The organism is Mucilaginibacter sp. P4_D1 (genome assembly GCF_056401935.1).
The window spans coordinates 1-57,671 of the sequence record NZ_JBFUIJ010000025.1; the positions used below are offsets into that span (position 1 = coordinate 1).

Here is a 57,671-nt window from a genome sequence, read left to right on the forward strand (position 1 = left end):
AGCACCACATAACACTGCCAAGACCGATAAAATGATTACTTCCAGTAAATTATGCTTCTTATTATTGCCCGTGCGTGGATCGGGTATCCATCTGAAATGATCGTGAAGGGATGTGGGCATATTCTTTTTTACAAAGAAAAAAACTTGAAAGCCTTTTTGACAACCGCAACCCTTAAACTTATCACCTCTTTATCAACATTTTGTTGGCAACACCTCCCGTTTTTAACGTTTCTTATGCGTCAGCCCTGGCCGCTGACCCTGTCCAACGCGTATTTCAAAAGCTTTCATTTTAATAGTAGTTGTATTTAAAAGACAGTTTGGGGCTTAAAAGGTTTGAAAAAAAGCTTTTCATATTGCAATCAAATCCGGGTGGTTGAAACATCCCTGCGTCAAATAAGGTTATCCTGTTATTGGACATTGTTTTAAACTGGTTTTACCACATGAAGAAAAAGGACGAAAAGAAATATATGGAGCGGGAATGGCGCTCCATGACTCATCATTTAAAAGACTTTATAAAAACCGGCAACCAGGAAAACCTGCATCATTTTCGCACTGGTGTAAAAAAACTAAGGGCGTTTTTTACGTTGACCGAAAGTATTAAACAGGGCCACACCACAACCAAATTAATTAAACCCGTACGCCAAATTTTTAAACAGGCCGGTGAGTTGCGCAACGCTTACATTAATATTCAGTTAGGCAATAGCCAACAAACCATGCAGATGGATTTTATACATGCCCAGGAACAGTTGATGAATACTTTGACGGAACAGTTTAAAGCACAAGGACCACATTACCTGGCTACTTTGCGCAAAGTACGGCGTAGGGTAAAAAAGCGTATCCCCAAATTAAAAAACCTGCACATCGGTTTATATTACCAGCAACAGCTGGAAAACATTGCCGTCGGTTTGCTAACGCATGGTTTCGCTGAAGATTTGCACACCTGCCGTAAACAAATTAAAATGCTGATCTATAACTATAACCTTGTAAAACCTAATCTTGACAGGCCGTTTAATGAGGATTACCTGGAACAGGTGCAAAACGCGGTTGGCAACTGGCACGATAACAACGTTACTATCGAACTTTTTGCCGCGGAAGCCACACAGGGCGAACCTGCAGTAGTGTCGCTGAAAAAACAGGGCGTGCAGCTGAAAAGACAGGTAACAAAGTTGCTTAAAGGATTTTATGGCCGGGCTACAACGGTAACCGAGTTACCGCTGGAACAGTTGAGTTAAGTCGATAGTACTAAGCCTTAAGTCAAAAGTTTAAATTTCCCCTCTTTGACTTGGCACTTAAGACTTTCGGCAAAAAGCTACCTCTTCGGATATTCGAAGTACGACAGGATCAATCCTTCATACCTGTCAACCAGCCCCTGGTCGCTAAAGCCGCTTTTGAGCAGCACCATTTGCGAACCTTTATTTTCCTGGTCGGTAACGGCCACTACTTTTTGGGTTTGGGGGATAGTAAAAGCATAATCAACAACCAGTTTTGCCATTTCGGTAGCATAGCCTTTGCCCCAATACTGCGTAGCCAGGCTGTAGCCCAGTTCAATCACGGTATTATCGCCTGCGTTAAATTCGCGCAGCAGGCAGCTACCCATAAAATTACCGGTCTCCCGCTCAACGATGGCCCAGCGGTTAAGGGCGGCACTGGGCTGTGCCATGCTTTGCTGTAACAGCTCGCTATATTGTTCGGCCGTGCGCACGGGTAAATACACGTTCACCACCGGATCCATATGTATGTTAATGTAAGGTGCTTCGTCGGCAGCAATAAAAGGCCGGATGATAAGGCGCGGCGATTCGAGACTAAAACTCATGACAATTCAATTTTAACAAATGTGCCAATTTTGGGGAGGAGTATCAAGTGGCGAGTATCAGGTATCAAGACTGAAATCTGAATATACTTAGTTGTCAGATTGGCTTTAAAGGTGAATTAGTTTGCCGGCATCTACCACATTCGCAAAACGTGCCAGTAATACCCTCAATTTAGGGTTCACTATATTTTGGCAAAAAGGCTTCTCGGGGTTACTGTAGTAGTAATTCAGGTAATTATCGCTATTGAGCCGGAATAGTTTGAATGGTATAACTTTGGTGATGATAACATTTTCAAACTCCGGCTGCAGGGCGTCAATGGCGTTTTGAGCAGCCGTTGCCCGCCTGTCATTAAAAGTATAAATAGCCGACCGGTATTTATCCCGCATGCTATGGCTTACTGTACAGCTGTGGGTATATAAATGCACGGCAATAAGCGTATGCAATGATATCGCTTTCGCGTCAAATTCAACAATAACGGCTTCGCTAAAAGTGGAATTTTGGCCATCAGAAGCTATCCATCCTTGCTGAACAGCTGCCACTCCTTTCAACGATAAAAAAATAGCTTCGGTGCACCAGTGGCAACTTCCGCCAAAACCAATTTTGCTGACCATTTTTTAGTCCACAAATTTAATAATCAGGCCGGGTATATTTGCCAGTAGGGTAAAAACTAAACGCCTTAGGCGGCCAATTGATTACTTACTTTTTGCAGCAACGAATCGATATCAAAAGGTTTCGGGATAAAATCATCAGGGGCACCATTATCATAGCCATCCAAACGCAATTCGTGTGAGCCAGAGATCAGGATTATCGGGATATGATTGGTTTCGGCACTTTCCTTTAGGCTTTTGCACAGTTCGCGCCCATCCAGGCCGGCCAGCATTACATCCATCAGGATCAGGTCGGGTTTAAAGGTATCCATCGTTTTTTCAATCATTTCGCCGCTGGTAAGCGTCCAAACATTGTAGCCTTCTTCTATCAGTATAAGGCAAATGAGTTCAACCATTTCGGAGTCATCGTCGACAATTAGTATATTCTTGCTCATGGCATTGGTTATATTTAATAATAGTCTAAATTTCATGCCAATGGTTTTGGGTCGTACCCGCTTCGTTTATTTTAAAAGGAGAAAGGGCCAGGAGATACTGACGCAATAACTCCCGGAACCGTTGTTATTAACATATTTTAAATTAAATTGGGGGCTTATTACCGGTAAAACCAGGCATGCTGAATATTGTTAAGAAACTGATACTCCCCCTTGTATGCGTGATTATACAGGGAACCGCCTGCCGAAAGGCCGTGCTGGCACCCGATAATCCGTCGAAAGGTAAATTATTGGATTTGGTGAACAATTACCGGTCAACGGGCTGTACTTGTGGTACTGTTTATTATCCACCGGTTAATCCCGTTGTTTGGAACGATACCCTACAGGTAGCCGCTCAAAGGCACAGTAATGATATGGACGAGAAACAATTCTTTAGCCATACCGGCAGCGATGGCACCAACACCGGCGACAGGCTGATGAGCCTAAATTATATTTACGTTACCTACGGCGAAAATATTGCCGAAGGTTATGCCAACGAAACTGATGTAATGGTTGGCTGGATTAAAAGCCCCGGCCACTGCCAAAACATTATGAATGGCGATTTTACCCAAATGGGTGTAGCCACCAGCGGGAAGTATTGGACACAGGTTTTTTCGGCGCATTAATAAAAATAAACATCTGCATTATTTGATAAGCTTCGCCAATGAACTTAACTAAACCTATTACAACTGTTGTCGTATTCACCTTATTTGTGTTTTCATCAGCATGTAATCATGCGCATAAGCCCGTAGATAAGTATGCAGGCTTTACCGAAACCGATAAAATAGTTAATGCTGTTATTACAGAAAGAGGGCTTCCTGTAAAAAAAGGCGACGAAAAACACGCCCCTGGTACTATTATCATTGGTTCGTTAAATAGAATATATGTCAGCAATCATAATCCAAATGACAGATATCCAAGCTTTGTATTTTTTTCGCATCTAACGGAGGATAAATACTTCAAAAAGTCAGACAGCGCTTATTTATTCAATCAAAATAATGGGCAAAAGTCCGTCTCTATATCAAATACATTTCAAAAGCAATTGAACCTCCCTAAAACAACACCTGCAACGGGCTTTGAAGACGACATTAATATGGAATATAAATTTACCATACCCTTATATTCAAAAGATGGCAAAACAGTATTTATATGTGTAACAACTTATTGCGGCCATTGCATGTATACCAATGATTACTTTTTAAAGAAATCAAAAGATACCTGGCACGTTGTAGCCCAAAGATATTACCGGGAGACTGAAGGCAATTAGCATCGATCACTCAAAATAAGTCTCTGTTGATGCCACCAGGTTCAACAACTCCAATACCGGCTCTGCCTCAAGCCCACTTGCCCAAAGTTCATCGGCAAATTTCTTGAATGAGGCCAATGATTGTAGTACCTGGTGAGCTTCTTCGTTTTCCAGCTGATCAAAATGCATAAAGGTTTTGCCATCAGGCAGCAGCCAGCAGGTGTATTTGATTCCCGGATGGTTTAACTGCTTCAGTTCGGCAACAACGCCTGCTATATTGGCCTGGTTTATGGCTGCAAACTCTGGCCGGGTGGTGTATTGTACGCGTACTACTTTCATTTTTTGAATACTTTTTACATAATCAATTGGCGAACTTTTGGATTATCAGTCTTTGTCGAATTTAGGACGTGCTACCTTTCGGATTTCCGGATTCGACCGGTAGTTTAGGGCTGCGGTAGTGCCACCCGTTACATCAATTGTTACGCCTGTTATGTTGGCTGCCAAATCTGACGCCAGGAACACGGCGGTATTGGCAATATCAGCCATGAGGGGTAGTTTTTTCAGCATCGTATCAGCCTTCATCTGTTTCAATACCGTAGCCATTACTTCGGGGCGATCTTTAATGGCATCCGCAAATACCCTGGAGTCTGGCGAACCGCCCGAACGGATATTTACCACACGCACGCCATATAGACCGACTTCGGATGCCAGGTTACTGCTAAAACTCTCAACCGCGCAGCAGGCGGCGGCAAAGCCACCGGTATAGGGATAACCGATACCACCGGGCGTTGCAGTAAGGAACAGGATAACGCCCGAACCCTGTTCGGCCATCACCCTACCCGCCGCTGTCGCGGTTAAAAACCGGGTTCGCAGCGTGGCCGATACCGGCTCCACAAAATCATCTGCTGATAAATCAACCAGCGGAACGCCCTGTTTAGCATCAACCCCAACAGCGTTAAACGAAATATCCAGCGAGCCCGCGATTTGCAAAACTGCAGCTAGATGTTGGTTAATGGCGTCAGCGTCAAATGCATCAACCTGTGCAACTTCGGCAAGCCCGCTAAGGGCATTAATTTCCCCGGCAACTATTTGCAAGGGGGGCAGCGTGCGGCCTGTTAAAAATACTTTTGCCCCAGCCGCGGCCAGTGCTTTTGCAACCGCGCCGCCCAGCGAACCGCCCGCGCCGTATATAATGGCATTTTTGTTTCGAAGTAACATATCAATCCAGGTTTTTAAGACATCCCAATCACCCAATGGCCCACAACGATAACGTAAAGCAATTATCATCGTTATACAAACCTATAACTAAATATCCTTTTTAAGATGGGTTGTTGCAGACAATTTCGGGGTGCAATTGCGACATGCTTTGCGACATGCTGGTAATGCGCGGCAGTAGGGACTCTCTTGCCATTGGCCTAAGAAATTCAGCTCACCCCTGTACATACATGCCTAATTTTGGCAAAATAATATTTCGTCTCAAGCAAACTACCTGCCTTTATTTAACTTATGCCTATGAACTAACTACATTAGCCTTTAATAAACTTTGCTGTAACCAAAAAAACATCTACTTTTGTGCCGCCTTAAAACATTTACCGTAGTATAACTAATGCCCGATCAACAATCACAACAATCCATTTTCAGCCAACTCGAAATTTTCGGGCATAAAAAAGTGGTGTTTTGCAGCGATCCGGATACCAATCTGAAAGCTATCATCGCTATTCATGACACCACCCTTGGGCCTGCTTTTGGCAGCACCCGCATGTGGAGTTATAAAACCGAAGGCGATGCGTTAAATGATGTGTTACGCCTGGCCAAAAGCATGACTTATAAATGTGCCATCGCGGGGCTTAATATGGGCGGCGGTTATTCGGTAATCATTGGCGATTCGCGCCGGGATAAAACCGAGGCGATGATGCGCAAATTTGGCCGCTTTATTAAAAATCTTAATGGCGAGTTCATCACCTCCGAAGATGTAGGCACCAATCCACGCGATATGGAATACATCCGCATGGAAACCCAGCATGTTACCGGTATTCCCGAAACGCTTGGCGGCAGCGGCGATCCTTCGCCTGTGGCGGCACAAGGTGTTTTTATGGGGATAAAAGCTTGTGTTAAAGAACAGTTTGGCACCGATACCCTGGCCGGCAAAGCTGTAATTGTACAGGGTGTGGGCCACGTTGGCGAGCACCTGGTACGCCTGCTGCGCGATGAAAAAGTAAAAGTATACATCAGCGATATCCAGGAAGAGCGGGTTGGGCAAATTGCCAAAAAATATGGTGCCGAAGCTGTATCAAACAACAGCATTTTTGATATCGACGCCGATATTTATGCACCTTGCGCGCTGGGTGGTACAGTAAACACCCAAACCATAAACAAGTTAAAATGCAGCATCATAGCCGGATCGGCCAATAACCAGTTGTTGGATGAGGCTGTTCATGGCGAAATGTTGTTGAACAAAAATATACTATTTGCGCCCGACTACGTTATTAATGCCGGCGGCATTATTAATTGCTATTCGGAATTAATGGGATTCAGTAAAAAACGCACTTTGCAGCTTACCGAGAATATTTACGAGGTAACACGCAATATTTTAAAGCTATCGAAACTGGAAAACATTTCTACCGTTGTAGCGGCAAATAAAATAGCAGAGAAAAGAATTACGGATATTAAAAAAGTAAAATCGTCATATTAATTATAGTTTAAACCGCTGGCCAGCTGGCCGGCCAAATCGTTCTTACACATGTTAAACAGAAGGCACCTACGGGTAAAAGTACTACAGGCATTATATGCGTTCCACCAATCGGACACCACCGACATTAAACAGTATGAAAAAAACATGCTGGGAAGTATAGATGAAGTTTTTGAAATGTATATCTGGATGTTATCACTCATTTCAGAGGTGGCAAACTATGCCGCTAATGATAAAGAGGAGCGCGCCAACAAGCATTTACCCACCGCCGAAGACCTTAATGCTAATATTAAAATAGTCACCAACAGGTTTATCCTCTCCCTGAATGATAACCGTGATTATCTTATCGCCTCAAAAAAATACAAGGTTGACTGGGGTTTTGAACCCGAACTGGCTAAAACCCTGTTTACAACCCTAAAAAAATCGCCCGAGTATGCCGAATACCTGGCCAAAACCGACGACACCATCCAAACGGATAAGGACATCATTAAATTTATTTTCAAAAAAGTGATTTTAAAATCATCATTGGCCGAGCAGGTTTTTGAGGATAAATTCATTTTTTGGCCGGTAGACAGGGATGTTTTGCAAGCTTTGATTGCCAAAACATTCAAAAATTTCAGCAGCGAAGATTTTAAACAAAATCAGCTTGCCGAGATAACCGGTAACTGGGCCGAAGACCGTGAATTTGTAGTTGATCTTTTTGCAAAAAGCATCCGTTTTGATAAACCTTACCAGGAATTGATAGCCGCCAAAACCACCAACTGGGAGCCCGACCGCATTGCGATGATGGATACCCTGCTGATGAAAATGGCCATTACGGAGTTTGTAAACTTTACCTCGATCCCGGTAAAAGTTACTATTAACGAGTACCTGGAAATTTCAAAGGAGTTTAGCACGCCTAAGAGTAATTCATTTATAAACGGTATCTTAGACAAGATTTTGATAGACCTTAAGGCCGAAAGCAAGATCAAAAAAATTGGCAGAGGATTGATTGAATAGTTTTGAGTTATAAGTATTGAGTTTTAAGTTGCAAAATTTAACAATCGATTTAAAATAGATTTAAAATAAAAACCGACTATATAAAATGAAGAAACTGTTTTTAAGCTTAGTAGCAGCAGGCTTACTATTATCGGCCTGTAACCAATCAAAAACCGGCAGTACTGCGGCTGCAACCGATAGTACGGCTACAACAACTGCCAACGCGGCTAACGCGCCGGTAATGAAGTTTGAAAAAGAAAGCCATGATTTTGGCAAGATAAAAACCGGCGATAAAGTAAACTACGATTTTAAATTCACCAATACCGGCAAATCGCCCCTCATCATCAGCGAAGCACATGCTACCTGCGGCTGTACTATTCCGGAGTGGCCTAAGGCTCCTGTTAAACCGGGCGAAAGCGGCATCATAAAAGTCACCTTTAACAGCGCGGGCAAAAACGGTTTACAGGATAAACAAATTACAGTTACAGCCAATACCGTACCGGCCCAAACTATGGTGCATCTAATCGGCGAGGTTTTAACCAAATAATTTCAATTAATTTAAACAATGATAGCAACAATTTTTTTACAGGCCGCTGCAGGCGGTGCTTTTGGTAGCTACAGCACATTAATACCTATGGTATTAATTATTGTAGTATTTTACTTTTTTATGATACGCCCACAGGTTAAAAAACAAAAAGACCAAAAGAAATACGTAGATGAACTTAAAAAAGGCGACAAAGTGGTAACTACCGCAGGCATACATGGCCGCATTATCGACCTTAACGACGCTACTTTTTTAGTTGAAGTTGAAAACGGAAAAATCCGTTTCGATAAATCGGCTATATCATTAGATGCATCAAAAGCATTGAATACACCGGCTGTAGTTAAGTAGGTGAAAGGATAAAGGTAAAAGGATAACGGTAAAAGGCGAAAGGATAAAGGTGTCTTGTCCTTAATCTAAATAATAAGGCGAGAGGAGATCGGTAGTTAGCAGTTCAACCTGTGAACATTTACCTTTAACCTTTCGCCTTTACCCTTTAACCTCAATAACAACCTCAATAATATGGCAATAGTAAAACTATCCACAACAGAACGGCGGCGGTTATCGGTATTTATTACCTGTCTTGGCCTTGCCATTGTTGCCTGGATTTTTACTACGCTATCGAGCCCGCTGCCCTTTATTATTAACGAGGCGCTGGTATACAAAAACTCACCGCAAAAAAAGGCTTTCCACCCCCTGCAGGCAGATACCATAAAAATTACTATACAAGGTACTGGCTGGCAAATGCTTTTTTCGAAAATGAAGCCCGATAGTAAGCCCATCACGGTTGATTTAACCCCCCTGGAAAGCCGCAATTACGTAGTGCTTAGCTCGCAGCTTAAGCTTATTAATGCCAAACGAGATGCCAACCAGCAAATCACTGCTATTGACCCCGATACCCTATATTTTGATTTCACCAACCGGCTTACCAAAAAAGTACCTGTAAGGGCCTTATTGGGTATTGATTATCAAAAACAGTTTGCCATATCGGGCAACGTATCAATCAAGCCCGCCTATGTAACCGTAAGCGGCCCTGCCGACAGGTTGCAAAAGATAGACGAATGGAAAACCGATTCGATAAAAGCAACCAGTGTAAATGAAAGCATTGCCACGCGGATAAATTTGCAACCGGTAACCGAAGGTAATTTAACCGTTTACCCAAAAAGCGTACTGGTGAATATCCCTGTGGATGAGTTTACCGAGAAAACGCTGGATATCCCGGTTAAGCTCATCAACAACCATAATTACGATAACGTTAAGGTGTTTCCGCAAAAGGTAAAGGTGACATTCACCACGTCGTTAAACCGTTATAAGGATATGAGCGATGACCTTTTTGAGGCCACCGCCGATCTTGACCTGTGGCGTGATCATGGCTACTCTACCCTGCCAGTCCAGCTAACACGCTTCCCTCCTTTTTGTAAAATAGTGAAGGTAAGCCCCGCAAATATTGATTTTATTATCAAAAAATAAGATTGACAGACTGGTTGATAAATTTCAACCCCGATCTTTTTATAAAAGTGTTATCTTTGTATATTACAAAACAATAAAAATATGGCAATAGCAATCAAATCGGTTCCTGTCCTCAAAGGGGATGTTGCTAAAGCTTTTATAAACAAAGCGGATGCTAACTTAGATAAAAAATCAACTGTCGATTTCTCTAAGGAGGTTTTGATCGCGCATAAAATTCTAAGTAAAGCGAAGAAATAAATTGCTCAACTTCGAAGAAAACTTCCTTTTTGAAAAGTGTTCTTTTAAAGAATATACTCCATCTCTTTTAGAAGGCTGTAGCCCGTTTAATTGCGGGCATAAAGATTTAAATTCGTTTTTTAAAGATGACGCTTTTAAATTCCATGAAGAACTATTGGGAAAAACCCATTGTTTCACTTTAGATAGCGATCCCACAATAATAGTATGTGCCTTTACTATCTCCAATGATAGTGTAAAAGCAAGTGACTTGCCCGGCTCAAGGAGAAAAAAAGTAACGAAATTAGTACCACGAGAAAAAGCACTTAGAAATTATCCGGCTGTTTTAATAGGTCGACTTGGCGTTAATGTTAATTACAAGGGAACAACGGTAAGTCGTGAGTTGATGCAGTTTATTAAATCCTGGTTTATAGATCCGGAAAATAAAACAGGATGCAGATACATTGTTGTCGATTCATATAACGAGCCTATCCCATTACATTATTACACAAAAAACGGATTCGAAACAATCTTCAGTACAGAAGATCAGGAAAAAGAATATTTGAAAATAGCGCAAGATCAACAGTTGAAAACGCGGTTAATGTATTTCGACCTGATTGTTTTAAGAGCCATAACAACGTGAAAACACCATGCTTAAAATTGGTTTAACAGGCAATATAGGCAGCGGTAAAACCACTGTAGCTAAAGTATTTGAGCTATTGGGTGTACCGGTTTTTTATGCAGATGACGAAGCCAAAAAAGTTATGGTTATCGACGTTATACTGATTGACGCCATTAAGCAAACCTTTGGTGCCGAATCTTATTTTGCAGATGGCTCATTAAACCGCAAATATATTGCCGCTATTGTTTTTAATAATCCGGCGGAGTTAGAGAAACTTAACTCATTGGTACATCCGGCCGTTTTCAGGGCTTTTGAAGCACTTGAGGCAAAAGCAAAGGATGCCCCTTACATTATTCGCGAGGCGGCTATATTGTTCGAAAGCGGCTCATACAAAACCTGCGATCGTTCCATCATTGTAACCGCCCCATTGGATAAACGCATAGCCCGCGTAATGCAACGCGACGGCATTAGCATTGATGAAGTTAAAAAACGCGAAAGCCGCCAGATGCCCGAGGAGGAAAAGAAAAAACTGGCAGATGACGTTATCATAAACGATGACAGCCAACTGGTAATTCCGCAGGTGCTTGCCCTGCACCAGAAATATTTGGCAATTGCACATAACTTATAATGAATTAAACATTAGCTTTTAGCTGTACGCCTTAAGCTTGTAGCTCCTGAAAATGATACTCGACGATTTTGTACTTATAGATGACAAAGGCCTTTACTGCAAGTATGGCGATTTTTACCTCGACCCTAAACTACCTGCTAAAAACGCCGTTATCACACACGCTCACGCCGATCATGCCATCAGCGGCAATACTGATGTGTATTGTACCCGCGCCACGGCAACCGTAATGCAATTAAGGTATGAGCGCACTGCCGCCAAAGTTTTTCATATTGTACCCTTTAACCAGCCTTTTACTATAGGCAAGGTGCAAATTACTTTTATACCAGCAGGTCATATGCTCGGTTCGGCACAAATATTGATGGAGCACGAGGGTACCCGTTACCTGTATACAGGCGACTATAAACTACAACCAGATGCCACCTGCGAACCCATAGAATGGGTTAAAACCGATGTTCTTATAACTGAAAGTACCTTTGCCGACCCTGCCGTTATACATCCCGATCCGGTTGAGGAGATTAAAAAGATTAACGATATCAAAATCAATATTTTATTGGGCGCTTACGGCCTGGGCAAAAGCCAGCGGCTTATTAACCTGATAACCGAGCACGCCCCGCGCAAAAAAATTTTGGTGCATCATAAAATCATGCCCATTAATGCTATTTACGAAAACATGGGTTACCGCCCTGGCAAATACCAGGTTTATGGCCGCAAGCTAATGAAAGTACAGGATGAATTTGTATACATTGTACCGCCGTTTACGTTTGATAGCTACATAAGGGCCACAGGCGTAAAGCGATTATTTGCATCGGGATGGAAAAACCTGCAGGTAAATACCCAGGATACCCTTTTTATATCCGACCATGTGGATTGGAAGGATATCCTGGAAACCATTACCCGTACCCAGCCCAAACAGGTATGGACACTGCACGGCGATGGCCGGCATTTGAAGAATTATTTTAAAGATGAGATATTTGTAAAAATACTCAACTGATGTTGCAGGAAGGGACAGATTATTACATTAACCAGGACGGCAACTTTGTTTTCACGAAGCAGTATCATTTAACGCGCGGTTATTGCTGCAAAAATAAATGCCTGCACTGCCCATGGGATTATGGTAAAACCCAAACAAATAGCAACGACGTTAACCCTGAGGACGAGCCGGGGCAAAAGGCAATACCCGATTAGTTTACCTCAATTTAAAAATAAATAAACATATTTGTACTTTGGTTATTATAAACTATTATGCGGATAGACGACGAGATACAAAGCAACAAATTCGAGGACAATTACCACAAGGTAGTCATCAACATTGCCTACACTTCTGGCTGGTTAAACAATGCTTTCCGTTGCCATTTTGATAAGTATAACCTTACCCAGCAGCAATTTAATATCCTGCGGATACTAAGGGGGCAGTACCCTAAGCCCGCCACTATTAATTTATTGAAAGAAAGGATGATTGATAAAATGTCTGACGCCAGCCGTATTGTTGATCGCCTTATCCAAAAAGAATTGGTTTCGCGTTGCACCAACAATAAAGACCGCCGGGCTGTTGACATCCGCATAAGCGACCTTGGCCTTCAAACCCTTGCCAAAATGGATGAAGAGTTTAAAACGCGCAAAATTCTTGAAGATAACCTTACGCCAGACGAAGCCGCGCAGTTAAGCGACTTGCTGGATAAGCTGAGGGGGTAGTAGTCTATCTAAAATGCTATTCGGTTAGGTAAAGTAAAACGCAGGGATAGTAATATCGAATAATGAAATTTGGATGTCCGACACCGAAGTTTTGCCTTCATTATTTGATATTGGATGTTTAGTGTTCGATATTTAACGCTCTCAACCCGGGAGATTTCAGAGGGGCTCAATAATGTCCCCTTATTTTTCCAATAATTTCAGCATCATACAAACTCCTTAATTGCCGATGAGTATTGGCTGGCAGCGGATCCAAAGCAGATGCCTCAACGTTATTATCAACCTGCGATACTTTTGACGCGCCGGGGATAACCGTTGTAACTTCAGGGTGATCCAATATCCAGCGGATAGCCCTTTGCGGCATATTGTCGTCGGGTAATATTTGTTTTATTTGTTGAGATAGCTTCAATCCTTCGTTAAACTCGATACCCGAGAATGTTTCGCCGGTATTAAAGGCCTCGCCGTTGGCGTTATAATTACGGTGGTCATTTGCGGCAAATTTGGTTTGCTCGTTAAATTTACCGGATAATAGTCCACTGGCTAAGGGAACCCTTACAATAATGGCAACGTCTTTTTCCTTTGCTTTAGCAAAAACCTCGTCGGCCACGTGCTGCCTGAATAGGTTAAATATGATCTGTAACGATGCCAGGCCTTCCTGCTCCAGGCAGATAAGCGCTTCCTGGGATGTTTCTACACTGGCACCAAAGTGTTTAATAAGACCTTGCTGCTGCAGGGTACGTAAATGATCAAACACTTTACCCGATTTCATTTCTTCGGTGGGTATGCAATGCAATTGCTCTAAAAATAGTTGCGGCACATCCAAATGCTTCAGCGAGTCTTCCACATTCCGTTTCATTATATCGTAGGTAAAGTTTTGCGGCCACCCGTTTGGCGCATCGCCGCGGCGACCCAATTTGGTGGCTACAAATACTTCCTTATCTGTCGTTTTTAAAAACCTCCCAATAACGGATTCACTTACCCCCATGCCATAAACATCGGCGGTATCAATAAAATTACCCCCGGCATCGGTGTATGCCTTTAATATGGCGAATGCATCATCGTCATTTACATTGCCCCAATCTGCACTGCCCAGTTGCCAGGTGCCCAGGCCAACTTCGGCTATGGGAGTATTTTTAAATTTTCTGTAGTTCATATGGTTAATGTTTTTACGGTATTAAAAGAACCGTCATTGCACGACGCAATCTCTTTAGGACAATCGCCAAACTTGTAAGTCGGCCTTGCATAGTCGGGGATTGCTTCGTACCTCGCAATGACGATTAGTTAGGGCTTTCCCGTTTCCTCGTGCAAAATATCCAAAATTGTTGGCGTGACATGACCAAAGAACGAGATGCCGGCAGCGCCATTCTTTAATGCATATTGTATCCCGGTTCGTACTTCGTCGTCATTTTTAAAATCGGATATATACAAGCCTGCGTACAGCGGGAATTTTCCATCCAAAAAGTGTACACCTTCGGCCACGGCATCACCTATCCAGCTTACACCCTCTTTATAAAAGCCGTGATAAATCATGGGACAAACACCATCCAGGTGAAAATTTGTCCAGTCCTGTCTCACGTTTCGGCGTGCAACTTCGGGGGTTGGGAACACAGCCGCGGTTATGGCTTTTTTATGTTGTTTAGCCACCTCAGAAATTTTGTTGACCACCCTGATAATATTACCATACCTGAACAACCGCCACGAAAGGCTGGCATCCGGGTATTGTATTGCTTTTACATCCTGCCCGTATTGTTCTTTAAACTTTCCCTGGCAAACCTCGCAATAGCAAAAATCATATTCGGGCAATTCCCTGGTTTGTTCAATTTTGTAATGGTCCCAAAGGTTTACCGGCAGCACAACATCGCAGTAGCGCACATAATCCAGGTGGATACCATCTACATAATCCAAAGCCAGTATCTTATCAACAGTTGTAGTCAGGTAATCCTGTACTTCGGGGCGCGATGGACAAAGCCAGCGGTAATAGGTTACATAGGGTGGTTTATCGGCACATGAATCGCCGTTGCGGCTTTTGCTGTACCACTCCGGATGCTCGGTGAGCAGTTCGGCGCGGTTAAAAGTCCATATCCAACGGTGGGCCTCAATTCCGGCAGCTTTAGCCGCGCGAAAATGCCGCTCGCTGTCGCTCTCAAAAAAAATACCGGTTATCCCTTTGGCTTTATAAGCTGTATAATTGGTTTTTAAATCCTCATCTGTATCCTTCAGGTTAGGATTTATCCATATCCAGTTTTTCCTTACCTTTTTTTTCATGGCCGCGGTATTTACCGGGGCAGCGGTGCTTAGCAACGGCAATTGGGCAGCAACACCGGCCAACAAACCGGCTTTTAAAAATTCGCGCTTATTCATGGTGTATCGGGTTTAATTGCTCTATAAAACCTTCATGGTTTATGGTATAGGTGATGTTTGTTTTTGCGTTGGTAATAAAAGCCTCAAACTGGCTTTGGGTGCTTTGCAGCTTTAATTTATTGCTGATGCCGGCAATATCATACTTACTGTTGATATCCAATTTGCCAAGCGACGAGGTATATGCATGATGTTGTCTGTACCACTGTTTTTCACGATAATAAACCAGCCAAAGGTATTTCTTTTGTTGCTCGGCATAGGACAAGTTAAACGCCACATCATCTGCCTCATGTGTGCTGAACAAAAGATATCCCCAATGCTCGGGACTGTGCATCGCAATCTCGCCCTGCGGCGACCAGGACCAGTTATGTTCCGGGAGATCGCGCCCGGCAGAATCTTTCATTTTTATATTTCGGCCTTCTGCAATTTTGGTATCATACTCCACCCGCGAAAAATTTATGCGGTAAATGGTGCCATTTTCAGGAACTTGCGATTTAAATCCCATGGTTATGGCACTAAAAGGAATAGCCATTTCTACCGTCCAGCCAGCGTCTGTATCCGACGTATTGTTGAGTGTACCCTGCACCTTAACTGCTGAACGCAGGCCATTAGCATCCCAACCGATCAGCCCCTCTCCCCTGTTGCGGTAAGGCTTATTTAAAAACAAATCGAAAATGGTGTTCAGTGCGTTTACTTCAATTTCGTAATAGGAATGGGTTGTTGTAGATGGGTCGATAAATAATTCAAAATCGTTATCGTGGTATACAATATCATCGTGATTTTTTAAAGTGGCCCATACCTGTGGTTCTTCTATATGGGCGGCTATATATAAATAGCTGTTATCCCAAAGCATTTTTACCTTGGTTTTGTAAGGCGGTTTGGGCTTTAGGTCGCCTTCAATATCAACAAAATCGTTTGTCCATTTTGCTTGCTGCCAAACGGCATCATTAATATCGCCATCAATTACCGGGGCGTTTGTTATATGCCTTACTACGTAATTTTCGGGTGTCGCAAACAAATTCTCCAACCCGGCAAATGGCGATTGCGCCTTAGTTATTTTGGGGCAAAATAACACCGCTGTAAGAAACACCGTTTGTATACAGCGACTGATTGCAAATGGTCTGGCCATTAACTGCCCAATTCTAAAATACGGTCAAACTCCTCGCGTTTTAATGCCATTACCGAAAGGCGGCCCTGCCGTACCAGCCCAACGTCCTTTAGTTGTTCATCGGCTTTTATCGTCTCTAAGGTTACCGGCTTCTTCAATGTTTCTACCGGCGATAGATCGACTACCACCCAGTTAGGGTCTTCGGTTGTTGGGTCCTGGTAGGCTTCTTTAACTACTTTGGCTATGCCCACTACTTCCTTGCCATCGTTACTGTGGTAAAACAACACAAGGTCGCCCTCCTGCATCAATCTTAAATTATTGCGTGCCTGGTAGTTGCGTACGCCATCCCAAAAGGTACGGCCATCTTTATTAAATTTTTCCCAGCTATATTTTACGGGTTCGGACTTTACTAACCAATGCTGCATTTGTACTTGAAATATGTGTACCGTAAAGATGTTAAAAAGCTACGATAAGTTAAGGGGACTTTTGTAAAAAGATAGGCCTCACCCTGCCCTCTCCAAAGGAGAGGGTTCTTGATTTGCATGGCTGCCAAGCCTATACTATTTAGCCTTGCATTTTAAAGTCCTCTCCTTTGGAGAGGATTTAGGTGAGGCTGTTTAAGCAAGGCTGTTTGAGTGAGACCTCGCCCTCCAAATTTTCAGCTTCACCGTAATTTTCTATAAGCTGTACCTATCTTTAATTAGATTTACCTGATGGACAAAACCGGGAAACAGTTATGGTTTTACTGTTCGCTGCTGATAGCCGTAATGCTTAATAGCGGGAGGTTGCTTGCCCTGCGCGAAAATGGCATTGTGGCCCATTACTGGCGCTTTAACGCTGCAGAATTTGCCTACCAGTTATTGGCGCAGCTGGGTTTCTGCTACCTCCTGTTTTCGCTCAATTTAGGTCGTGGTCGCTTGGCCAGGTATCGAGATAACAACAAATACCTGCGCTATCTGTCGCTAAATTTTTTAATCGGATTTGTTGGCATGGTGCTGATAGGCGGCGTACAAAAGCGGGTATTTAGCTTTAACCCCAACCAAATAAGGGGGGCTTTTTGGCTGGGATATTTAACCCGGTATGCTTTAGCAGTATTATTAATTGGTATTATTATAAAAATAGCACTGCTGCTGCGCCAAAACAAACAACAGGCCATTGAAAACGAACAACTTAAAAATGCCTACACAACAGCCGAACTGGAGTTATTAAAAGAGCAGCTTAACCCGCACTTTTTATTCAACTCGCTGAGCAGCTTATCCGGCGTAGTGCGCGAAAACCCGGCCCTTGCGCAGCAATATATCAAACACCTGTCGTCGGTTTTCAGGTATGCGTTAATTAAGCCTGTAAGCAGCCTGGTTACCCTGGACGAGGAATTAACGATGGTAAAGTCATTTGCCCAATTGATAAAAATGCGATTTGAAAATGCCTTTGAGTTAACAATTGACGTGGGCGATGCTTTCCTGCAATATAAACTGCCACATTTATCGTTACAGCCTTTGTTGGAGAATGCGGCAAAGCACAACGCAGCTACCATTAAAACGCCATTGCAGGTAACTATTAAAATGTGTGGTGATGAATTATCGGTAAGCAACAACCTTAACCCGGCAGATGCAGATGGTACCGGCACGGGCCTGGCCAACCTTAACCAGCGCTACAAAATATTGATGCAACGGGAAATAGACATTGAAAAAACTACCAGCTATTTTACAGTTAAGCTCCCTTTGAAACATGAATAAACTACGTGTTGTTATAGTTGAAGACGAACCGGTTACCGCCCGTAACCTTGCACATGTGCTGCAAAACGTTGATGACAGTATAAATATCACAACCTGCCTGCCCGATGTAAAAGACGCGGTGGAATGGTTTAATGCCAATCCCGATAGTTACGACCTTGTATTTATGGATATCCGCCTGGCCGATGGCGTATCCTTTGATATTTTTAAGCAAGCCGAGATCCTGAAACCCGTGATATTTGTAACGGCTTATAACGACTACGCCATACAGGCCTTTAAAAATAATGGCATTGATTATATTCTTAAACCTTTTGATGAGGCCGAAATTGAGCTATCGTTAAACAAGTTTAAACGCCTGGTAGTACAAGGGCCCCAAAGCGATGCAAACCAGCCCTTTGAGCAACTGCTGCAACAGGTAAAAATATTGGCAAAACCGTATAAAAAATCCTTCCTTGTTCATTTTCGGAATAAGCTTATCCCGGTGGAAACCGCTAAAATAGCCTGGTTTTATACCGCCCATGAAATAGTATACGCCCAAACCACAGACGGGCAACAATACAACATCGAATTCACAATGGAGCAATTGGAGCAACAGCTGGAGCCCGATATGTTCTTTCGTGCCAACCGGCAGTTCATCATCAACCGCAAGGCGCTAACTGAGGTTGATTTTTATTTTAACGGACGCCTATCGTTAAAAATGAAACCGGAACCACCGGAGAAGATCCTCATCAGCAAAGCAAGGGTGCCGGAGTTTAAAAAATGGGTAGATAGCTGAGATTTTTGATTTCGGATGTTCGATTTCGGATTTATCAAACGGCCATAACGAGTACCGTCACTTCGCCCCCTGGTTTTTCAGCTTCGCCGGGTTTCATAAAACTTAAGCAGCATTTTCTGGTCAATTTTATATTGTCAATCAAAAACGACAAAATAATTCAACCGACTAAGAAAATGAAGCATCAAATTGGCCCATACCGCATATACATATTATTGTTCCTGGCCGTACTTGTAACCGCCGAAATTATCTGGAGCTGGAAGAAAGATAAAAACGCTTATGACGTTAAAGAGACCTTTGCAAACCTATATGTTTTTGTTGGCTTCCAGTTCTCCAAATATATCTTCGCCGGCTACCAGTTAGCCGTACTTGGCTTTTTTGCCAAACTGGCGCCCTTTACATTACCCAGGAATGGCTGGGTTTTCCTGCTCACTTTTTTTACAGCCGATTTTATTTACTACTGGTTTCACCGCATCTCGCATTATTGGAAACCGCTTTGGGCTTTCCATCTTATCCATCACTCGGCCATGCACATGAACCTTACGGCAGCTTACCGCCTTAACTGGTTTTCGGCAATTGTTAGTCCGCTGTTTTTTATACCGGCAGCGCTGCTGGGTATGCCAACAGATTTTATTGTAATATCCTATGTACTTAACCTGGCTTATCAATTCTTTTTACACACCGAAGTTGTTGGCAAACTGGGCATTGTTGAACATGTAATGAATACGCCTTCATCGCACCGGGTGCATCATGGCAGCAATCCTATTTATATTGATAAAAATTTTGGCGGGGTATTTATCATCTGGGATAAATTATTTGGCACTTATCAGCCCGAAACCGAAAAGGTAGACTATGGCCTAACCACGGGTTTTGTGAGCAACAACCCGTTTGTATTGGTTGCCACCGGGTTTACCAATCTGTTTAAAAGCAAAAAACTTTCCGGAATAAAGAGCGGGGCAAGCACCATCACTTTAGAGAAGCCTGTATTGGCTAAACAAAGCTACCAGCAGGTAATTCCCTAATCAAACAAAACATCAAACCGGATAACATATACACAACATTAAAATTTAATATTATGAAAAACGTAAAAACAACAATGATGATATTGCTGATGGCATCAAGCCTTGGTTTAGGGTTAAACTCCTGTAAAAAAGATGGCGTTGCAGCCAACGACGTTACTGTTACCGAAGCCGACGCGGCAGAACTTACTACCGATGCTGTAACGCCAACAACAGGCGGGTTTGCCTTACAGGTAAACAGCTCGGTAACTATCTATAAAACGGTTGCGCTAAGTTGTGGCGTTAAAAAGGATTCCACCTTAACCAAAACAAGCGCGGCGGGTGCAACACCATCATACAGCTACAACCTCAGCTGGAATTACATGCTCACCTGCACCGGTATTGTACCCAACCAGCTTACCTTCAATTTTACCGGTTCGCACACTTTTGATGGCACGCGCATGTCGTCAAACGGGAATAGCACAGGAGGGTTTGTACTCACTAATTTGCAGCCGTCTGCATCAACTTATACCTTAAGCACTTCTTTTACCCATACCGGCACCGAAACCTCAAAAATTGTCCGTAAATACACATTTACAAGCAATTTAAGTATTACATCGTCAAACATACTGGTTGATAAAACTACCTTGAAAATAGTATCGGGCAGCGCCGCGGTCAAGCTTACGGGCTCGTCGTCGTCCGGTAAATCTTTCAGTTTTGCAGGTACCATCACCTTCCTTGGCGACAATAAAGCTACTTTGCTTTTAAATAGCGGGGCCAGTTATGCTATTCAGTGGTAAAATGTATTTTTAACCAAATTACGAATAATGAAAAAACAAGAAATGATAAAAAGACTTTGGCTGATAACCGCAATAATGACTTTTACGATACTGATGAGCAAACCGGCAATTGCCCAAACCGGCATGCCCGATTTTAAAAACTCTACCCCTGAACAACGGGCCCAGTTTCAGACAGAAATGATGAAGAGCAAACTGAAACTGGATGCCGCTCAGGAGAGCAAGGTGCAGGCTATTAATTTAACTTACGCCCGTAAAATGCAGGCAGTTATAAAAAGCGACGATGGCCGCTTTGGCAAAATGAAACAGGCCAGGAGTTTGCAGGAAGCAAAAGACCAGGAGTTAAAAGGCGTATTCACCCCGGCACAGTTTAAACAATACAAGGACTTTGAGGAGGAGATGAAAGCGAAACTAATGGAAAAGATTAAGGAAAAACAATAGTTCTTTTAAGGCACTGAACCAGCCACCTGGTTACAGTGCCTTTTTATATTTATGTTGAGATTATGAAAAAGTTAATAACTGTGCTTCTTTTGTTTTGTGCTATAACTACAGCAAAAGCCCAGCATCATTTTGAAAAAGTTGACCAATGGCTTGCCGATAATACCGAAAAAATGGGTGGCCGTACGGTGCTCATGCTTTATAAAGATGGCAAAATCATTTACACCGGCAGCAAGGATGAAATGACCATGAAGCAAAGATTTGCCACAAAAATGATTGCCCGTAAAATGGGCAAAACACCAAACCTTGATGCTTTTACCACAACCACCAAAATCCCGGTTGCCAGCTGCAGTAAATGGTTTAGCGCGGCTTTGGTGATGACTTTTGTTGACGAGGGTAAGCTGAAACTAACCGATACCGTAGGTAAATACCTGCCTGTACTCACCAAAACCGGCAAGGGCACCATTACCATAAGCCAATGCCTGTCGCACCTTACCGGCATCCAGGCGCCGCCTATAAAAGAGGCGTTGCAGGATATGAAAGATATTCACAGTATGGAGCAATCTATCCAAAACATTGCCGATATGCCCATTGAGGGCAAGCCGGGTACATTGTTCAGGTACAGCAACGTAGGGTTGCAAATGGCAGCAGCTGTATTGGAAAAAATAAGTGGCCAAAGTTTTGAAACTCTTTTTACCGAACGCATTACCGGCCCGTGTGGCATGGTTAATACCGATTTTGGCAAAGGCCACGTAGCCTTCCCCGCCGGCGGCGCCTGGAGCACCCCTAATGATTATCTTAACTTTTTGGCGATGATATTAAACAAAGGCACCATTAACGGCAAACGTATCCTAACCGAAAAAAGTGTTAATGAAATGCAGGTAGACCGGATAACCAACGACGTAAAAATAGCTTATGCTCCTGACGAAGCCGGCAATGCCGGTTATGGTTTTGGCGAGTGGGTGTTGAAAGCATCCGGCCCGCAAAGCCCTACGCCGGCTGTAAGTAGTCCGGGGTTATTTGGCAGTTTCCCCTGGGTTAATAACGATAAGCATTATGCGGCTTTTATGATGTGTTTTTACATAAAAAACGACGGCAGGCACGAAAGGTACTATGAGTTGAAACAGTTGGTGGATGAGGCGTTGTAATTGAAAGTTCAGCTGAAAGCTGAAACCATAGTGGTCACGGGTTAAAACCCCGCGACAGTTACAGAGTTAAAACCTCGCGGCAGTTACAGTTTTTGCTAACTTCTATCCGGTGCAAAAGCCTCGATATCAATAGTGGTTTTTGCGCCTGAAATCACCTCCTGTACCAATAACCCTGTAGCCGCTCCTAAACTCAGGCCCATCATGCCGTGCCCGGTTGCTATAACAAGGTTGCTGAATTTGTTGCTCCTGCCGATATAAGGCAAGCCATCAGCAGATGACGGCCGGAAACCAAACCAGATATCTTTTTCGGCAGGCACAGCAGGTTTCAGGCCGGGAAAATACTTAGGTACCGACTCAACAATACCTTTTACCCGGTTCATGTTGATGCGGCTGTTAATTTTATCAAGTTCCATGGTACCACCGTAGCGCAGGCCGCCATTCATCGGGGTGATAGCTACACGTGCTTCTGCCAGCAATGCAGGAATCTGCATAGATGGAACTTCTTCTTTCACATTAAAAGAATAGCCTTTACCCGGCATTAGTAATATTTTAACGCCCAACAATTTACCTATCGCCGGCGACCAGGAGCCACCCGCAACAATATATTCATCGGCTGTAAATTCTTCATTATGCGATAAAACCCTGGTTACTTTACCTGCAACAGTTTCTATTTTAGTAACCTCTTTATTGGTAGTAAAATTTACCCCCACGCCTTTAAGGTATCTTACCAGCGCCGCCATCAACTTATTGGGCGATAGGTGTGCGTCGCAACGGTAGTGCACCGCCCCTAATACATCAAGTTCCAGGTTGGGCTGCAGCTTAACACAATCGGCGGCGCTAAGCACTGCCATGTCCAATCCCAGTTCACGGCCCTTTTCGGCCAGGTGGGCTTCTTCTTCGCCGGCCTTTTCGGTTTTGTAAAACATCAGGATGCCTTTTTCAACCAGGTCGAAGTCAAATTCCGGTTCTTTACTTAAACCTTTATAGAGCTTTTTGCTCAGTAAAGAAAGTTCGGTTAAGGGTGTTGAAGACCGTTCTACGTGCCCGGCATTTGCTTTTTGAAGAAATTTTAATCCCCAGGAGATAAGTTGCGGATTAAATGATGGTTTTACATAAAATGGGCTCTTGCTGTTAAACATCCATTTGATGCCCTGCGAAACCATACCCGGAGTAGCCAGGGGAATAAAGTGACTCGGCACTATCATACCCGCGTTACCGAACGAACAGCTATCAGTCAGGTCGCCTTTATCCAGCACGGTAACCTGGTACCCGGCCTTTTGTAAATAATATGCAGAACTTAAACCTACAATTCCACCACCTATGATCAGCACTTTTGCCATTTTGTTATCGGAGCTTAAAGCTAAAGGCGTAAAGCCGAAAGCTTATTTTTGTAATCGGTATAATTAAAAGCTTGTCATTTCGAACGAACGGAGGCGGGCATTGAGCGTTGAGTGAGGAGAAATATTAAACGACAAGCCTAACGGCCAATCGCTCGTATAAGATTTCTCACTCGTACCTCGTATCGAAATGACAATTGGACATTAATATTTTATTATATCACCTGGAAACCATGTGCATACGGATCGTCATCATCTATTTTGATGGTGTTGTAACCGTAAACTTTTGCCCAGCCTTCAACACTCGGAATAATGGCATCCAGTTCGCCAATCTTCACCACCTCTTCAACCTTGCCAATGAATTTACTGCCGATGATACTTTCGTGTATAAAAGGCTCGCCAACTTTCAGCTTGCCTTTGGCATACCACTGTGCCATACGTGCAGATGTACCTGTGCCGCATGGCGACCTATCTATCGCCTTATCGCCATAAAACACAGCGTTACGGGCGGTAGAAGTACTATTTAATGTTGCGCCCGCCCAAAGGATATGGGTACACGTATTTATGGTAGGATCCTGCGGATGAACGAAGTTATATTTTTCGTTAATGCGCTTGCGTAATACCTGGCTCCAGGCTATCAGCTGCCCGGCGGTATAATTTTCAAGCCCGGCAAAGTTTGGCTGAGGATCAACAATGGCATAGTAATTACCCCCGTAAGATACATCGATGGTTAGCGTACCCAGATCCGGGCACTCTACCTCCAGGTTGGTGGCGGCAAGGTAGGCCGCCACGTTTCTGAGCTTTACCGAGGTAACTTTTTTACCCTCCTGCTTATACTCTATCAAAACAAGGCCAGCCGGCGCTTCCATACGTACTATGCCAGGTATTTTAGGCTGAATAAGCCCCTCTTCAATGGCAATGGTTATAGTACCAATGGTGCCATGCCCGCACATGGGCAGGCAGCCACTTGTTTCAATAAATAAAACGGCCACATCATTTGCCGGATCATGAGGCGGGAACAAGATACTTCCCGACATCATATCATGCCCTCTTGGCTCAAACATCAGCCCGGTGCGTATCCAGTCGTACTCTTTTAAAAAGTGCTGGCGCTTTTGGCTCATGTTATCGCCTTTAAGCGTTGGGCCACCACCTGCTACCACCCTCACGGGGTTACCACAGGTGTGCGCATCTATACAAAAAAATGTTTTACTACTCATTTGAAAGCATAAAGCTTAAGGCCGAAGGCATAAAGCCGGCCTTAAGCTTTGGTTATAGTTTTACTAAATGATAATTAAGCTTCAACCTCGGTTAGTTTACCCCAGCTGCCAACAGGCAATTCCGGCCGAACAGCTAATGCATCATTGATGATCTTTAATACTTTGGTGCGTTCTTCGCCAATTAACGGTAAACGTGGCGCGCGTACATTTTCGGTACCAATACCGGTTGCAACTTCGGCCAGTTTAATGTACTGAACCAGTTTTGGATGAATATCCAATTCCAATACCGGCAAAAACCAACGGTAAATGGTTAAAGCTTCGGCAATTCTGCCTGCTTTTACCAAACGATAGATAGCTACTGTTTCTTTAGGGAAGGCATCAACCAAACCTGCTACCCAGCCGTCGGCACCCATTACAAGGCTTTCCATAGCCAATGGGTCAACACCGGTAAATATAGCGTAGCGGTTGCCAAAACGATTAAACATTTTGGTAACGTTTGATACATTACGGGTTGATTCTTTTACCGCCTGGATATTTTTATAAACCGATAGTTTTTCAAACATATCCAGTGTAACTTCAATTTTATAATCAACCGGGTTGTTGTATATCATGATGGGCAGTTCGGTACTTTCGGCAACTGCGCCTATGTAAGCCAAAGTTTCGCGTTCTTCGCTGTTATAGCGCATTGGCGGCAATAGCATTAAACCATCGGCACCGGTATCAAAAGCTCTTTTAGCACAGGCTACAGCCGCTTTAGTAGTTTGCTCGGCAATATTGAGTATTACAGGTACTTTGCCATCAACATAATCAATGGTATGCTTTAATAACGCAAACTTTTCATCATCGGTAAGCACGCTGGCCTCGCCTAATGAACCGCCTAAAATAAACCCGTCAACACCAGCTTCAAGCTGTGCGGCAAGGTTTACATCAAAAGCATCAAAATCTAATTCGTCGTCATCGGTGAACTTGGTGGTTACCGCAGGGAATACGCCTTTCCAGTCAAAAGTTATCATTGTTTCTTATTTTTATCAAAAGTACGGTGGATTACTAAATTATTGAACTAACAATTTAGCAATCATTAGCCGGATTTTAGCCTCATTCCTCTGTTTTTGTTAAAAAAATAGGAACAGACCTCTTATTTGGGTTAAGATACGGTTAGCTACTGCTAAACAATAATATTTTTAATACCTAAATGATTGCCACATATTTATTTATTGCTCCACAAAAAAGCCCCTGCAATATGCAAGGGCCTGTTACTAAACAAAAGGATAAAAATTAATCAGGGTTTTGTTTTACTCAAAAGCGAAATACCGGCATCAATATACTGCCCGCCCACTGTTTGGTGGCAATGTATGGCTATGGTGTTTTTACCTTTCAGGTTTAGCGCGGCTTTGGCTTCTTTACTTATTGGCGCTACGGTATAGCCGGATGTGGCACCATCAATTGTTGCAGCTTTAACGCTGTTTATGTACACCTCGCAGGTTTCATCGTGATGAATGTACAACACCAGGTTGTCTTTGTTGATGGCCTTAATTTCATTAAGGGTAAAATCCTGGCGTATCCATATGTCGCTGCTATTCCAAACTGTTTTCACATTTACACCTGGCGTAAAGCTTGTACCAAACCCGCCGGGGCCCAATTTCCACGCGGCATTGTTGTACTGCGCATTAAACCAGCCGTCTTCAGGTTTGGTGAAGGTATACTTCCAATCGCGGCTGTTGGTTTGCGACGATGGCAGTACATCGCTGATGTACATATGATCATTAATGATTTTTTTGTTGGATGCGCTAATGTTTGCCACGCCTCCTTTATCTACCTCGCGATCGTAAGTGAGCAAGCCATTTAATTCCACCTCAACATCGGTAATTTCGGTGTATACCGCGGCACTTAATCCTTTATTGGTTTTGTATAGTACCAGGTCATTGGCATAGGTATCGTACAAATTGGTATAATCTTTTTTGTTGTCAATCATGATATACGTTGGGCCCGATTTCCAGATATGGCCCGGAATTATGTACCCGATACCGCCATACTCGCCACAGGCCAAAACCTGGGTTTTACTTTCGGGCACCGCTGGCGGCGGGTAGCTGTGGATATCCATAAAATCGCCAACACCAAAATGGTTACCGCCACTGGCCTGGTTAATAAGCCGCGAATCGTCGAGCTTGCGCACCATATTTACTAAACCGGCCGTGTTATGCTGTCCCTGTGCTTCGTTAAACACTACCCAGGTTACTATACTCGGCGTGTTCCAATGCGTTTTAATCATCCGGGTTAATTCAGATGCGTAGGCAACTGAATCAATAGGCGGCGTATGGTCTGTGTACGAGTTTTCAGACGGCATATCCTGCCAAACCATGAGGCCCAGTTTATCGGCCCAGTAGTACCACCGGTATGGCTCAACTTTAATGTGCTTGCGCACCATGTTAAAGCCATAGTTTTTAATCATCTGCAAATCGTTTTTGATAGCGGCATCTGTAGGCGCGGTATAAATGCCATCGGGCCAGAAACCCTGGTCAAGCGGACCTATCTGGAAAAGGAATTTATTGTTCAGGAACAGTTTTTTGTAACCATCCTCATCGCCCACCGATATCTTCCGCATCCCGAAGTAGCTGGAAACCATATCGACGCTTTTGCCATCTTTTTGCAGGCTGATATCTAAATTATAAAGGAACGGCGAATCCGGCGACCATAATTTAGCATTCTTAACCGGCACACTTAATTCCTGGCCGGCTTTGCCGATGTAAGTTTGTACTACTTTAACACCATCCTTCACTTTAATGGCTACCGTGTATCCTGCTGCTTTTGCTGCTGTGCTTACAGTAAGTTTTACAACCGATTTATCAATATCCGGGGTTATCCTGATATCGTTAATATTTGTTACTGGTACGGGCTCCAGCCACACCGTTTGCCAGATACCAGTAGTTGACGTATACATAATGCCCTGCGGGTGCAGGCTTTGCTTACCACGTGGTTCGCCGGCATCATCTGTAGCATCAAAAACCCTTACGGTAATTTCCTGCGGACCAGCGCCTGTTATGGCAGATGTAATATCGTAGCTAAATGGGTCGTATCCGCCCTTATGCACACCAAAACTTTTTCCGTTTACAAACACTTCCGATTCATAGTCAACCGCGCCAAAGTGCAACAGGATATGCTGACCTTTCCAAGCCGCAGGGACTGTAAATTTGCGACGATACCAAAGCCGGTCATGGTGTTCCATTACACCCGATAGCGCCGATTCCACCGGGAATGGCACCAGGATAGTTTTGCTGAGCTTGCCTTTTGGTAAAGCATCGCCGGCAGCACCGGGCTGGTACTGCCAAATGCCGTTAAGGTTAAGCCATTTTACGCGGGCAAACTGCGGACGCGGATATTCAGGCAAAACACTGTTCGGGTTCACATCTTTAGCAAACCGGGTCATGAGTACCGCTTTTTTGGGTTGCCATTGTTGGGCAATCAGCAACGAGGGCATAGTCATTGCTGCTAAGCAAAGGATTTTTTTTAAGTTCATAATATAGGCGGAAAGCACACAGATCATTAATAGCCTGCATGATTAATACTGACGCTAAAATTATGCTAAAATGACAAGCCCGTTTACTCCCTACCTACAATTGATTGTTTTTGGCGAAAAGTTGATACGATTTGTGGGACTGTGTTTATTTCATCAACTCAACGTCGGGAACGAAATTCCCTTAATTTTCCTGAACAACTCCACCGCATACAAATCTGTCATCCCCGAAACAAAATCGAGTACAGTTTGAATTTTAGAGTAATCATCCTGGTTTTTGGTTAAAAACTGTTTGGGGATAAGTTCTACCAGTTTTTTATGATACTTGGATGAATTTTGCAGGTAAGCCGGGATAAATTCTTCCAGTATGCCACCCATAACTTTATAACCGGCTACTTCTATCTGCACAACCGACGAGTAATTGTATATCTTTTTTACCGACAACGTTTCGATGTTTTTCATGATGGTACGATAGGGCTCTTCTATCATATCTATCAGCGATGTATTGAAATTGCCGGCAAGGATGTTTTGCTGCTGATTGTAAAACAGCTTGGAACATTGCTGTATCAGCGTGTTTATAGACCGGGCACGCAGGTAACCAACCTTTGCGTCGTCATCGTCAATATCATCAAGTCGCGCCTTCATTTTCGGGTCGTTACATAAAGGCAGCAACAGGGCTTCAATTTCATCATAGGATAATATCTTGAGGCGATGAGCATCCTCAATGTCAATAATATTATAGCAGATATCGTCGGCAGCCTCTACAAGGTACACCAGTGGATGGCGCTTGTAAATAGGCGGATTGTCCTGCACTTTGTTTAGTCCCAGTTCGTCGGCTATTTTCCTAAATCCGGCCTGTTCCGACTGGAAGAACCCATATTTTTTAGTGTGGATATTTGCTTTATTTCCACCTACGATAGAAGCGCAGGGATATTTGGCAATAGCCGCTATGGTAGCATAAGTAAGCGCGAAGCTTCCGTTCCCCTTGCCCGAATAAGAATGGGTAAGGATGCGCAAAGCATTGGCGTTACCTTCAAAATTGATCAAATCGGCCCATTGCTCAGCAGGTATATTTTTTTGATAGCCTGCACCGTCACCCTCAATAAAATAATGTGATATTGCGGCTTCGCCCGAGTGGCCAAATGCCGGGTTGCCCAGGTCATGCGCAAGGCATGCCGCCGAAATAATGGTGTCGATATCACTCATCAGCGGCAGGCGGGCATCAATCCCAGGATCTTCTTCTTTAAGCTTGTTATAAAAGATGCGGCCTAATGATTTGCCAACACTGGCCACTTCTAAGCTATGGGTAAGCCTGTTGTGCACAAAAATACTCCCTGGTAAAGGAAATACCTGGGTTTTATTTTGCAGCCTCCTGAAAGGCGACGAAAATATAATGCGGTCATAATCCCGCTGAAACTCCGACCGGGCATCAACCTGGCTTGCAACATATTTATCCTCGTATCCCCAGCGCTTGGCCGATAGTAAAGTTTCCCAATTCATCATAAGCGGTCAATACAAATCTTGTTTAGTATTTACCGGCAATATTATCCTATAAATTTCATAAACAGAAAAGAGATAAACATTTTATGGTAATAAGTAAAGCTGCATACCTATTTAAAAAGCCTTTTATGCAGAAAGGCTTTTATTTTCAATTTAAGTGGTTTTAACAATTAATGCACCGGATGATGATCTTGCTGGTTTGCAGGAATTGGCTCCAGGTAACCCTCGTTGTTAACCGCCAGGTTGCTGGTAGTTGCAACAGGTAAATTTTTCTTTGCTTTTGGGCCGGCCATTGGTATTACAATTACTGCAATAAAGGTTATTACTTCCAGTACGATATAAAATGATGTCATGACTTAATTTTTTAATGTATTATCAATTACAGCCTATATACTATAGGCATGCCAAAAAACGCTTAAAATGCTTTATAGCAGCTAAAACCACTTTAAACCGACTAATTTGACAGGGCTGATGTATTTGGGCATTTAAAAAACCTATCATTTTGAAAGGGTGGTAATATCAAAATGAAAAAACAGTGTGAATTAAAGCAGATTGCGTTTTACTTGTAATAAGTGCGCCAAGCACTAAATAACATACTCAGCCATAACTCACGTTTTAAACACACTTGTGGCTGATTATACATTTTCATACTCAGCCATAACTATATAAACTTATAATCAATTGCTACCCGAAACCACTTTAATTTCTGTTCTCCTGTTTAGCTGATGATCGGTTTCCGAACATTTAACCTTGTCGGCGCATTGGTTTACCAGGTTACTTTCGCTGTAGCCTTTGGCTACCATGCGGGTTGGGGCTATGCCTTTTTTTACCAGGTAAGTTACGGCAGATTTGGCCCTGCGCTGAGATAACGCAAGGTTGTATAAATATGATGCCCTTGAATCGCAATAGGATGCCAATGCTATTTTTAGTGCTGGATATTGCTTTAAAATGCCTGCCACCTTATCCAGTTCGGCAGCGGCATCGGGCCGGATAAATGATTTATCCAAATCATAATAAATGGGCCGGATGTTGAAATCGGGACGGGATGCCCCTGAAAGTGGATCGGGTGAGTCTGGCGATCCTGGTTGCCTGGTGGCAACAATTAATTGCGGGCTACCGTTTATTGGTTTCACAAAAATCGAATCCTTTACGCGGGTAAAAGCATAAATATCATCGCTACCCTGGCCGTTATCGCGGTTTGACGACAGGTAGCCGCTTTGACCATCGCGTGTTATCAGGCTAAAATCGTCGCTGGTGGAGTTGATAGGATACTTAAGGTTTTGGGGGGTATCCCAATTGTTTTTTTGGCCATGGGCAACATAAATTTCGTACCCTCCCATACCGGGTAGCCCTTTGGAAGCATAGTATAACACACCGTTTTCATCTACAAACGGAAAGCTTTCTTCTTCTTTGGAGTTGATGGCTTTACCACAATTTACAGGTTTGCCCCAACTTCCGTCACTTTGTTTTTCGCAATACCAGATATCTGTTTTACCCAGCCCGCCCTGCATATCCGAACTGAAATAGATCAGCCTGCCATCTTTTGACAATGCCGCGTTACCCACAGAATACTGCTGTACATTATTGTACGGGAAACTGCCCGAAATAACCCAGCCACCATCTTTTTTCACGGCGGTAACCAACTGCAGGCGGCGGGTATAAAGGCGGGTGTTATTTTTGCCGCTACGTTGGTCTATCGGTAAGTTTTTAGCAGCAACTTCGGTAGTAACGGTAATATAGGCGGTATCTCCTTTATTGTTCAGCACCATGGGGCCTACATGGTAAGCATCTTTAAACTCGTTGCTTGTGCCTGGATCTAAAAACAGTTGTTTTGTTTCTTTAGTATTTAAATCGTAGGTATATAGTTTAAACCAGCCGTTGCCGGTGCGGTTATCTTTTTTGCCATCTTCGGTTTCGCGGTCGGATGTGAATATAATGGTTGTCTGGCCACCGTATGCGGCTCCCCAATCAGACGATGGGGTATTTACGCCCCCAACGTTATTCACCTTATATGGCGATGGCTGCTTCATCCACACCATAGCCGAATCCACATCGGCCAGCTTTAAGGCTAACGCGCCTGCATCATCTGTAAAATACAGTTGGTACTGTTGCCTGGCCATGTCAAACTTTTGGTTGCGAAACAATACTTCTGCATAAAAATAATGATCGAGTTTGGCGGCTTTAGGATCGTTCAGGGCTTTGGCATACCAATCTTCGGCATCCTCGTATTGGTTAATGTAACGGTAACAGGTAGCAATACGCTCAACAAGTTTTACATCCGGCTTATGGCCAAGCAGTTTAAGGTAAACTTTAAGGCTTTTGAAATATTCATACTGATCGAAAAGTTTATCGGCCCTTTGTTTTACCGACAGCTGTTCCTGCGCCAAAGTAACCTTTGCCAGCAAAGCCATCAACAAACCAATCAATATTAACTTTTTCATTTGCCTAAAAATATCTCGGACTAACCACCCTTGGGCTTTTGCCCGGAAAACTAATGCTCAACGACAATTCATGCGACCCACTTTGCGAACTTGCCAGCCTGCTTGTGGTAAAATCATATGAATAACCAATCCTAAAGTTTTCACTCACATAAAATTGCACCATCGCCGCCACAGCGTCTGTTTTATCAAGGCCGCTTTGCAGGTTACTTTTTTTCCACAGGTTTATCCCGGTGCGGTATGATGCGCCTATCCAAATGGTTTTGTTAAATACTATATAATTGCTTACATCCAGGTTGGTTGGGCCTTTAAAGTCCTCTTTTATCAGCAACGAGGGTTTAATATCCATGCCTTCATTTAACGGCACCATTGCACCGCCGGTTAAGTAAACTGTACGGGCCTGTTTATACTGCTGCAAATGATCAACAGTGTTACCCAAACCCGAAAGCAAGTTAAACACCGATGCGCCAACATATACCGTTGGCGAGTAATAATAAACCCCGAAACGAAAATCGGGCGTAACGTTGCTTTGCGTTCCGGCGGGTATATTGGCATCTCCATCATCAGTAGCGTTAAATTTAGTGCCATCCAGGCGATACTGTATAGCGCCAAAGCCAAGGCCAAAACTCAGCCGTTTTGTATCATCCTCATCAAGCCGTAGCCTATAGGCATAGTTTACATAAACCGATGATGTACTCTCGGGCCCAAGCTTGTCGAAAGTAGCTATCAAGCCTAAGCCCATATTCTGGTTGGTGCTGTTGGTAAGGCCATCAACAGATACTGTGCCTGTTTTAGGCGCGTCGTTAATACCCACCCACTGGATACGGCTGCTTAAGTTAAGGGTCCAGTCCTGTTTATAACCGGCATAGGCCGGGTTTACCGCCAGGCCATTGAACATATATTGGCTAAACTGTATGCTTTGCTGGGCCTGCAATTTTACGGTGAATAAAACCAGGCCTGCTACCAGGATATATAGTTTAAAGCCCTGCATCATTTACTCAGTTTTAAAAACACCCAGCCCTTAACCGGGGTAAATTCACCGGTATGCTCTTTCCGGTTCAATACATAAAAATAAGTAGCCTCGGCCAGGCCGGTGCCGCTCCAATCGTTTTTGTAATTATCAGAACGATAAACCTCGTTACCCCAGCGGTTATACACCGTTAGTTGCGAACCGGGGTAGCTCTCTAATCCAACAATTTTAAAAGTATCGTTTTTGCCATCATTGTTGGGTGTTATTACATTGGGGATCTGCAAATCGGCAGGGATCACCTTCAACACCACTGTATCGGCACAACCATTGGCGTTGGTAAAAACAAAATGATATACGCCAACTTTATCCAGTCCGGTTATTGTAGTTGTATTGCTTGCGGGGGTGGTAATAGTTGCCGGTAACGGATCGCCCGCCGCCTGTGTAAATACACCCGTACCCGTTGCTGCCATGGCAGCCGGAGCGTACTCAAATATAGTTTGATCGGCACCTGCATTTGGGCCCGGCGCAATGTTTACCGTGTTGGTTTTAACATTATTACAACCTACGCCGGAAGGGGAAGCGTCACATTCGCTATTCGGATCGGTAGGCACAGCTGCATCCGGGTTGGTGGCATCCGGGTCTGTTACATCAGCAGGCCTTAATACAGCAGCCTCAACAGTAAGGTTGCCGCTTGTTGCCAACGCTATATTCCCGGTAATGGTAAAAGTGCGTACAGCACCATTTGCTATATCCAGGTTAGCGTGGTATGCGTTTGCCACAACAGCACCGCCTGAGGTTGACGAACTGCCGGTGGTAGCAGCGCTTGTTACTACCAAGCCGCTGATATCATTAGGAAAACTAAAGCTGAAACCGGCACCTGTAACATCATTAGGGCCGTTATTTTTTACCACAACTTTATATATTACCGGCTGGCCCGAACAGGCCGCCACGGCCGTTATACTTTCTACAGAAAGATCGGCTTCCTGCATTACAAAGCTTACCGAAGTTGTTACCGGTTTGCTTTTTATATAACTCCAGGTATCAATGGATTTATTGTTCCCAAAATCGGCATCATTGGTGGCTATACTGGTAGTGGTGCCCCATTTGTGCCCGTTTATAGCACTGCTTAAGCCCGTGAGGTTTTTTATAGGGTTTGATGGTGTGCCTACAATACTGATAGGTGTATCGTCCCAATACAAGGAATCATCGGGAGCAAAAGTGCCGTTTGTGCGCGTAAGTAAAAGGCCGTTAACATTGCGCTCCACATCAAAAAACGGAAAATGGACTTCGCCCGCGGTAGTGGCTATGGTGATATCTACCTGCAATGACAAAGTGCTGTTACCCGCTACTTTGGCGCCAAGGCCATCAAGCCCGTTCCAATATACCTGGTTACCGCCGGTGGTTGCCTGCCCGGTTAATTTACGGTCGATGGCATCGGTATACAAACCGTTATGGTTTATATCAATACCAATTACATAATTACCGTTCCCGGTTATGTTAAAGTTAAAGTTGCCGCCCAACGGATTGGTTCCGGCCTTGCCAATAGTTCCTTCGGCACCAGTGAAAGTAACGTTACTTATTGCCGGCACTACGGGCGTATTTAAAAGCCATGTTGTTGCCGATCCCGGCGTATTGGCTACGGCGGGCATATCGGTAGCCGGGATATTAAAAAATATTTTTTGGGTGATATCGGTTTGGGTATCGGCCACGCGCGGGTCTTGCACGTTAACGTTGGCGCTAAGGCCGTTGATGCTTTTGTACGACGCGTTTCCGTCGTCCCCCCTAAACCCTTTGTTATTTACAAAAAACGTAAAGCCGTTGCCGGCCTGGCCGTTGTTATTTAATATGTATTGATATCCGTCTTTGGTCAGGATGTGGAATATCGCGTTAAAGCCCACGTTAAACGTACCCAATATTCCCGAAAATACCTGGGTATACACCCTGCCATTTATAAAGCCCGAATTTGAAGCATTGCGTACCGATACATCAAAGGCGGTAATATATTCGGCCTGCGGCTGTGTCCAGTTGGCATTGGCAGGTATGGTAGGCGGATTGCCGTTTAATACCGTTCCGGGGTTTTCGGCAACAAAATCAATTTCCCAAACCCCCTCCTGCCCCGCGCCTACCGTTTTTATAAATGGCGTAAAGCCCCCGGTATTAGGCAATGGGCCAGCTACTTCCTGCGCTCGGCTATTGATATTACCTGTGCTGGCATCTGTGCCGCTGGTATAGTTGTTACCGTCGGGCGCGCGCAAGTTAATAGTGCCACCGGCAATACCCTGGGCGCTTGAGCCCACATAAATACTTTCGCCGGGCTTTACGTAAACCTTAACTGTACCTAAAGTGGGGAACGGGAACGAAGTATTGGCAACCGTGCTGCTCGAAAATAGGTATGCACGGTATCCCCCACTGGCGGCCAGCTCTTTACTGCCTTCGGCATATAAACCGGCAACAGGCAAAAAAAACAAAATTACAGCACAAAAAAAGCCCTTTATAATTAGCTTAAGGTATGGATAAGGTATGCCGCAAAAAGTTACTGCGCTGTTAAGCATTGAGGTTTATTTACAAAGCCGTAAGTTATAAAAAGCAGGCGAATTGGGTGCAAAAAATTTACAAGGGGTAGCAAAAAGCAGTTTCGGCCCCGTTAGTAACCTGTATTAAATTTTCTGGTACTCTTTACGATAAACGTGGGGATATTGTTTGCATCATGCCCGATTAGCTTTAAAACAATCCTTATAGTAAAGTAGTTGCCGGATTTGGAGCCAGGTTATAGTTTTTTGCCAGGTGTACCATCCCATACCAGGGTGTGTCACCCGTAGCGGTATACACAGTGTATAAATCCTGTTCAAAAATCATAATTTTCTGAAATGAACAGCTTTTTCAATCTTTTCCGGGAAGCTTCCATCAGCCCATGTAAAATAGTTTTTCCTCAAGCGGCTTACTTCAGACAGCCTTTCGGCAGGGGCCTTATCTAACCAAAATAAAACGTCAAGAGCGTCCTCTTCTTCAACATTTACATGATTGACTACCAAAGCTATTTTCCTGCTATGCTTCATGCGCAATACTTGATTATTAAACTGATGGATGCGTTTATATAACAAAAATACAAAAAAAGCACCGGGTAATCATATCATGATTTTGCATATGAACAAATTCAACATTTGTTAACAATTTATTAAACCTTACGCCAGCGTTGCTATCTAAATCAAAAAACAACAGCGGTTTCTTTGCCTTTTTACTAATACATGATCTTAACTAATTTAAAAAAACGTATTTTTAAGGCGTCTTTTCAGATCATCATATTGGCAACAATAAACTATAATTGAATAAGGGTATGAATGCCATTCACAACAAGGATATAGGGACCAAGCAAAAGGCACTTGCTATTAACCTTGATCCTAAAATATACGGCTCATTTGCCGAAATTGGTGCAGGACAGGATGTTGCGGCTAATTTTTTTAAGGCCGGCGCATCATCTGGCACTATAGCCAAAACCATGTCGGCCTATGATATGGTTTTCTCCGACGCCATTTACGGCGTACAACAATCAAGGCGTTATGTGAGCGAAGCGCGCTTAATATCGATGCTTGACCATGAATACGGGCTGCTGATTGAACGTTTGGCCGTACAACGTGGCGACTCAACTACGTTTTTCGCTTTCTCTGATACGGTATCAGCTTTAAATTACAATAAAACCAACGATGGTCATGGCTGGATGGGCGTGCGTTTTCAGCTAACGCCAAACAGCGCGTTTAACGATGTGGTTATTCACGTAAAACTGCTGGATAACGATACCAACCTGCAGCAGCAGGCTGTGGGCATTTTGGGTGTAAACCTGATGTATGCCTGCTTTTATTACAACGAAATACCACCAGTATTTTTGCTGTCGCTGATGGATAACCTATCGAGAGACAGGATACAGATTGATATGATCCGTTTTGAAGGGCCCGACTTTACCAAGGTTGACAACCGGCTGATGAGCCTGCACCTGGTAAAATATGGTTTTTCTGACGCTGCCGTTTTTGGGCCCGATGGCAAAAATATGCAGCCTACCGAAGCGTTGTATAAAAAACACATTGTGGTTATCCGCGGCCGTTTCCGCCCTATTATTAACGTGCATTTAGATATGCTTAACAATGGCGTTAAACAATTTTTGCAGGAACCCGATGTTGATAAATCAAAGGTAGTTGTAGTTACCGAGCTTACCCTGCAGGCTTTAAAAGAACGAAACGCCGACCTGAATGCCGACATAGATGAAAAAGATTTCCTGGACCGGGTAGATATCCTGTGCTCGCTTGGGCAAACGGTTATGATCAGTAATTTTCATGAGTATTATAAGCTGGTGGCCTACCTTTCAAAAATCACCAGGTTAAAAATTGGCATGGTGCTAGGCTTCCCTAACCTGGAATATATTTTTTCGGAAGAGCATTACAAAGATCTTCCGGGTGGCATCCTTGAATCGTTCGCCACGCTGTTTAGCCGTAAGGTAAAACTGTTTATATACCCTACCCTGCGCGACGGCGTAATATGGAATTGTCTTAAGTTTTATCCGCCACCACATCTTATCGATTTATACCGCTACCTGATTGCCAATAATAAGATTGAAGACATACGGCACTATAACGAGGGCAACCTGCATGTTGATACCGATAAAGTACTCCAACTGATAAAACAAGGCGCTGCCGGCTGGGAAGAGTATGTACCCAACGAGGTAGCCGCCATGATAAAAGACCGCTGCCTGTTTGGTTTCCATTGCGAAGTACCACCGGTTAACGTTGTTGCTGCTACTAATGGAAGCGACACCCAGACGCAAACAGCCACTGTTTAACATTTGCCGAATAATTATCATAAAAAAGCCGCTGCATTATTACATATGCAGCGGCTTTTCTTATTTGTTATAAACAATCTCTTATTTTATCAAAGCCTTCAGCTTATTAAAAATTTCGGTGTTGTTGAAAACGCCTCTAAAATCAAACGAGTGCGGGCCGTAGGCAAATATGGGTACGGGTGTTCCGGTATGGTCATTAGTGCTAAAGTCGCCCAAAACGTATCCTTTGCCGATATTGCCGTCCAGCAGCGTTAAACCGCCTGTTTCATGATCGGCAGTAACAATAACCAGTGTTTCGCCATCTTCGTCGGCAAAGCGCAGGGCATCACCAACCATCCTGTCAAAATCGCTATTTTCGGTAATTACCTGTTTAAGGTTATTGCTGTGGCCGCCGTGATCAATCTGCGATCCTTCGATCATCATAAAAAAACCGTTTGGTGCATTTTTAAAAGTTTGGGTTACTTTTTTAAATGCAAGCGGCAGATAGTTGCCCCGGCCATCCATTTTGGGCCTGGTTACACTATCGTCCATTAATGCCAGGATCTTTGTTGCAGGTGTATTTAAAAAATCGTCAAAATTTCGGATAACGGTATACCCGCGTTGTTTCATTTTGTCAATAGGCGTTTGTCCGTTTACCGGCTGGGTAAAATCTTTATAAGCCGAGCCTAAAAATATATCAACGGGCGATGATACTATTTGATTGGCTATGGCCCCGGAGTGGCTTCGCTCAGCATCATGTGCGTAGAAGGCAGCGGGGGTTGCATCCGTTAGCTCGCAAACTGCAATATCGGCCGTCTTCTTTCCGGCATCGGCGCTATAGTCGGCCAGTGAGCGTAAAGGTTTACCGTCCGGATCAACGCCTATGGCCCGGTCGTTTGTTTTTTGGCCTGATGCAAACGCGGTAGCACCTGCAGCCGAATCGGTGATATAAGCATCAGCCGAATAAGTAACCGAAAAGCCCATGTTAAGCATTTGGAATATATTAAGCTGCCCCCTGTTGGCACTATAGGTAGCATATAATTGCGATAAGCCCATGCCATCGCCTATACATAAAATGATGTTTTTAACCTTTTTAACCTCGCCATCTGATTTATAGCTGGGGTGATAGATAACATAAGGCTCAGGAGCTGTGTATTCAGATTTCTCTTTCCTGTTTAAAAAATTGCCCAGTCCTTCTATATCATCAGTACCTATAACATCAACGCCCAAACGTAACATGGCCAGCCAGCTGCTTTTGGTATCGGGAGTTTCGTAAAAACGAACTTTTTTGCCGGCATTATGAACACTGTCGATACCACCTCTTATTCTTTTAATTTCGTCGGCATTAAATACACCCTTGCCATTCCAATGCACATATTTGCTTAACGGGAAGCTCACCAATCCAATTTTTTTCCATTGCACAGGCGTAAATCCATCTAAATGGTCAACATCAAATGAAATCCAGTCGGGGTAGTTCGGCATAACAACTGGCGGAGGCACGGCTCCCGTCATCACAATAGATAACCTGCCAGGGTGCCCATCATAGGCAAAATATTTTTCTAATGGTTTAAGTTCGCTGATCACCAAGGGCAATATGGCTTTATAATCTTCTTTTATTTCGATAAGCAGCCTCAGGTGTCTTTGCGGATCGCGGTTAAATTTCTCTATTAGCGGATCGATATAAAGGATTTTTAATGAGCGTTTGGCGCTGATCTCCTTTTTATCGTGTGCTACCATCAGTTGGCCGTTCACCGCATAAACATCGGCCTCAATTGATCCAAAACCTTTTTCATAGGCCCTATAAAAGGGAATATTGTTTTTATAATCATTATGCGAGTGCGCATCGGCCACGGTATAAGCCTTAATTTGCGCGTGGGCAGTAATGCGTAAACCCACAAGCAATGCCAACATTGCTGCTGTCCTAATTATTTTTATCATGATGCTGTAAATATAAAAACCAAGCATTGCCCGGTTTTAAAGTTTGTATTATTAAATTACCAACCAGCATTTTGTTTTAGCTGGCCCTGGCTTATCTGGATATCTTTAGGCGGAATAGGCCATACATTATCCCTTGCCGGATCGAAGTTACGCGCTTTCCAAACTACAGAGCCATTAGCGCCATGCAATGGCTTGGCGTAAGTAGCCTGTGCATCACCCCAGCGTGCCAGGTCAAAGTTTCGGTCGCTCCACTCGCCTGCCAGTTCAACACGGCGCTCATGTTTCAAATCGGCAATGGTAGCGCCCGATTTTGGGGATATTAGATAATCAAGCTTTCGATGTTCCTAATTCAATTTAAGATAACTTTTATCTTACAGCACCCTGCCTTACATGCGTACTGTAAGTCAGGAAGCCTGTGGTAGCCTCCCAAAGGCCTTCACAATAGCGGGAACTTAGCATTGCATAACTATCAGCTGCTGGACCTTATAGCGACGAAAGGAAGAGGTCGTTATGGTAGCCGAGGAATACTCTATTCAAAATGGCAAATCATAAAATCACGATGGGCCAATAAACCCTTTGAAATTGTTGACAGCTTCTAACTACTGCAACTGAATCCAAAGGGATCATCTCACCATATTCCTCGTTTTCTAATCGCTGATTGGTTTTCAATAATATTATACCTGATTTATACACTAATTTTCCGTTTCTAAATAAATAAAAATCACTGGCGACCGTTCCTGCATCGCCTTCCGTAACCTTAAATATCCAGCTTTTTTTCATTTGTTGCAATAGCTGCCGGTTTGTAGTTTTAAGACAACTTCGTTTTGGAATAGCTGCGTGCAATTCATTAAAATCATCGGTACCTATTGCAATATATGCAGCCCAATCACCTTTTGAGAAATCGAATTTTGAAAATATGGCTAATTCGTCACCCGGCCTCGCATTTTCTTTTAGATATGCCTTTCTATCGCTGAATATAGGCAAAACAACGCTATAACCGGTTATGTAAGAAAGTACTGTCAATGCTATCACAACCAATAGCAAAACAATTAATATTTTCTTGACCCGACTTTTTGTTTTCATATTAATTTTCTACTTGCTGCTTACTTACACCACCGTGACCTTGTGTCGTTATCACTCGTCCATTATTTGTTTTAAGTAACTCTGAGTTGGTCATAGAACCTGCTTTCCAAAAATCAACCCTTACATTTGATCCAGATACAGTGCCACCTACTTTTTCGGCCATTTGATCCATTGCACTTGATCTTGGCCATCCTGACAAAGCGGTTCTACAAGCCGCAACAAGATCGGCAGTGGAATTACTTGTGAATGCGTCCTTATCGAAAGCCCCGATATCTAATCGTTGCATACCCAACCACTCTTTTATGTCATTAATCCTCCCATGCTCTTGATATGCGATTTCAAGGTTTCCAGGTGCTGCATGGCCTACGTAAGTAAAATTGGAAATTAAATCCTCTTTTCTTGAATCGCCGCCATCTTTATTATTCACATAGTCAACAATAGCATCCTTACTTTCTTCAACTTTAACAGAAATACCTGCCTTCTGAGCTTGTTTTTCATAAGCCGCTATTTGTTTATCAGAATAGCTTGCACTTCCGTCTTTACCTTTATAAAGAAGTATAGTAGCTTTTTCTCCTTTGCCTGCCTTATCAAATTGTTTCTGTAATTTTTTTGCCCTTGAAAGTGCATTATCTAGAAAATGATTTTTGTTTTTATGGTCACCAGGCTGCCCAACTACCACAATTCCTTCCTGACCATCCAAGTCAACTACCAAAATGGGGTCATTAAAAGCATAATTGTAGGGCGTAAAAGCAGTAAATTTCTCCGCTTTAGGGTCAATCGTCGTCCATCTTGCAACTACAGGGTCATAGAACCTTGCGCCATAATCGTATTGCCCTGTCTCAGCCTGTAACTCCTTTTTATTGTAAAGATAATTATTTTTCGGGCTTACCACGCTGCCCCGACTTATCTCCATACCGAAAGGATAATAATCGTCCTGCTGCTTAATGCTTGTGGCTGAATTTTGATCAAAACTCAAGCGAGTGTTGCCAAGGTGGTCCGTCAAGCTATACTCGTACAGGTAGTTGACCCCGTTCTTCAATGCTCGTCCTTCTTCCGTTTGCACAAATATTATCACACCGTTCTCGTATTGGATCCCATCGATATACTCAGTATTAATGGTACCATTGTTCTTCCTTAGTTTTTGTCCGTTAGCGTCGTACGTATACGTCAAGTTAAAGCCTGCAGCTGTTACAGTTCCTGGAAGGTTTAGCAGGTTGTAGATATTGGTTGTTTTACCCGTATGTGCATCAAATTTCACGTTGCCGTTCAAATCGTACGTGTACGTTCCGGTGGTAATCCCGCTCACCGTCTGTAGTTGGTTACCGCTATAGGTGTAGGTATACGCCGGATTTGCCTGCCGAGTTAAATGTTTAATGTTACCATTCAGGTCATAATCTATCGCCTGTTCCGAGTAGCCCTCGTTGGATATGCCCGCTATCAGCCTGTTTTGCTTGTCATAACTATAGGTATACGTTTTGCTTAAGCTGCCCGGCGTTCCCCACAACTGATTGGCTATATTGCCGTTAAACTGCGGTATTGTGCCGTTATTGTATTTAAGCTGCATAGCAAATAAAGGTGCCGAGCTTTGTTGCAACCACCCACGCTCATTATAGGTATAGCCGATATCCTGCAGGTAAGTGGCGCCATTGCTTACACTGTGCAACCTCTTTGTTTTCACCTGCCCCAACTCGTTATATACAGCCTGCGATAATATCGTTGGTGCAGGCAACGCATTTGTGCCGCTGGCAATTGCCTCCTTCGTTTGCAACTTACGGCCCATATGGTCATAGGTATAGCTGATAGAAGTGATTAGTGCTTGCACTCCTGCCACGTAATGGTGACGAATAGATGCAATCAACATGCCTGTAAAATCGTAACTGTCATTCACCTCGTCATAGTTATTATTGTTCAAACCAGCCTCTCCGCCCAGGTAATGCTGTCTGAGCGTCTGTATCTGTCTTCCCCGGGTGTCGTAATAGCTTACCGACCACAGCATGGCACCATAGGTTCCGTCAGGTAGTAAAACCGCTGTTTTACTTGCGGTTAGCAGGCCCACAGGAGCAATAACTGCGCCACTCACTGTTGGCAGATATGGATTGCCGGGAAAAGTGTAATTGTCGTAGTAGTTCAGCTGCAGATAGCGTGTTATATTGGCATGAGGCCAAGCTGTACCGTTATAGCCGGTACCCGTCGCCTGCTGTGTTTCCCATAGCACCGTCTCTCCGTTCATAGTCGTTTGCAGGGCGGCACGGTAGCTTGTGCCTGCAACACTCCCCGGATACTGGTAAATGCCCTGGTATGCTACCCGTCCTTGTCCATCGTACTTGGTAAATGTCCATTCCTGGGTAGACTTAGCCCGCTGTATCCCATCCTGGGTGGCCACAACCTGGTCCAGTTTATTATATATCATGTATTCCCAATCTTTACCCGGTAGCCGCTTTTGTATCGGGCGGTTGCGTTGGTCATACTGGTATTGGTAGCAATAATTATTAAGGATTGCCTGATTAGCGGCGCTGGTGATACCGGCATCGCCGTTGCTCATGGGCGACAGCACAAAGGCCAGGTTACCCAAGTTATCGTATACGTAATATGTGCTCAGCACTTCTACTGTTGTACCAACCAGATTAAACGTGCGCCTCAGCACCATCCGTCCATCCTTGTCTTTGTATTCTTCGGTAGTTCCCGGTTTTCCACTGGTCCAGTTCTCGTCATAGCTAACTGTGACATGCAATTGTCCCGGCTGGTAATAATTCCCCTGCGAATTACCTACTGTAAGTGTGCGGCTCAGATCACTATTGATCGTGGCGTTATATAAGGTAGCTATGAAGCTGTTGGCATTAGTGATAGCGGTTAGATTGTTGGCCGTATACACCATTTTCACGGTATGTCCGCTCGTGCTGCCCGCAACCGGCTGCCATGGAGTTCCCGGTGCGCCCTGCTCGGTTACCCTATTCAACGGCGAAGACTCAAAACTTGTCAGACTATAGGGATTAGGGTTATACACAATGCCATTACTTTGCTGGGTGCCGCTTGTACCGCCGGGGGCCGGATTATAAAAATTGCTAAGTTCCGTGCTAATGGCATTGGTTTTATAGCTACCATCAGATGAGGGCGAAGCATAAGGCTGGTATTTGATTGCCTCTCGTCCAAAGACATCATAAGCTATCGGCTGCACTACATCCTTAAGTCCGGTGCTGCCCTTTATTTGAACAGTTTGCGAAGGCCGGCCAAGGCCATCAATGTACTGAATGGTGGTCATCACCGAATCCTTAAGCGGGGTATACTGATCAAGCAACGCGGCCGTTTTCACATACGATCGGAGTGTTCGGGTACGCACGTAATTTTGCGTAGTTGTTTGTGCCACACTGCCTACAGGTGGCAGTAGCAATGCCATAGGCAATATTGCTTTTATTGCATTTTTTATATATAATTTCATGATTAGTGATTAAGGTTAAGGGCGGTAATTATAATCGTAGCTTTTAAGGATATTACCATATTGGTCCTTTATGTTTTTCAACCGCTGGAAGCTATCATACTCGTAATAAGTGGTCTCGCCTTTTGGGTCGGTGGTGCTGGTCATGCCAACCAACGGGTCATAGGTGTAGGTAGTCATCTGGGCATCAAACGGATAAAGTCGCATGTCATCAAACCACACTTGGGTACCGCCATTCAATGCACCATTGTTATCTACTCTGAGCGTCATCTGGGTTACATCAGCCGGTACTAAAAAGTCCTTTTCAAGATAAGTCCATTTTCCGACGGCGGATGTGGTCGCAAAATCGGCATAGGTAACGTAGCCTGTTTCGCCTGCCCGCTTCATGAGCAGATAGATATCCGCCGTTGGTCCGTTGCTGTATACCCAGCCCGCGTAATGAAATTTTTTCGCTGCCGTGAGCGAGACCGCAAGCCACGTACGGTTCACACTGGTCTTTTCCGAGGTATTGGTGTTGTCTATCCTTCCCGAATACACACCGCTGCGTTTGAAATTGGCATCGTATGCACTAAGGCTACTGTCCCAGGTCCCGGTCTCGTCAAAGCTGCTGAAAAGAATTTCAGTACCCATTGCATTCGAGGCTTTGGCTACAGGGTACTGCCCATTATAGCCCCACTGGTAACCTATATCAGGGCCTGCTACATAACCAAGTGTCAAAATATCCCCTCTATCATTATGAGTTTTGTATTTAATACGGGGTTCTACAGCATATAGTCCATTTTGAATTTCTAAAGATTGTGGTTCTGCCAAACTATAACCCGTCAAATAATAGTTATTTCTTTCTAAATAAGTTTGTGCGCCGTTTGTTGATTTTGTGGTTTCAATTACCGGAGTTATCTGATTTTTACTTATCATCGCCGCATATATCCCGGTTGGATCTTTCCCTAAGCTCACCATTTCTGCCGGATACTTTAAACTTGTACTGATAGTTTGATTTTTGCTATCAGTCGTTTGAATTAACGTTGGTTGAATATGATTTAAATTTCCGTAACTATAATTTTGTTTGGTTGCAGTAGTACCAGAGTTTTCATATAAACTGTCAGTTTCCTGGACTAAAAGCTTAACTCCTGATACAAAGGGGTAATCAAAATAGTTATAATCCTCTCCGACGCTTGCATTACCTACATTGTTGGGCAAAACATTATTACCAGTGTTGCTTTGATCAAAAAATACATCTCCAGTATGAATCATTTGTCTTGATATACCTAATGAGTATGTGGTATCTTTATTAATAATATTATAGGTATATGACCTTTTTTTTGCCAATGAAAAAACACCTCCTATATTCTTAAACTGCTCTTCTTTAATAAGACTTCCGGAACGCCATTCATWCGAAATAAGGGTTGGTTTTGACGTATTTCTACTATCATCGACCTGATCATCCAACTCAAAATCATAGGTATAGGTTGTTTTTTGCAAATCTGAAGCGTTAATTCCAACATATTTGGTAACAGAAGTATAAGCACATAATCCACCTTCGTAATTTGATAAATTATAGACTGGATTTGCGACTATCTCTTTTTTTGTGGTTTTTAAAAACGAGATACCTTGATTTGCTCCTGTATATATGGTAAATCCATAAACATAGTTGCTAAGAAAAGATTTACGGTTGACGATACCTGGAAAAAACGAAAGGTTACCAGCACCATTTTCATTCTGACCATATTTATATACTTCTTGTCCTACCAATGTTCCGTCTGAATTATAGTTTTTTATTGATTTAACTCTAAGCCCACCTACATTTTTCAAAACATTTGTAAGGTTAGATAACTTGTCCCAATGAAGATTCATAAGTACCTCCAGATCAGGATCTTCATTTGCAGCACCTGTAGTAATTAATTGTGCCGTTAGGCGGTAGGTATGTCCCTTTATTAAATTTATAGGAATTGATTGATATGTTTGCTGACCAGGAAAAGTTGTAAATCGCGTATACGACGCAGAGGTTAGGTCCTCAAAAATCGCGGCCGGCTTGTTTTGGTCGTTATATAATGGGACATTTAAAACCAACGACGTAGAGAGATTTGTATCTGCTACAAACGTATTAATTCGAAAAGGGTCATTAGGGATATCATCCAGTTTGGCCGACGCATTGTAAATACGGGTTTCAAAGTTAGCTTGTGGAGTATATATCTTATTACTTTCAAACTCAAAATTTGTATAACCGCCAGTAGGATAATAAATTCTCGTTAAAACATTGGTTTTCATAAAACTCTCATCGGCATCTCGTTTTCCATAAACTACCAAATCATAGTCTCGGCCATCATAATGCTCTATATGTCCACCATCCTCAGCACATAATAGTGTTTGATTTTCTGGATGGCCATTATAGTATCCCCAGTAATCTATGCCACAGTTTTTCCTCGGTGGTAGTAAATTGGTTTCGTCATAAGCCATTCGATATTTATCTATAATCACATTATTGGTGTCTATTTCATTTACCGCTAATAATTTTAATCTATATTTATCTTCCTCATAAGCATATGGATTAAACCCATTACTAGTGCCGGTACTCGTAGTTCCACTATTATAAAAGTAGTCGTGATCCAGCCGGATGGTTTTAATTGTTTTATTATTATTGTTTTTTATTATTACATTTTTCAATATGTAACCAGATTGAAAATCCAGTCTTGCTCCTGACTCCGGAACAAAGCTAATTGTACCGTTAGCGAAAGAGATTTTATTAAGATATTTTATATTTTCATTATTTAAATATGTCGTGTTATCGTTTTTTTGAACACCGTCATTAGGATCAATTACCGTAACGTCGTTAGGAAGTGTTCTTTTGCTAAATGATTTGCCAATAGATGCACTATTATTATAAATTCTATCATCCGGCCTCCCTATTTGAGAGTAAGTAAAGTTTACGGAATCTTTCCCATTGAACGATATAATTTTAGAAATATACCATGCTGTCGTACTACTATAAAACGGAGCCGCCCCGCTTTCCGATTTAGATGTGCTTTTTTCTTTTTCCGTAAAATAATAACTTGTCCCTTGATCGGTCGTTATTTTAAAATAATCACGGTTTATAAAAGAAATTTTCAATTTCGGATCATAAGGTGACATTTTAACATTACCATTTGCTGAGAATATAAAACTACCCGAATACCCGGAAAAATTATAGAAAAACTGATCCGATTCCGCATCTGCTTTTTGTACTACTACACTTTCACAGAATGTGTATTTACTTTGATTTATGTTTACGGCCCTCGTGCTTCCCGTATTAAGAATACCATATGCGTCTTCATCTGGCCGCCCTTTTACCACCCTGCTTATTACACCTCCTGCATTTAAACTCCAACCAGCGCCTATCCACGTAGCGTAGTCGTTTACTTTAATTCCAGCAGCATGGTAATTCAGCGCGATCGGAAGGTTAATATCTTTTTCCTTTATTGTATAAAGTGGAATAGATATATTGGGTATTCCTGAAAATTGACTCACAGGTATTTGCCCATATTTTGTTATTTCAGCAGCTTCCGGGGAGGGTAGGACAATAGTTGGYAGCTTGGCCTGTTGTGAATATGTTAAGGTTGAAGCTAATGTTGTTACCAACAGGGTTAGTACAAGGCTTAGGTTTTTTTTGTTTATTTTCATTGATTCTAATTGTTTGTTTTCATTGATCCTAATTAATTTATATATTATTGTGTTGTAAATCTCGCATCAAGCATTATTTCGAAAACCATTTTTATAGGGATAAAGTAACGTTGAAAATATTAATTTAATATTAAGAATATAATAATACTCTTACAACCAATAAAAATTTATTTTTTTTTATTTTAATACCTGTTTAGCTTACGTTTATGAACGATTTAAAACTTGAGGCGGCAAAAGCAGCCCTAAAATTTATTAAACCACACCAAACCATAGGTTTAGGGGCCGGCAGCACCATTGCTCACCTGGTTACCCTGGCAGCTGCCGATGATGAATTTGCAACATCGGTTACCTTCACGTCGTCATCTTTTAAAACTACTGCTATGCTTGCCAAAAACGGCTTAAGGGTAATGGCACCGGCACTGTTAAACCGCCTTGATATTTATTTTGATGGATGCGACCAGTTTGATAAACAACTGAACGCTCTTAAAAGTGGCGGCGGCATCCACACTACCGAAAAGATCCTGGCATCAATGGCCGATGAGTTTATGCTGATTGGCGATGCGGGAAAATATACTGATAAGCTGGATACCACCTACCCCCTGGTTATTGAAGTTTTGCCCGCCGCGTTGCAAATTGTATTAAAACGTCTGGCAGCCGATTTCCCGGGTGCCAAAATTAATCAGCGCATGAGCAGCCAGAAGGATGGCGCGGTAGTATCAGATAATGGTAATATGCTGGTTGATATATTTTTCGCGGAGCTTTTACCGCTGGATGAGTTAAACATTAAGGTAAAAATGATACCGGGTGTTGTTGAGCATTCTTTATTTTATGGGCTTGCAACAAAAGCTATTATTGCTGGTGAGGATGGGATTAGGGTGATTGAGGCTCTTTAAGAATCGTCCAATCATTGTATATAGGACCAGCAGATAAGTTGTACTAGTACTTAAAAGCCGTCTAATTCGATTTATGAATGTTTTTATACTTCTTATGAAGCACATATTCACGTGTCATTGTGAGTACCCCCGAGCTTAGCTGGAAAAACAGTAATGACGAGTATGTATACCTCAACTCCCTCGCAATGACGGATATTTAATACTGATAGTCAACAACTTACAAACACGTCATTATGAATTATTGATTATCAATATTGTTTTTTAATGTAGAGACGCATTTCTGTTTTTTCCAGCCAAGCTGGTGGTTACTCGCAATGACGGTAGTTTAGAACATTTGTTTAACTATATCCGTTGCACATCATCCCCGTTTTTTAGGTTTTACCTAATGAATACTCGTAATGACTCCTTTTTCTAATTGCAGAGCTTCCTACTTAAAAATTTATTATTGTTTTTTAATATCACAAACGGCGTGCGGGTATTCCAGCCGGGTTTTATACTATCATCGTTAATAAAACCCATTGAAAAGTTACCTAAAATAATATCCGGGCTGCCATCGCCATTATAATCTTTAACATCCATACAAATCCATCGCCCCTGGTTATATATGGGCAGGTTGTGGGGTATAAAATGCATGGGGCTGTCATGTTCAAAATAAGTAAAACCTTCGCCGGGATTTTTCTTCAGATCCGAAAAAAAGGCAATCAGCGCTATATCCAGCCTGCCATCGCCGTTAAAATCGGCGGCTATCGCTTTGGTGGCTCCGTTTACGGGATAAAAATAGGCTTGCTTAAATTTAAAATTGCCCTGGTTAAGGTATATGTAAACGCCGTGGAAGGGCTTCAATATTTTTGAATAGTCGCTGTTATCGCCACTGGTGTATAAAACATCCGGCAGCCCGTCGTTATTAAAATCGACCAGCTGAAAACTGCTTGAGCCGTACATAGGCGGAAACCTCAACACGTTCCTGCTTGCAAAAGCTCCTTTATGGTCATTCAAAAACAGCCACACGCCTTCATCAGCCTGGGCAAATAAACACGCTACATCGGGCCATCCATCGTGGTTAAAATCGCCAATAACGGCGTGTTCGGCGCCGGGCATGGTGCTGATGGAGTGTTTTTCAAACTGGTTGCCGGCCAATTGCTTATACCAGTACAAGCCGCCCAAATTATGGCCAAATCCGCATACCACCCAATCCTGCAAACCGTCTTTATTAATATCGGCTGGTACGGATTGAATGGGCCTTGGCAATTTATCGGCAATCTGTATTTCCCGTTGATAGTTTATGGATTTTAAATCCACCTGTTTTACAAAACCATTGGCTATATCAACAGCATCCATCGAACCGATGAATGTAAAAACACTTTGCCCGATACCCTTATCATCTTTACCAAATTGCACATCAACCGCGGGCGAAGGGTATTTAACGGTTGATAATAGCTTCAGTTGGTTTGACCATTGGAAAATACTGCTATTCATCCTGTCGCTGGTATAAATACGCTGTCCGGCGGTATCAAATGCCACCATGGTAGTTGTTGCCAAAGGCACATCGTGGGCAGGCTTTATTAAACTGAAATTGCCCCAGTCTTTTAACGGGGCAACAGGGCCCCTTGCGGGCATCAATTTCTTTGGTGATGCTTTGGTATAGTAATCAACAATTTTTAACCAATCGTCATAGGATACTGCCGATTTTGCCGACAGGTCGTTTACATATTGGTCATCGGCATACACTTTTATGCCCAAACGCGGGGCCATTGCGGGTAGTACGTGTTTTGTCCAGGTTTCCTGGTCAAGCAGCCGTGGTTCGGGATATTGATGGCAGCTTTTACAATAGGTAACCGACAAGCTTTTTCCATCGGTTGCAACCACCTGCGGTTGGGGGCTATTACAATTAACCGAGACGAAGCAAACAACTGCTGTAAATAAAAATAAGGTTGATGTTAAAATGTAATGTTTGCTAAACCTCATAACTGCCTGCTAAAGTTTGTTGATGAATGTGCCTGTATTTTTACATACAAAAAGAGGCAGCTAATGCCACCTCTTTCTGTTTTATCAAAAATAAACAATATTAGTAACCTGGGTTTTGTTTCAATGCAGAAGAAGATCCGGTTGATTCCAGGTCGATTTGTGCCTGCGGAATTGGATAAACCTCATTTTTACCAACTGTGAAATGTGCGCCGGTAACGTCGGTTATATTTTTGCCATCGTAGCCAAAATAGGTAGCCAATGACTGCTGGGCTGTACCCCACCTAACGATATCAAAAAAGCGATGGCCTTCCATACCTAACTCCAGCTTCCGTTCAAAATAAATGGCTTTTAAGGCCAGGTCTTTACCCGTAAAATAACCGGCAGGGTATTGGTTAACTACATATTTGGCAGCCGGGGTAGTAGTATAGCCGCCCATTGGGTTGGCCGCATCTTTATAAGTATATACTATACTTGCCGGTTTAGCTGCCCTTGCACGTACCAGGTTTACGTATGATAAACCCAAATCGCCGGTGCCTAATTGTGCTTTTGCCTCGGCCGCCATTAACAATACATCGGCAAAGCGGATGATGTTAACCTGGTTTGCATTACCCGGTGCCCAGGTATGGCTATCGCCCAGGGTACCCTTTGTAGCCTGGTAATAAACATTCTTTTTAGGCGAGTACGGGCCAGCTGAACTTTGCTCGCGGATCCAGTTTTGGCCTGGGTGATTGCCCCAATCCAGATACGGAATACCACGGCGGCCAACTGTCCAGTCTAAGCGTGGGTCAAGGTTGCCGGCATCAAGTGTAAAAGCGGCAGTTGATGCAACGCCCTGGTCGTTAACTACAGCATGGCTGTTGTAGTCGTCTAAATAAGGTAAGCCGGTAGCATCGGTACGGAATGAGTTAGCCAGATCTTCGGTAGGCTGAAAAAATCCGCAGCATCCAAAAGGGCTGTTGTACGGGTAGTTCAACATATCGCCGTTATTGGCCTCGCTGATAGTACCGGTACCATCATTTGCTGCCTGCTGAATAGCAAAAACAGTTTCTTTATTGTTTTTGGTTGCTGCGTTAAAGTTATCCTCGTAATTATCCGTTAAACCATAAGCAACACCTGCCGAGTTTGTTCCGCCGGTAATAACCTCGGTAAATGTTTTATCGGCATTGGTATAATCTTTTTGGTACAGGTAGGTTTTAGCCAGGTAAGCGCCCGCTGCCCATTTGTTTACCCTGCCAACCTGTGTCTGCGTTGCAGGTAAGTTTGCGTATGCAAATGCAAAATCGGCAACTATTTTTGGCCATATATCGGCGGTATTAGGTTGCACAAAATTGGTTGTGGTTTCGTCGATATAAGGCACGTTGCCAAACATTTTTTTCAGGTCGAAATAATAATGACCGCGCAAAAACCTGGCCTGGCCAATAATATTTGCTTTATCGGCGGCAGATATGCTTGTAACAGCCGTTACTGCTTTTAACACGTTGTTTGCTCTTGTTACACCTTCATAATCGGCAATCCATTTGGTATTTAAAAAACCGTTACTGGCATCAACCGTAAATGTTGCTATAGAGTTGATGGCAGGCTGATCGATACCGGAACTGCCTTTGTGAGCGTCGCCACCGGCCACGCTGCCGTATATCCAGTTATCGGGTGATGATTCCCAGGGATTACCGCCACCAAAAGCAACGTTGCCGCCTTTTTGGCCGTCAAGCGCCGAATATGCACCAATCAAAAGGCCATCTACACCTGCCGCGGTTGTTATTTGGGCTGTACTTAGCGCACCCAAAGCAGGTTGGTCAAGAGACGACTTTTTGCATGAACTTTGAACTATACCAGCTATAACTAAAGTACAAACTGATAAACGTATGATATTTTTCATAAATCTTTAATTAAAATTTAACTTGTACACCTAATAAATAAGTACGGCTTGGCGAGTAGTTACCCCTATCAACACCAAAGTTGGTGCTGCTGTTGGTATTACTGGTTGTACCGCCACCCACAATCTCAGGGTCAACGCCAGAGTACTTGGTTATGGTAATTAAATTAGCTCCTGATAAGTAGACACGCGCGCTGCTTAAACCAATTGATTTGATCAGGTTAGGTGCAAACTTGTAACCTATTTGCAGGTTTTTTAAACGCAGGTATGAGCCGTTTTCTACATAATAAGAGTTGGGTACAGTGTTGGTACTAAATGAGCCATCAATTTCCTGTATAGGTGCTTTGGCATCCATATGGGTAGGCGTCCATGAATCATACAAAGCAGTTTTGCTTTTTGCACCCGCAAAATTGGCGTAAAAATCTGTCCACCATCTTACATCATTCCAAATTTTGTTGCCGTATGAGCCATACCAGAACATATTCAGATCGAAGTTTTTATACGTAAAATCGAGGTTGAAACCGCCGGTGAATTTAGGGTTAGGGTTGCCCAGCAATGTACGGTCACTGGCATCTACTTTACCATCGCCATTTACATCGGCATATTTAAAGCGGCCAACAGCGGCATCGGTTTGATAAGTGCCCCCTGCTTTTGCATTGGCAGCATCAATTTCGGCCTGTGAATTCCAGAAACCATCAGTTTTGTAACCAAAGAAACCGCCCACAGGGCCACCTACCTGGTTGCGTATAATGGAGCTGCCATTAAAACGGCCTGAGTTTTGGTCGAAGTAAGGCTGCCCTACAGTAACGGCCTTAATAACGTTATGATAAGTAGTAAACGTTAATGAAGCATTCATTTTCAAATCATGACCCAGGGTTTGATGCGTGCCGATGGCAATATCCAAACCCGTATTATTCATAGCTCCAACGTTGCTGTATGGTGCTGTGGCCGAGCCTGCAGTACCCGGCAGGTTTGGATTGAATAACAAGCCGGTAATGATCTTTTTGTAATAATCGGCAGATATATCCCATTTCTGGTTGAAAAATGAACCATCAAAACCAATATTTAAGTTTTTATCAAGTTCCCATTTGGCATCGGGGTTACCTATCCTGGTTTGGGTAAAACCGGCAACTGTACTGGTTGATGTACCGGCAATGTCATAGTATGAATTGGTTTTTATTGCGCCAAATGTGGTAAAGGCGTTGGATGGGTCTACATTGATCTGGTTACCCATTACACCGTATCCACCACGGATCTTCAAATCGCTTATCCATGTTGCTTTTTTCAGGAAACTCTCCTGCGATATACGCCAGCCGGCACTTACTGCCGGGAACCAGCCATATTGGTAAGTTAAAAACCTTGATGAACCATCCCGGCGAAGCGTGGCATTTAACAGGAACTCATCGTTAAAAGTATAATCTAAACGCGCAATCAACGATTGTAGCTTATCTCTTTGGATGGTGCTATAAGCAGTTGGCGTACCGGTACCTGTTGTTATAGTGGTATAATTTTTATCAAAGGTAAAGTAACCTGTATTTGTAGCACCCAGGGTTTCGTACCTGTTTTTATAATTCTCTGTACCTACCAATAATTTAATATCGTGCTTACGAATGGTTTGGTGATAGGTTAAAGTATTTGTCCAGGTATAATTGTACCCGTTAAATGAGTTCTCGGAGTATGAGTTTGTAGTATTGTTTTCAGAATTCTCATATTCCGGGTAAGTAAAGCTGTGGTTATAATCAGAATAATACTCGCCGCCAAACTGGGTGCGTAAGGTAAAGTATTTCAGGAAATCAACCTCGGCAAAGGCATTACCAAACAGCCTGTTGTACGCTCCGTAATTATTGCCTGTACGTTGCTGTATAGCCACGGGGTTACGGGCGTTACCTAAGTTTGCTGTATTTGAACCGGCATAGTTACCTGCAATATCATATACAGGAATTATAGGCTGCTCGCGAAAAGCCATACCAATACCAGAACCCTCGTCATTTTCATTGATCAGGGGATTTTCTGTTACCGAGTATGATAAGTTTTCGCCTACCCTGATGTGTTTAGATACATTAAAGCTGGTATTTGCCCTTACGGTATAACGCTTATCATAAGTATCTATCAGGGTACCCTTCTGGTTGTAATAGTTCATAGAGAACAAATAAGTGGCCAGGTCTGAACTGCCGCTTAAAGCCAGATTATGGCTTTGTATAGGGGCCGATTTAAATATTTCATGATACCAGTCGGTACCTGCTTTGTTGGCCTTTGTAATACGGTAAAAGCCCGATGGATCGCCGGAGGTATAAAACGGGTTAACGTTATACTTTGATGGATCGACAGCCGGGTCGCCTGCATGTACGCCATAAGGGCCTGTACTGCCCGCGCTAATATAATCGGGCAATACATTGCCATTGGGGCCATACAGGTTGCTGCTTAAATCAACAGGTATTCCTTTTAAAGCAGCGGTATTTTGTATGGCCAGCGTTCTGAGGCTGGTCATTTCCTGCGGATTTAACAGGTTAAACACATTGCCGCCTTTAGGTACCTGGGTACCGTAATAAGCATCATATGATACGCTTACCTTACCGGTACCTTTTTTGGTGGTAATAACAATTACACCATTAGCCGCGCGCGCCCCGTATATTGATGCCGAACTTGCATCTTTTAATACCTGCATACTGGCTACATCATTGGGGTTAATGTCGCTTACGTTTGTAGTAGGTACACCATCAACCACATACAGCGGCTGGTTGTTGCCAAACGTATTGGCACCGCGAATTTTTACTGAAGGGTTTTCGCCCGGTTGCCCCGATGCAATAACGGTAACACCCGCTGCCTGGCCCTGCAACTGGTTTTCTACAGATGATGTTGGCTGCCTGTTGGCGGCGGCTACATCAACTACGGCCACCGCACCTACCAGGTCTTTTTTTCGCTGGCTGCCGTAACCGGTTACCACCACCTCGTTTAAGGTATTGTTACCGGCAATTAGGGTAATGTTTAAATTAACGTCGGTACCAACGGTTACTTCTTTGGTAACATAGCCTATATAGGATATAACCAGCGTATTACCCGGACTTAACGAGAGGGTAAAATCGCCGTTAACGTCGGTAATAGCGCCGGTTGCGGCGCCTTTTACCCGTACCGAGGCGCCAATGATAGGTAATTTGTCATCGCTGGCGATAACCTTTCCCTTGTACTTTGTTTGGGCAGTAACTACCACCGAAGATACCAGGCAGCATAACAGCACACCCAGGAATCTCCCTTTTAGGAGTAAACTTTTAAACATGAATTTGAGATTTAATTGATATATATTTGGTTATTTATTGATTGCAAACAGAACGCGTAATCATCTCTTAATCAGCTGTTAAATAATGCGTTCCGGATCTCACCCCGGAACGCAAATCCAATATCATTTCTCAAGTGATATTGATCAACTAATTCTCAAATGACACGTTTACTAAATCATTTAAGCTCTTCAGATACCGATGTTATCAACCTTGATGATTTGAAGTTTTAGCTGCGCAAAACCGTCAAATCAGTTCATCAACACACTTGTATCGCTAATTCCTTATCCCGATCATCAGGAGCACAAAAGGCTCCCCTTAAAAATGTTTACTTATGTAAAAGAGGCCACACGATTTGCGCGCCCCAGGTAAATGCCCCGGTTTATTATAATTGTTCACAAATAATAAAATAATAGAATTATAGATTTTAATAAAGCGACAAAACATACTTATTGTAAGACCAAACAGGTAAATAATGCGACAAAAATATTTTTGCTTTTTGGGGTGCTGGAATACCAGAACCTGCGGGGATGTTATATATTAGCAAGAGTTTAAAAAACTGCCACAAAACCGATTTAAAACCAGTTTCACGTATAAAGGCTGGACAATTTTAGCAATAACAGCTTTTGCGTGGATATTTCGCAATGAATTAGTATGTACCAGCCAGGCAATCACATGTTTAAACATCAACAATCGATTGTGTACTATTTGTATTGTAAAAATAATACTGCATTTATGTATATAATTTCATTAAACCTTTTATAAATGTACTTTAGCCATGCATGATAAAAACAATATAATAGGTTTGAATTTGTACAATAAAAAATTCAGGATTTGGGCGCATGTATGCGTTTGGCTTGTTCTGATGGCTTTACCATACATCATGCATTCAATTAACGTATTGCCATCCCGCACGTTTACAGGCAAAGAAATGAGCGGGTTTATTAAGCTTGATTACGCAGGGTACGTGTATTGGATAGCGGCTTTTTATTTTAACAGCTTAATTCTTATACCTCATTTGTTCATGAAGGGTAAATACCCTTACTATGTGCTGGGCGTACTTTCAATTTATGCCATTTACCTGTTTGTATATCATTATATTTATAACTGGCTGGAGATAGACCTGCCTTATGGCCTGCTGCGCACCAGCTGGCTGCGCCTGCCCGCGTTTTTACTCACCATGGCGGCAAGCCTGGCCTACACTACTATAAACGGCTTGCTTGACTACCAGGAAAAACTGCGCGAAAAGGATAAAGAGAAATTAAAAACCGAGCTGTCCTTTTTACGGTCGCAAATAAGCCCGCATTTTATATTTAATGTACTTAACAACATTGTATCGCTGGTAAGGTTAAATAGCACCGAACTGGAACCTACGGTGATGAAACTTTCGGGCTTAATGAAATACATGCTTTACCATACCGATGAAGAGAAAGTGAATATTAAGGTAGAAGAGGAATACCTTA

General features: G+C 43.1%; 52 protein-coding genes (1 of these 52 running past the window's edge). 23 read left to right on the plus strand and 29 right to left on the minus strand.

All coding sequences use genetic code 11. The features are described from left to right. Positions 1-120: transposase family protein (locus AC1DV1_RS19375; RefSeq protein ID WP_477355482.1), on the minus strand; the 120-nt coding region annotated here is incomplete at its 3' end. Between the two features lie 320 nt (positions 121-440). Here AC1DV1_RS19375 and AC1DV1_RS19380 point away from each other — a divergent pair. Then, the gene (locus tag AC1DV1_RS19380; protein ID WP_477362231.1) at positions 441-1,232 is read left to right on the plus strand and encodes a CHAD domain-containing protein; all 792 of its coding nucleotides are present in this window, start codon (positions 441-443) and stop codon (positions 1,230-1,232) included. A 77-nt stretch (positions 1,233-1,309) separates the two neighbouring features. Here the strand turns inward: AC1DV1_RS19380 and AC1DV1_RS19385 are convergent, their stop codons facing one another. From AC1DV1_RS19385 to AC1DV1_RS19395, 3 genes are all read right to left on the minus strand, one after another. Further along, a complete protein-coding gene (locus AC1DV1_RS19385; protein WP_477362233.1) occupies positions 1,310-1,813 on the minus strand; it encodes a GNAT family N-acetyltransferase in 504 nt (167 codons plus the stop codon). Between the two features lie 105 nt (positions 1,814-1,918). Then, positions 1,919-2,422, minus strand: coding sequence for a peptide-methionine (S)-S-oxide reductase (locus AC1DV1_RS19390; protein ID WP_477362235.1), 504 nt, complete (start codon positions 2,420-2,422; stop codon positions 1,919-1,921). A gap of 65 nt (positions 2,423-2,487) precedes the next feature. Beyond that, the gene (locus tag AC1DV1_RS19395) at positions 2,488-2,889 is read right to left on the minus strand and encodes a response regulator (protein ID WP_477362237.1); all 402 of its coding nucleotides are present in this window, start codon (positions 2,887-2,889) and stop codon (positions 2,488-2,490) included. A gap of 140 nt (positions 2,890-3,029) precedes the next feature. Between AC1DV1_RS19395 and AC1DV1_RS19400 the strand changes: the two genes are divergently transcribed. Both AC1DV1_RS19400 and AC1DV1_RS19405 read left to right on the plus strand, forming a co-directional pair. Further along, a complete protein-coding gene (locus tag AC1DV1_RS19400; RefSeq protein WP_477362239.1) occupies positions 3,030-3,515 on the plus strand; it encodes a CAP domain-containing protein in 486 nt (161 codons plus the stop codon). 38 nt (positions 3,516-3,553) lie between these two features. Beyond that, complete coding sequence (locus tag AC1DV1_RS19405) at positions 3,554-4,156, plus strand: hypothetical protein (RefSeq protein ID WP_477362241.1); 603 nt, start codon at positions 3,554-3,556, stop codon at positions 4,154-4,156. A 6-nt stretch (positions 4,157-4,162) separates the two neighbouring features. Here AC1DV1_RS19405 and AC1DV1_RS19410 read toward each other — a convergent pair whose 3' ends face one another. Next, on the minus strand, positions 4,163-4,474 hold the full coding sequence (locus AC1DV1_RS19410) for a hypothetical protein (RefSeq protein WP_477362243.1): 312 nt from the start codon (positions 4,472-4,474) through the stop codon (positions 4,163-4,165). A 45-nt stretch (positions 4,475-4,519) separates the two neighbouring features. Next, a complete protein-coding gene (locus AC1DV1_RS19415) occupies positions 4,520-5,353 on the minus strand; it encodes an SDR family NAD(P)-dependent oxidoreductase (RefSeq protein WP_477362245.1) in 834 nt (277 codons plus the stop codon). A gap of 388 nt (positions 5,354-5,741) precedes the next feature. Here AC1DV1_RS19415 and AC1DV1_RS19420 point away from each other — a divergent pair, with 388 nt between their 5' ends. The 11 genes from AC1DV1_RS19420 (at position 5,742) to AC1DV1_RS19470 (ending at position 12,968) form a co-directional block, all read left to right on the plus strand. Continuing rightward, positions 5,742-6,827: a Glu/Leu/Phe/Val family dehydrogenase gene (locus tag AC1DV1_RS19420; RefSeq protein WP_477362247.1), complete on the plus strand. Its 1,086-nt coding sequence runs from the start codon at positions 5,742-5,744 to the stop codon at positions 6,825-6,827. 48 nt (positions 6,828-6,875) lie between these two features. Next, positions 6,876-7,823, plus strand: a complete 948-nt coding sequence (locus AC1DV1_RS19425; RefSeq protein ID WP_477362249.1) for a transcription antitermination protein NusB — start codon at positions 6,876-6,878, stop codon at positions 7,821-7,823. An 85-nt stretch (positions 7,824-7,908) separates the two neighbouring features. Continuing rightward, positions 7,909-8,349: a DUF1573 domain-containing protein gene (locus AC1DV1_RS19430; protein WP_477362251.1), complete on the plus strand. Its 441-nt coding sequence runs from the start codon at positions 7,909-7,911 to the stop codon at positions 8,347-8,349. 18 nt (positions 8,350-8,367) lie between these two features. After that, positions 8,368-8,694 carry a preprotein translocase subunit YajC gene (yajC, locus tag AC1DV1_RS19435; protein ID WP_477362253.1) on the plus strand — a complete coding sequence of 109 codons (327 nt, stop codon included), beginning with the start codon at positions 8,368-8,370 and terminating at the stop codon, positions 8,692-8,694. A 171-nt stretch (positions 8,695-8,865) separates the two neighbouring features. After that, positions 8,866-9,813 (plus strand): CdaR family protein, encoded by a 948-nt coding sequence (locus AC1DV1_RS19440; RefSeq protein ID WP_477362255.1) that lies wholly within the window; start codon positions 8,866-8,868, stop codon positions 9,811-9,813. An 81-nt stretch (positions 9,814-9,894) separates the two neighbouring features. Continuing rightward, a complete protein-coding gene (locus AC1DV1_RS19445; protein ID WP_177183755.1) occupies positions 9,895-10,050 on the plus strand; it encodes a hypothetical protein in 156 nt (51 codons plus the stop codon). Between the two features lies 1 nt (position 10,051). Then, positions 10,052-10,669 (plus strand): hypothetical protein, encoded by a 618-nt coding sequence (locus AC1DV1_RS19450; RefSeq protein WP_477362257.1) that lies wholly within the window; start codon positions 10,052-10,054, stop codon positions 10,667-10,669. A gap of 7 nt (positions 10,670-10,676) precedes the next feature. After that, positions 10,677-11,276: a dephospho-CoA kinase gene (coaE, locus tag AC1DV1_RS19455; protein WP_477362259.1), complete on the plus strand. Its 600-nt coding sequence runs from the start codon at positions 10,677-10,679 to the stop codon at positions 11,274-11,276. A gap of 52 nt (positions 11,277-11,328) precedes the next feature. Then, a complete protein-coding gene (locus AC1DV1_RS19460) occupies positions 11,329-12,267 on the plus strand; it encodes an MBL fold metallo-hydrolase (RefSeq protein WP_477362261.1) in 939 nt (312 codons plus the stop codon). Beyond that, entirely contained in the window at positions 12,267-12,461 is a 195-nt protein-coding gene (locus AC1DV1_RS19465) for a DUF5522 domain-containing protein (RefSeq protein ID WP_477362263.1), read from the plus strand. Before AC1DV1_RS19460 ends, AC1DV1_RS19465 begins: the two co-directional genes overlap by 1 nt. A gap of 57 nt (positions 12,462-12,518) precedes the next feature. Further along, the gene (locus AC1DV1_RS19470; protein WP_147057762.1) at positions 12,519-12,968 is read left to right on the plus strand and encodes a MarR family winged helix-turn-helix transcriptional regulator; all 450 of its coding nucleotides are present in this window, start codon (positions 12,519-12,521) and stop codon (positions 12,966-12,968) included. A 166-nt stretch (positions 12,969-13,134) separates the two neighbouring features. On the opposite strand, the gene AC1DV1_RS19475 is transcribed toward AC1DV1_RS19470, so the two are convergent. The 4 genes from AC1DV1_RS19475 to AC1DV1_RS19490 form a co-directional block, all read right to left on the minus strand. Beyond that, entirely contained in the window at positions 13,135-14,118 is a 984-nt protein-coding gene (locus tag AC1DV1_RS19475; RefSeq protein WP_477362265.1) for an aldo/keto reductase, read from the minus strand. Between the two features lie 128 nt (positions 14,119-14,246). After that, positions 14,247-15,326 carry a family 10 glycosylhydrolase gene (locus AC1DV1_RS19480; protein WP_477362267.1) on the minus strand — a complete coding sequence of 360 codons (1,080 nt, stop codon included), beginning with the start codon at positions 15,324-15,326 and terminating at the stop codon, positions 14,247-14,249. Continuing rightward, on the minus strand, positions 15,319-16,452 hold the full coding sequence (locus AC1DV1_RS19485; protein WP_477362269.1) for a carbohydrate-binding family 9-like protein: 1,134 nt from the start codon (positions 16,450-16,452) through the stop codon (positions 15,319-15,321). Before AC1DV1_RS19485 ends, AC1DV1_RS19480 begins: the two co-directional genes overlap by 8 nt. Beyond that, positions 16,452-16,856 (minus strand): EVE domain-containing protein, encoded by a 405-nt coding sequence (locus AC1DV1_RS19490; RefSeq protein ID WP_090644444.1) that lies wholly within the window; start codon positions 16,854-16,856, stop codon positions 16,452-16,454. The genes AC1DV1_RS19485 and AC1DV1_RS19490 overlap by 1 nt, the downstream gene beginning before the upstream one ends. A 288-nt stretch (positions 16,857-17,144) precedes the next feature. Here AC1DV1_RS19490 and AC1DV1_RS19495 point away from each other — a divergent pair, with 288 nt between their 5' ends. From AC1DV1_RS19495 to AC1DV1_RS19520, 6 genes are all read left to right on the plus strand, one after another. Next, positions 17,145-18,167 carry a sensor histidine kinase gene (locus AC1DV1_RS19495; protein WP_477362271.1) on the plus strand — a complete coding sequence of 341 codons (1,023 nt, stop codon included), beginning with the start codon at positions 17,145-17,147 and terminating at the stop codon, positions 18,165-18,167. Then, on the plus strand, positions 18,160-18,939 hold the full coding sequence (locus AC1DV1_RS19500) for a LytR/AlgR family response regulator transcription factor (protein WP_477362273.1): 780 nt from the start codon (positions 18,160-18,162) through the stop codon (positions 18,937-18,939). Before AC1DV1_RS19495 ends, AC1DV1_RS19500 begins: the two co-directional genes overlap by 8 nt. 173 nt (positions 18,940-19,112) lie before the next feature. Beyond that, positions 19,113-19,958 carry a sterol desaturase family protein gene (locus AC1DV1_RS19505; protein ID WP_477362275.1) on the plus strand — a complete coding sequence of 282 codons (846 nt, stop codon included), beginning with the start codon at positions 19,113-19,115 and terminating at the stop codon, positions 19,956-19,958. 53 nt (positions 19,959-20,011) lie between these two features. Continuing rightward, the gene (locus tag AC1DV1_RS19510) at positions 20,012-20,734 is read left to right on the plus strand and encodes a hypothetical protein (RefSeq protein WP_477362277.1); all 723 of its coding nucleotides are present in this window, start codon (positions 20,012-20,014) and stop codon (positions 20,732-20,734) included. Between the two features lie 27 nt (positions 20,735-20,761). Beyond that, positions 20,762-21,172 carry a hypothetical protein gene (locus tag AC1DV1_RS19515; RefSeq protein ID WP_477362279.1) on the plus strand — a complete coding sequence of 137 codons (411 nt, stop codon included), beginning with the start codon at positions 20,762-20,764 and terminating at the stop codon, positions 21,170-21,172. Positions 21,173-21,234: 62 nt separating this feature from the next. Continuing rightward, entirely contained in the window at positions 21,235-22,317 is a 1,083-nt protein-coding gene (locus AC1DV1_RS19520) for a serine hydrolase domain-containing protein (protein WP_477362281.1), read from the plus strand. Positions 22,318-22,412: 95 nt separating this feature from the next. Here the strand turns inward: AC1DV1_RS19520 and AC1DV1_RS19525 are convergent, their stop codons facing one another. The 11 genes from AC1DV1_RS19525 to AC1DV1_RS19575 all read right to left on the minus strand — a co-directional run bounded on the left by AC1DV1_RS19525 (position 22,413) and on the right by AC1DV1_RS19575 (position 36,346). After that, the gene (locus AC1DV1_RS19525; RefSeq protein ID WP_477362283.1) at positions 22,413-23,657 is read right to left on the minus strand and encodes an NAD(P)/FAD-dependent oxidoreductase; all 1,245 of its coding nucleotides are present in this window, start codon (positions 23,655-23,657) and stop codon (positions 22,413-22,415) included. Between the two features lie 212 nt (positions 23,658-23,869). Beyond that, positions 23,870-24,871: a 4-hydroxyproline epimerase gene (locus tag AC1DV1_RS19530; RefSeq protein WP_477362285.1), complete on the minus strand. Its 1,002-nt coding sequence runs from the start codon at positions 24,869-24,871 to the stop codon at positions 23,870-23,872. Between the two features lie 74 nt (positions 24,872-24,945). Next, positions 24,946-25,884, minus strand: coding sequence for a dihydrodipicolinate synthase family protein (locus AC1DV1_RS19535; RefSeq protein ID WP_477362287.1), 939 nt, complete (start codon positions 25,882-25,884; stop codon positions 24,946-24,948). Positions 25,885-26,150: 266 nt separating this feature from the next. Beyond that, positions 26,151-28,385: a glycoside hydrolase family 2 protein gene (locus AC1DV1_RS19540; protein ID WP_477362289.1), complete on the minus strand. Its 2,235-nt coding sequence runs from the start codon at positions 28,383-28,385 to the stop codon at positions 26,151-26,153. Positions 28,386-28,538: 153 nt separating this feature from the next. Beyond that, entirely contained in the window at positions 28,539-29,882 is a 1,344-nt protein-coding gene (locus AC1DV1_RS19545) for a deoxyguanosinetriphosphate triphosphohydrolase (protein ID WP_477362375.1), read from the minus strand. Positions 29,883-30,052: 170 nt separating this feature from the next. Next, positions 30,053-30,235, minus strand: coding sequence for a hypothetical protein (locus AC1DV1_RS19550; protein WP_477362291.1), 183 nt, complete (start codon positions 30,233-30,235; stop codon positions 30,053-30,055). Between the two features lie 324 nt (positions 30,236-30,559). After that, positions 30,560-32,323: an OmpA family protein gene (locus AC1DV1_RS19555; protein ID WP_477362293.1), complete on the minus strand. Its 1,764-nt coding sequence runs from the start codon at positions 32,321-32,323 to the stop codon at positions 30,560-30,562. A gap of 4 nt (positions 32,324-32,327) precedes the next feature. Further along, positions 32,328-33,314, minus strand: a complete 987-nt coding sequence (locus tag AC1DV1_RS19560) for a PorP/SprF family type IX secretion system membrane protein (protein ID WP_477362295.1) — start codon at positions 33,312-33,314, stop codon at positions 32,328-32,330. Next, entirely contained in the window at positions 33,311-35,842 is a 2,532-nt protein-coding gene (locus tag AC1DV1_RS19565; RefSeq protein ID WP_477362297.1) for a T9SS type B sorting domain-containing protein, read from the minus strand. The genes AC1DV1_RS19560 and AC1DV1_RS19565 overlap by 4 nt, the downstream gene beginning before the upstream one ends. A gap of 181 nt (positions 35,843-36,023) precedes the next feature. Next, the gene (locus AC1DV1_RS19570; RefSeq protein ID WP_477362299.1) at positions 36,024-36,146 is read right to left on the minus strand and encodes a hypothetical protein; all 123 of its coding nucleotides are present in this window, start codon (positions 36,144-36,146) and stop codon (positions 36,024-36,026) included. After that, positions 36,143-36,346 carry a hypothetical protein gene (locus AC1DV1_RS19575; RefSeq protein WP_477362301.1) on the minus strand — a complete coding sequence of 68 codons (204 nt, stop codon included), beginning with the start codon at positions 36,344-36,346 and terminating at the stop codon, positions 36,143-36,145. Before AC1DV1_RS19575 ends, AC1DV1_RS19570 begins: the two co-directional genes overlap by 4 nt. 278 nt (positions 36,347-36,624) lie before the next feature. On the opposite strand from AC1DV1_RS19575, the gene AC1DV1_RS19580 reads away from it, so the two are divergent. Further along, entirely contained in the window at positions 36,625-38,118 is a 1,494-nt protein-coding gene (locus AC1DV1_RS19580) for a TonB-dependent receptor (RefSeq protein ID WP_477362303.1), read from the plus strand. 81 nt (positions 38,119-38,199) lie between these two features. Here the strand turns inward: AC1DV1_RS19580 and AC1DV1_RS19585 are convergent, their stop codons facing one another. The 5 genes from AC1DV1_RS19585 to AC1DV1_RS19605 form a co-directional block, all read right to left on the minus strand. Further along, positions 38,200-40,035 (minus strand): alkaline phosphatase, encoded by a 1,836-nt coding sequence (locus AC1DV1_RS19585; protein WP_477362306.1) that lies wholly within the window; start codon positions 40,033-40,035, stop codon positions 38,200-38,202. A gap of 56 nt (positions 40,036-40,091) precedes the next feature. Continuing rightward, positions 40,092-40,322 carry a RagB/SusD family nutrient uptake outer membrane protein gene (locus AC1DV1_RS19590; protein ID WP_477362308.1) on the minus strand — a complete coding sequence of 77 codons (231 nt, stop codon included), beginning with the start codon at positions 40,320-40,322 and terminating at the stop codon, positions 40,092-40,094. 259 nt (positions 40,323-40,581) lie between these two features. Continuing rightward, a complete protein-coding gene (locus AC1DV1_RS19595; RefSeq protein WP_477362310.1) occupies positions 40,582-41,118 on the minus strand; it encodes a hypothetical protein in 537 nt (178 codons plus the stop codon). Position 41,119: 1 nt separating this feature from the next. After that, positions 41,120-44,554: a DUF6443 domain-containing protein gene (locus AC1DV1_RS19600; RefSeq protein WP_477362312.1), complete on the minus strand. Its 3,435-nt coding sequence runs from the start codon at positions 44,552-44,554 to the stop codon at positions 41,120-41,122. Positions 44,555-44,569: 15 nt separating this feature from the next. Then, entirely contained in the window at positions 44,570-48,205 is a 3,636-nt protein-coding gene (locus tag AC1DV1_RS19605; protein WP_477362314.1) for an RHS repeat domain-containing protein, read from the minus strand. A gap of 206 nt (positions 48,206-48,411) precedes the next feature. Between AC1DV1_RS19605 and rpiA the strand changes: the two genes are divergently transcribed. Beyond that, positions 48,412-49,098: a ribose 5-phosphate isomerase A gene (gene rpiA / locus AC1DV1_RS19610; protein ID WP_477362316.1), complete on the plus strand. Its 687-nt coding sequence runs from the start codon at positions 48,412-48,414 to the stop codon at positions 49,096-49,098. 411 nt (positions 49,099-49,509) lie between these two features. Here rpiA and AC1DV1_RS19615 read toward each other — a convergent pair whose 3' ends face one another. The 3 genes from AC1DV1_RS19615 to AC1DV1_RS19625 all read right to left on the minus strand — a co-directional run bounded on the left by AC1DV1_RS19615 (position 49,510) and on the right by AC1DV1_RS19625 (position 56,210). Continuing rightward, complete coding sequence (locus tag AC1DV1_RS19615; RefSeq protein WP_477362318.1) at positions 49,510-51,063, minus strand: FG-GAP repeat domain-containing protein; 1,554 nt, start codon at positions 51,061-51,063, stop codon at positions 49,510-49,512. Positions 51,064-51,163: 100 nt separating this feature from the next. Next, positions 51,164-52,939 (minus strand): RagB/SusD family nutrient uptake outer membrane protein, encoded by a 1,776-nt coding sequence (locus tag AC1DV1_RS19620; RefSeq protein WP_477362320.1) that lies wholly within the window; start codon positions 52,937-52,939, stop codon positions 51,164-51,166. 10 nt (positions 52,940-52,949) lie between these two features. Continuing rightward, positions 52,950-56,210 (minus strand): SusC/RagA family TonB-linked outer membrane protein, encoded by a 3,261-nt coding sequence (locus tag AC1DV1_RS19625; RefSeq protein WP_477362323.1) that lies wholly within the window; start codon positions 56,208-56,210, stop codon positions 52,950-52,952. 881 nt (positions 56,211-57,091) lie between these two features. Here AC1DV1_RS19625 and AC1DV1_RS19630 point away from each other — a divergent pair. After that, positions 57,092-57,671 carry the 5' portion of a sensor histidine kinase gene (locus AC1DV1_RS19630; RefSeq protein ID WP_477362325.1) on the plus strand. 380 nt of this gene lie beyond the right edge of the window, so only the first 580 of its 960 coding nucleotides appear in the window; its start codon is at positions 57,092-57,094; its stop codon lies beyond the right edge, outside the window.

What these genes read in the sequence shown, in the direction of transcription:
- AC1DV1_RS19380 (WP_477362231.1), top strand. Translation starts at nt 441, where the DNA reads ATGAAGAAAAAGGACGAAAAGAAATATATGGAGCGGGAATGGCGCTCC.
- AC1DV1_RS19385 (WP_477362233.1), bottom strand. Translation starts at nt 1,813, where the DNA reads ATGAGTTTTAGTCTCGAATCGCCGCGCCTTATCATCCGGCCTTTTATT.
- AC1DV1_RS19390 (WP_477362235.1), bottom strand. Translation starts at nt 2,422, where the DNA reads ATGGTCAGCAAAATTGGTTTTGGCGGAAGTTGCCACTGGTGCACCGAA.
- AC1DV1_RS19395 (WP_477362237.1), bottom strand. Translation starts at nt 2,889, where the DNA reads ATGAAATTTAGACTATTATTAAATATAACCAATGCCATGAGCAAGAAT.
- AC1DV1_RS19400 (WP_477362239.1), top strand. Translation starts at nt 3,030, where the DNA reads ATGCTGAATATTGTTAAGAAACTGATACTCCCCCTTGTATGCGTGATT.
- AC1DV1_RS19405 (WP_477362241.1), top strand. Translation starts at nt 3,554, where the DNA reads ATGAACTTAACTAAACCTATTACAACTGTTGTCGTATTCACCTTATTT.
- AC1DV1_RS19410 (WP_477362243.1), bottom strand. Translation starts at nt 4,474, where the DNA reads ATGAAAGTAGTACGCGTACAATACACCACCCGGCCAGAGTTTGCAGCC.
- AC1DV1_RS19415 (WP_477362245.1), bottom strand. Translation starts at nt 5,353, where the DNA reads ATGTTACTTCGAAACAAAAATGCCATTATATACGGCGCGGGCGGTTCG.
- AC1DV1_RS19420 (WP_477362247.1), top strand. Translation starts at nt 5,742, where the DNA reads ATGCCCGATCAACAATCACAACAATCCATTTTCAGCCAACTCGAAATT.
- AC1DV1_RS19425 (WP_477362249.1), top strand. Translation starts at nt 6,876, where the DNA reads ATGTTAAACAGAAGGCACCTACGGGTAAAAGTACTACAGGCATTATAT.
- AC1DV1_RS19430 (WP_477362251.1), top strand. Translation starts at nt 7,909, where the DNA reads ATGAAGAAACTGTTTTTAAGCTTAGTAGCAGCAGGCTTACTATTATCG.
- yajC (WP_477362253.1), top strand. Translation starts at nt 8,368, where the DNA reads ATGATAGCAACAATTTTTTTACAGGCCGCTGCAGGCGGTGCTTTTGGT.
- AC1DV1_RS19440 (WP_477362255.1), top strand. Translation starts at nt 8,866, where the DNA reads ATGGCAATAGTAAAACTATCCACAACAGAACGGCGGCGGTTATCGGTA.
- AC1DV1_RS19445 (WP_177183755.1), top strand. Translation starts at nt 9,895, where the DNA reads ATGGCAATAGCAATCAAATCGGTTCCTGTCCTCAAAGGGGATGTTGCT.
- coaE (WP_477362259.1), top strand. Translation starts at nt 10,677, where the DNA reads ATGCTTAAAATTGGTTTAACAGGCAATATAGGCAGCGGTAAAACCACT.
- AC1DV1_RS19460 (WP_477362261.1), top strand. Translation starts at nt 11,329, where the DNA reads ATGATACTCGACGATTTTGTACTTATAGATGACAAAGGCCTTTACTGC.
- AC1DV1_RS19465 (WP_477362263.1), top strand. Translation starts at nt 12,267, where the DNA reads ATGTTGCAGGAAGGGACAGATTATTACATTAACCAGGACGGCAACTTT.
- AC1DV1_RS19470 (WP_147057762.1), top strand. Translation starts at nt 12,519, where the DNA reads ATGCGGATAGACGACGAGATACAAAGCAACAAATTCGAGGACAATTAC.
- AC1DV1_RS19475 (WP_477362265.1), bottom strand. Translation starts at nt 14,118, where the DNA reads ATGAACTACAGAAAATTTAAAAATACTCCCATAGCCGAAGTTGGCCTG.
- AC1DV1_RS19480 (WP_477362267.1), bottom strand. Translation starts at nt 15,326, where the DNA reads ATGAATAAGCGCGAATTTTTAAAAGCCGGTTTGTTGGCCGGTGTTGCT.
- AC1DV1_RS19485 (WP_477362269.1), bottom strand. Translation starts at nt 16,452, where the DNA reads ATGGCCAGACCATTTGCAATCAGTCGCTGTATACAAACGGTGTTTCTT.
- AC1DV1_RS19490 (WP_090644444.1), bottom strand. Translation starts at nt 16,856, where the DNA reads ATGCAGCATTGGTTAGTAAAGTCCGAACCCGTAAAATATAGCTGGGAA.
- AC1DV1_RS19495 (WP_477362271.1), top strand. Translation starts at nt 17,145, where the DNA reads ATGGACAAAACCGGGAAACAGTTATGGTTTTACTGTTCGCTGCTGATA.
- AC1DV1_RS19500 (WP_477362273.1), top strand. Translation starts at nt 18,160, where the DNA reads ATGAATAAACTACGTGTTGTTATAGTTGAAGACGAACCGGTTACCGCC.
- AC1DV1_RS19505 (WP_477362275.1), top strand. Translation starts at nt 19,113, where the DNA reads ATGAAGCATCAAATTGGCCCATACCGCATATACATATTATTGTTCCTG.
- AC1DV1_RS19510 (WP_477362277.1), top strand. Translation starts at nt 20,012, where the DNA reads ATGAAAAACGTAAAAACAACAATGATGATATTGCTGATGGCATCAAGC.
- AC1DV1_RS19515 (WP_477362279.1), top strand. Translation starts at nt 20,762, where the DNA reads ATGAAAAAACAAGAAATGATAAAAAGACTTTGGCTGATAACCGCAATA.
- AC1DV1_RS19520 (WP_477362281.1), top strand. Translation starts at nt 21,235, where the DNA reads ATGAAAAAGTTAATAACTGTGCTTCTTTTGTTTTGTGCTATAACTACA.
- AC1DV1_RS19525 (WP_477362283.1), bottom strand. Translation starts at nt 23,657, where the DNA reads ATGGCAAAAGTGCTGATCATAGGTGGTGGAATTGTAGGTTTAAGTTCT.
- AC1DV1_RS19530 (WP_477362285.1), bottom strand. Translation starts at nt 24,871, where the DNA reads ATGAGTAGTAAAACATTTTTTTGTATAGATGCGCACACCTGTGGTAAC.
- AC1DV1_RS19535 (WP_477362287.1), bottom strand. Translation starts at nt 25,884, where the DNA reads ATGATAACTTTTGACTGGAAAGGCGTATTCCCTGCGGTAACCACCAAG.
- AC1DV1_RS19540 (WP_477362289.1), bottom strand. Translation starts at nt 28,385, where the DNA reads ATGAACTTAAAAAAAATCCTTTGCTTAGCAGCAATGACTATGCCCTCG.
- AC1DV1_RS19545 (WP_477362375.1), bottom strand. Translation starts at nt 29,882, where the DNA reads ATGAATTGGGAAACTTTACTATCGGCCAAGCGCTGGGGATACGAGGAT.
- AC1DV1_RS19550 (WP_477362291.1), bottom strand. Translation starts at nt 30,235, where the DNA reads ATGACATCATTTTATATCGTACTGGAAGTAATAACCTTTATTGCAGTA.
- AC1DV1_RS19555 (WP_477362293.1), bottom strand. Translation starts at nt 32,323, where the DNA reads ATGAAAAAGTTAATATTGATTGGTTTGTTGATGGCTTTGCTGGCAAAG.
- AC1DV1_RS19560 (WP_477362295.1), bottom strand. Translation starts at nt 33,314, where the DNA reads ATGATGCAGGGCTTTAAACTATATATCCTGGTAGCAGGCCTGGTTTTA.
- AC1DV1_RS19565 (WP_477362297.1), bottom strand. Translation starts at nt 35,842, where the DNA reads ATGCTTAACAGCGCAGTAACTTTTTGCGGCATACCTTATCCATACCTT.
- AC1DV1_RS19570 (WP_477362299.1), bottom strand. Translation starts at nt 36,146, where the DNA reads ATGATTTTTGAACAGGATTTATACACTGTGTATACCGCTACGGGTGAC.
- AC1DV1_RS19575 (WP_477362301.1), bottom strand. Translation starts at nt 36,346, where the DNA reads ATGAAGCATAGCAGGAAAATAGCTTTGGTAGTCAATCATGTAAATGTT.
- AC1DV1_RS19580 (WP_477362303.1), top strand. Translation starts at nt 36,625, where the DNA reads ATGAATGCCATTCACAACAAGGATATAGGGACCAAGCAAAAGGCACTT.
- AC1DV1_RS19585 (WP_477362306.1), bottom strand. Translation starts at nt 40,035, where the DNA reads ATGATAAAAATAATTAGGACAGCAGCAATGTTGGCATTGCTTGTGGGT.
- AC1DV1_RS19595 (WP_477362310.1), bottom strand. Translation starts at nt 41,118, where the DNA reads ATGAAAACAAAAAGTCGGGTCAAGAAAATATTAATTGTTTTGCTATTG.
- AC1DV1_RS19600 (WP_477362312.1), bottom strand. Translation starts at nt 44,554, where the DNA reads ATGAAATTATATATAAAAAATGCAATAAAAGCAATATTGCCTATGGCA.
- rpiA (WP_477362316.1), top strand. Translation starts at nt 48,412, where the DNA reads ATGAACGATTTAAAACTTGAGGCGGCAAAAGCAGCCCTAAAATTTATT.
- AC1DV1_RS19615 (WP_477362318.1), bottom strand. Translation starts at nt 51,063, where the DNA reads ATGAGGTTTAGCAAACATTACATTTTAACATCAACCTTATTTTTATTT.
- AC1DV1_RS19620 (WP_477362320.1), bottom strand. Translation starts at nt 52,939, where the DNA reads ATGAAAAATATCATACGTTTATCAGTTTGTACTTTAGTTATAGCTGGT.
- AC1DV1_RS19625 (WP_477362323.1), bottom strand. Translation starts at nt 56,210, where the DNA reads ATGTTTAAAAGTTTACTCCTAAAAGGGAGATTCCTGGGTGTGCTGTTA.